Here is a 57,671-nt window from a genome sequence, read left to right on the forward strand (position 1 = left end):
TTTAACTTCAGACCCGGGTTTAACCCCAGCCCGATGTTTTGCCGCACCGTGAGATGAGTAAAGAGGTTATTTTCCTGAAACAGCATCGATACCGGGCGCTGCGAGGGCGTCGTGTGCGTGTGATCCTCGCCCGCGATGGTTATCGTGCCGCTGGCGGGAGTGAGAAAGCCGGCTACCAGGTTCAGCAGCGTGCTTTTCCCAGCGCCGCTTGGGCCGAGAACGGCAATCTGCTCGCCCTGGGTAACAGAGAGGGAAAAGCGCATTGGCAGATGGTGATAAAGCCAGGTGACATCAGTCAGTCTTAGCATGGCGTCCCGGAAGTTTTTCAATCATGGTGAATAAGAAAAAGCACAGCAGCAGCAAGATGAGCGCGGTCACCGCGCCGTCCTGGCTGCGGTACGACCCAATCTGCTGATAGAGATAAAACGGCAACGTGCGAAAGTCGTCATTACCAAATAACGCGACCACGCCGAAATCGCCAATCGACAGCACACAGGCAAACGCCAGCGCCTGGGCCAGCGGGCGTTTCAGCGCGCGTAGTTCAACCACGCGCTGGCGCTGAAAACCCTGCATTCCCAGTGACTGGCACAGCATGCTGTAGCGGGAAGTCAGGTCGCGCATCGGGTTTTCCAGCACTTTCAGTGCATAAGGAATGGCCATCAGCGCATTGGTAAAAATGACGATGCCATCGGCGGAAGTGGGCAGGCCAACGCTGTTATTGAGCAGCAGAAAGAAGCCGGTCGCCAGCACGATCCCTGGCATGGCGAGGATCAACATGCCGCTGATTTCCAGCGCTTGCCCGGCCATGTTTTGCTGGCGCGCGCGTAACTCCCGGCTGCTCCACAACAGCATCATGGTCAGCACAACGCACAATAGCCCTGCGCCTAGTGCGATGCGCAGTGACGTCCACACCGCTTGCCACAAGACTGGCTCCGCCAGCACTTTCACCAGGCTCAGATTGAGGCCATCAATAATCACTGCCAGCAGCGGCGGCAGCAGTAATAACAAAGCCAGCACAATCAATATGATATCCGCGACCTTGCTGAACAGCCGATCTTCCGGGTTGCGCCAGCCAGTAATCTGATGGCTGCCCACGGCGATCGCTTTACTCATGCGCTGGCTGAGCAGCACCAGACCGAGGCAGCAGATCATCTGGATCAGCGCCAGCATTGCCGCGCGGGCAGGATCAAAATCGAAGCTGAGCGCCTGGTAGATTGCCAGTTCAATGGTGGTGGCCTGCGGCCCGCCGCCCAGCGACAGCACGGTGGCGAAACTGGCGAAACAGAGCATAAAAATCAGCGCGGCGACTGGCGGGATCTGGCGGCGTAACCACGGCCATTCGACAAAACGGAAGAATGCCCAGCCGCGCATACCCAGTTGTGCTGCAAGCTGGCGCTGCTCGCCGGGGATCTGATCCAGCGTTTGTAGCAGCAGGCGCGAGGCCATCGGCAAATTAAAAAAGACGTGCGCCAGCAAAATGCCCTGCAAGCCATACGGCGAGAATGTCCACTCCACGCCAAGCGCGTGCCAGAGCGTTGCCAACCAGCCCTGGCGGCCATACACACTGAGAATGCCGAACACGGCGACCAGCACCGGCAGGATCAGCGTCATGGCGCACAGTCGCAGCAAGGCGAGACGGCCAGGGAAACGCCGCCGGTAGAGCGCGCGGGCAAGGAAAATCGCCGGTACGACAGAGAGCAGCGCGGAGAGAAATGCCTGCCAGAAGGAGAAACGCACCACATGCCACAGGTAACTGTCTTGTAAAAAATCAGCCAGCCCGCTGAACGGGGCGTTTTGCCAGAGCGCAAGAAACGCTGCCAGCGCCACCACCACCATCAACGTGGCGGCGGTGAGGCCGGGCAGCAGCCAGCCAGCAATTAGCGGCTGACGGCGCGTTGCCATGCATTAATCCATGTTGCGCGCTGGGTCGCGACCTCCTGCGAAGAGTATTCCAGCGAGGTTTGCGGTTTCACCAGTTGGTCGAAGCCTGCCGGTAAAGCGACATTGGTGACCGGGTACATCCAGTTACCGCTCGGGATAGTGTTCTGGAACGCGGGCGAAACCATAAACTTGAGGAATTTTTCCGCCAGTTCCGGCTGTTTACTGGCTGCGGTACGGGCGGCAACTTCAACCTGCAAATAGTGACCTTCGCTGAAATTCGCCGCCGCGTAGTTATCTTTCTTCTCTTCAATAATGTGGTAAGCCGGAGAGGTGGTGTAGCTCAGTACCAGGTCGCTTTCCCCTTTCAGGAACAAGCCGTAAGCTTCGCTCCAGCCTTTGGTGACGGTGACCGTTTTGGCCGCCAGTTTCTGCCACGCTTGCGGCGCGTTGTCGCCATAGACTTTCTGCATCCACAGCAACAGGCCGAGGCCTGGCGTGCTGGTGCGCGGATCTTCGTAAATAACGCGCCATTTCTGATCGCTTTCGACCAGCTCTTTCAGGCTTTTTGGCGGGTTTTTCAGTTTGTTTTTATCGTAGACAAACGCGAACCAGCCGTAGTCGAACGGTACAAAAGTATCGTTCTTCCAGCCGCCTGGCACGTTAACCGCATCGGTAGCGACGCCGCTTTTGGCGAACAGTTTGGTTTGTGTCGCGGCTTCAAGCAGGTTGTTATCCAGCCCCAGCACCACGTCGGCTTTGCTGTTTTTGCCTTCCATGCGCAGGCGGTTAAGCAGCGAAACGCCATCTTCCAGCGCCACGAATTTCAGCTCGCAGTTGCAGTCGCTTTCAAAGGCTTTTTTTACCGCAGGTCCTGGCCCCCAGTCGGCAGAGAAGGAGTCGTAGGTGTAAACGGTCAGAACGGGTTTTGCAAAAACAGGCGCTGCGATCAGCAGCAGGAACGGCAGTGATTTTTTTAACACTTTGCACCTCAAAATGGGTGGCAAAGGATTTTGAGAGTCAGCCTCAAATCCCTTCGCCGGCGTTATCCGGATCAGGTTCGACGGGTATTTTCTCAGCACACGCGCATGGCGCAGCACCCCGTTGAGAACGCCGCTATTGTAATGATTTGGTAAAAAATGCGAAAGCCTTATGGATCCGGTGGCGCAAACCAGGCGGATTTAAAGTCGAACCAGCCCAACGTGTTCATGCGCAGCCCGCGCATGGTGCGCTGTCCCTGAATCCTCAGCCAGTGGTGGATCAGCGGTACGATGGCTTTACTGGCGAGCAACTGCTGCGACCAGACGGCAAGATTCATCTCCCCGTTGCGCCATTTTGCGGCATCTGCCTGCCAGTCGAGCGGAATACAGTGCTGTAGCAGCGGCACTTCGTAGAGGTTAGCGAACACCGAGAAATCCAGCGGCAGCGTGAAATTGGCGCTATTGAGCCAGATATCGCTCTCGGCTTCGCCCCGGTGCCATTCGTCGTAATCCACCTCCTGTACGATGAGCTTCACGCCGTGTTCGGCCAGCAGCGTACTCATGGTGCGTGAAAGCGCCTCGTGTTCATTGTGTTCGCGATAGAAGGTAATGGTGAGCGTTTCCAGACCGGCCGGTTTCTCACCGCCGCCGGGGCGCGCATGGTGCCAGCGCGGCAGTAAACCGTAAGCCGGAAACCAGTAACGCTGATACTGCTCATTGGCGTGCCACAGCAGATTGGTGGGCGAGAGCACATGGCTGACCCACTCTCTGACCGCCGGATTCGCGCCGCGGCTGGAACGCGCATCAAACAGCAGGTAATAACAGCCCTCTTCGAGGCGGCTTTCCACCGCTTTTTCGCCATCGGTTGGCCCCTCAAGCGTCAGGCCGCTGGTCGGTTCATCGCTCAGATCCGGTAACACCCAGACGTTGACTTCATCGATCAAGGCACGGAAGCCGAAGTAGTCATCAAAGGCGTGGATTTTTAGCTGGTTAGTGGTATTGCGCGTCACGGCGTAAGGGCCGGTGCCAATCGGCTGGCTGGCGAAATTGCTCATCGTGTTCCATTCACGCGGCAAAATCATGGCGGGCACATGACCCATCAACCACGGCAGCCAGTTATCCGGCTGGCTGAGATGAATATCCAGCGTCCAGGGTGTCGGCGAGATCACTTCGCGGATATGCGAGTAGAGCGGCAGGGCAGTGGCGCGTTCCAGCGATGCAATCACATCGCTCATTTCCAGCTCGCGGCCATGATGAAAATGAATGCCGGGGCGTAAATAAAATCGCCAGTGCAAAGGGGAAATCAGCTTCCAGTGGTGAGCGATATCCGCTTCCAGTTCCCCGTTTTCCTCATTTATACGCGTCAGCGCACTGAAGATTTGCCGTGCTATATGTGTTTCGGAACGACGCAATGCGCTACCTGGCAGCAGGTTGCGCAACGGGCGGTAGTAAAGCACCCGCAGGATATGTCGCCCCTGGCGAAAACTGCGGCCGAGATGCGAAACCAGCATCTGGCGCACGGCCTTTTTATCGCCGACCAGTTGCACCAGTTGATCGATGCGATCCTGCTCCAGCAGGTCTTCGGCGCGCTGTTGCTGGAGCGCAAGGCCGGTATACAGGAAGGTGAGCCGCGAACGTTTGCCGCGGCCGGCTTCCGCATCCCATGTCAGCCAGCCGCGCGCCTGCATGGTGTTAAGCAGGGTACGCATGTGGCGGCGCGAACAGCTAAGCAGCTCCGCCAGCTCGTTGAGCGTGGTTTCTTGTGACTTCCCATCGCAGCATTGCCACAGACGGATGAACTGTTGTTGCAGGCGGCCGGACGACATAAAAGGGGAACTCCTGATGAAAACTCAGCAATTTATTTATCCCTATATTAAGCCAATACTTCTCTGCGATGAAAGCGAGGAGGTCATATGAAGAGATCATCCATACGACGGTTTTATCTGGACTATTTTCACGCCACGCAGGATGCGGGCTGGCTCGCCCGCCTGAGCGCACGGCAGCGCCTGAAAATGCTGGAAGAGCTGATGCAGTGGGAAGTGACAACGCCGGTCTCGAAGGACTGAATCGCCGACATCATGTGTGACTGAGTATTCAGTGCGAATGCACCCGCCAGCAAAACGTTTTTTGCTGGCTTTTTTCGTTTATGCTGGCAGCCGTCTTTTACGCTTTCACTTTTTCCCGTTTTAACAAGGAAATATTCATGCTCTGGTTAATGACGATGGGACGCCGCCTGAATGGCGTTTACGTCGCTTTTATGATCGTCGCCTTTATGATGGGAGTCGCCGGAGCGCTGCAGGCACCGACGCTCAGCCTGTTTCTGAGCCGGGAAGTGGGTGCTGAGCCGTTCTGGGTCGGGCTGTTTTATACCGTCAACGCCATTGCCGGGATCGCTGTCAGCCTTGGGCTGGCAAAACGATCCGACAATCAGGGCGACAGGCGCAAGTTGATCCTCTTTTGTTGTCTGATGGCGGTGGGTAATGCGCTGTTATTCGCCTTTAACCGCCACTATCTGACGCTTATCACCTGCGGTGTGCTGCTGGCGTCGCTGGCAAATACCGCCATGCCGCAGCTTTTCGCGCTGGCGCGCGAGTATGCGGACAGTTCCGCACGTGAAGTGGTGATGTTCAGTTCTGTCATGCGCGCGCAGCTCTCGCTGGCGTGGGTGATTGGCCCGCCGCTGGCGTTTATGCTGGCGCTTAATTATGGCTTTACCGCCATGTTTTCCATTGCCGCCGGGATTTTCGTTATCAGCCTGGTGCTGGTGGCGTTCTGGCTGCCTTCGGTGGCGCGCGTTGAACAGCCTGCCGACGTGGCGGTGACGCAGGTCAGCGGCTGGAGCGATAAAAATGTACGCATGCTGTTTATTGCCTCGACGTTGATGTGGACCTGCAACACCATGTACATCATTGATATGCCGCTGTGGATTAGCCTGGAATTAGGGCTGCCGGACAAACTGGCCGGGATTTTAATGGGTACGGCGGCAGGGCTGGAGATCCCGGCGATGATCCTGGCAGGATTTTTTGTTAAACGCATTGGCAAACGGCGCATGATGGTCACCGCCGTTGCTGCGGGCGTGTTGTTCTACATCGGCTTGATTTTTTTCCACAGCCAGACGGCGTTACTTTCCCTGCAACTGTTTAATGCGGTGTTTATCGGCATTATTGCCGGGATTGGCATGTTGTGGTTTCAGGATCTGATGCCAGGGCGGGCTGGTTCGGCGACAACGCTGTTTACCAACAGTATTTCGACCGGCGTGATCCTGGCCGGGGTGATCCAGGGGGCGCTGGCGCAAAGCTATGGTCACGGCGCGGTTTATATCGGCATTGCGGTGATTTCAGTGGTGACGCTGTGGCTGACCAGCCGCGTTAAAGATGTTTAAGCGAAAAAAGGCCCGGAAACCGGGCCTGTTATTGGTTAGCGCATAAAAGCGGGCTGTTTGTTTTCGTAAGCGGCTATGGCATCGTCGTGTTGTAACGTCAGACCAATGCTGTCCAGACCGTTCAGCATGCAGTGGCGGCGGAAGGCGTCAATCGAGAAGCTGTAAGACTTCCCGCCCGCTTTCACCACTTGCGCTTGCAGATCCACCTCAAAGGTAATGCCCGGATTGCTCTGCACCAGCGTAAAGAGCTCATCCACTTCTTGATCGCTCAACGTTACCGGCAGCAGTTGGTTGTTAAAGCTGTTGCCGTAGAAAATGTCGGCGAAACTCGGCGCAATCACCACCTTGAAACCGTAATCGGTTAACGCCCACGGCGCGTGTTCACGTGATGAACCGCAGCCGAAATTTTCCCGCGCCAGCAATATCGACGCGCCTTTGTATTGCGGGAAGTTCAGCACGAACTCCGGGTTCGGCTGTTGGCCTTTGTCATCCAGAAAACGCCAGTCGTTAAACAGATGGGCGCCAAAACCGGTGCGCGTAACCTTCTGCAAAAACTGCTTCGGGATAATAGCGTCGGTATCCACATTCGCGGCATCCAGCGGAACCACCAGGCCGGTATGTTGGGTAAATTTCTCTGCCATGGTTGTTCTCCTTACAAGCTGCGAATATCAGCGAAATGACCGGTCACGGCGGCAGCAGCAGCCATCGCCGGGCTGACCAGATGCGTGCGCCCGCCGCGGCCCTGGCGGCCTTCAAAGTTACGGTTACTGGTTGATGCGCAACGTTCACCCGGATTCAGGCGATCGTTATTCATGGCCAGGCACATGGAGCAGCCCGGCAAGCGCCACTCAAAACCGGCTTCAATAAAAATCTTGTCCAGACCTTCGGCTTCCGCCTGCGCTTTCACCGGACCGGAGCCGGGCACAACCAGCGCCTGTACGCCCGGCGCGACTTTGCGCCCTTTGGCGATTTCCGCCGCTGCACGCAGATCTTCAATGCGCGAGTTGGTGCAGGAGCCGATAAAGACTTTATCGATAGCCACTTCCGTTAACGGCACACCAGGTTTCAGCCCCATATAGGCCAGCGCTTTTTCTGCGGACGCGCGCTCAACCGGATCGGCAAACGAGGCCGGATCGGGAATGATATCGGTCACTGAAATAACCTGACCCGGGTTGGTGCCCCAAGTCACCTGCGGGGCGATCTCTTCTGCTTGTAAAGTGACGACGGTGTCGAAAACCGCACCTTCGTCGGTATGCAGTGTTTTCCAGTAAGCCACCGCATCATCGAAGTCTTTACCCTTCGGCGCATGCAAACGGCCCTGCACGTAATTAAAGGTGGTTTCATCCGGGGCGACCAGACCGGCTTTTGCGCCCATCTCAATGGCCATATTGCACAGCGTCATCCGGCCTTCCATGCTCAGCGCACGGATGGCGTCACCGCAGAACTCAACCACGTGCCCGGTGCCGCCGGCGCTGCCGGTTTTACCAATGATCGCCAGCACGATATCTTTCGCGGTGATCCCTGGTGCGGCCGTGCCTTTAACTTCAATTTTCATGGTTTTGGCGCGACCCTGCTTCAGGGTTTGCGTCGCCAGAACGTGTTCCACTTCCGATGTACCGATACCGAAAGCCAGCGCGCCAAATGCGCCGTGGGTGGCGGTGTGGGAATCGCCACAAACGATGGTCATGCCGGGCAAGGTGATGCCCTGTTCCGGCCCCATCACGTGAACAATGCCCTGATATGGGTGGTTCAGGTCATACAGCTCAACGCCGAATTCGTTGCAGTTTTTGATCAACTCCTGCATCTGAATGCGCGCCATCTCGCCGGATGCATTGATATCTTTAGTTTGCGTCGAGACGTTGTGATCCATCGTCGCGAAGGTTTTACCCGGCTGGCGCACCGGACGGTGGTGCGCGCGTAGCCCATCGAACGCCTGCGGTGATGTCACTTCATGCACCAGGTGGCGATCGATATACAACAGTGGGGTTTCGTTCGGCGCTTCATAGACCACGTGGGCGTCAAACAACTTTTCGTACAAACTCTTAGCCATGATTACACCCCTTCTGCGACATAACGAGCGATGATGTCGCCCATCTCATCGGTACTGACAGCTGCAGCGCCACGGGCTAAGTCGCCGGTGCGCACGCCTTCTTCTAATGCACGATTGATAGCACCTTCGATGGCGTCAGCCGCGTCGCCTGCATTCAGGCTGTAACGCAGCAGCAGCGCCAGCGACAGGATCTGCGCAATCGGGTTGGCGATATTTTTCCCGGCGATATCCGGCGCGGAGCCACCTGCTGGTTCATACAGACCAAAACCTTGTTCATTCAGGCTGGCGGAAGGCAGCATGCCCATCGAACCGGTGATCATGGCGCACTCGTCGGAAAGAATGTCGCCGAACAGGTTGGAGCACAGCAGCACGTCAAACTGGGACGGATCTTTAATCAGCTGCATGGTGGCGTTGTCGATGTACATATGCGCCAGTTCAACGTCCGGGTATTCCCCCGCGATTTCATTGACGATTTCGCGCCACAGCAGCGAGGTTTGCAGCACGTTGGCTTTATCAATCGAGTGCACTTTTTTGCGGCGTTTACGCGCTGATTCAAAGGCGATACGCGCAATGCGCTCGATTTCAAAACGGTGATAGATCTCGGTATCAAACGCTTTTTCATGCTGACCGCTGCCTTCGCGACCTTTCGGTTGACCGAAGTAGATGCCGCCGGTCAGTTCACGCACGCACAGAATGTCGAAGCCGTTGGCGGCGATGTCTTCGCGCAGCGGACAAAATGCTTCCAGCCCCTGATACAGTTTTGCCGGGCGCAAATTGCTGAATAATTTGAAGTGTTTACGCAGCGGCAGCAGCGCGCCGCGTTCCGGTTGCTGTGCCGGAGGCAGGTTTTCCCATTTTGGGCCGCCGACAGAGCCGAACAGAATCGCATCGGCTTGTTCGCAGCCTTCAACCGTGGCCTGTGGCAGCGGGTTACCATGACGATCGATGGCAATGCCGCCGACATCATAATGGCTGGTGGAAATACGCATACCAAAACGGTTACGCACGGCTTCCAGTACTTTCAGCGCTTGTGCCATCACTTCCGGACCGATACCGTCGCCCGGCAACACAGCAATATGGTAATTCTTCGACATCACACGGTTTCCTTGTTGTTTTCTTTGTTCTGAGCCTGGCGTTGCAACTCTTTTTCGACTTCAGCGGCGCGCCAGATATTGTTCAGCACATGCACCATGGCTTTGGCGGAAGACTCCACAATATCGGTCGCCAGACCGACGCCGTGGAAGCGGCGACCGTTGTAGTTGACCACGATATCAACCTGACCCAGTGCGTCTTTGCCCTGGCCTTTGGCGCTCAAATCGTATTTCACCAGTTCGATGTCATAGGCCGTCACGCGGTTAATGGCCTGGTAGACCGCATCGACCGGGCCGTTGCCGTTGGCGGCTTCGGCTTTGATCTCTTCGCCACACGCCAGCTTCACGGATGCGGTGGCAATATCGTTGGAGCCGGACTGCACACTGAAGTAATCCAGGCGGAAGTGCTCTGGCTCTTCCTGCTGTTTATTGATGAATGCCAGCGCTTCCAGATCGTAATCAAAGACCTGGCCTTTTTTATCCGCCAGCTTCAGGAAGGCGTCGTACAGGTTATCCAGGTTGTAGTCGGCTTCTTTATAGCCCATCTCTTCCATGCGGTGTTTCACTGCCGCGCGACCGGAGCGGGAGGTCAGGTTCAACTGAACCTGGTTCAGGCCGATGGATTCCGGGGTCATGATTTCGTAGTTTTCGCGGTTTTTCAGTACGCCATCCTGGTGAATACCGGAGGAGTGGGCGAATGCACCGGTGCCAACAATCGCTTTGTTCGCCGGAATCGGCATATTGCAAATCTGGCTGACGGTCTGACTGGTGCGCCAGATTTCATGGTGATTGATTTGGGTGTGCACGTTCATGATGTCTTTGCGCACTTTGATCGCCATGATCACCTCTTCCAGCGAGCAGTTACCGGCACGTTCGCCGATACCGTTCATTGCGCCTTCTACCTGGCGCGCACCGGCGTGTACTGCGGCGATGGCGTTGCCCACGGCTAAGCCTAAGTCGTCATGGGTATGAACAGAGATAATGGCTTTATCGATGTTCGGTACGCGTTCGTACAGCCCGGAGATGATATTGGCGAACTCGAACGGCATGGTGTAGCCGACGGTGTCCGGGATGTTGATGGTTTTCGCACCGGCATTGATAGCGGCTTCGACGACGCGCGCCAGATCGGCAATCGGGGTGCGGCCAGCATCTTCACAGGAAAATTCCACATCGTCGGTATAGTTGCGGGCGCGTTTAACCATGTAAATGGCGCGTTCAATCACTTCATCCAGCGTGCTGCGTAACTTGGTAGCGATATGCATCGGCGAGGTGGCGATGAAGGTGTGGATACGGAACGCTTCGGCAACTTTTAACGACTCTGCTGCAACATCAATATCTTTTTCGACGCAGCGGGCGAGGGCGCAAACGCGGCTGTTTTTTACCTGGCGCGCAATGGTTTGTACGGATTCAAAATCGCCCGGGGAAGAGACCGGAAAACCCACTTCCATCACATCGACGCCCATACGCTCCAGCGCCAGGGCGATTTGCAGCTTCTCTTTTACGCTCAGGCTCGCCTGTAACGCCTGTTCACCATCACGTAATGTGGTATCGAAAATAACGACTTGCTGGCTCATGGTTTAGGTCCTTTGTCTCTTAGGTCGCCTCGCTACGAGCATAAAAAAACCCGCGCCAAGGCGCGGGTTCTTAGTCTTAACCGGAAGGACGATTCAACTCAGAATGTCGCCCACCGGTCTACCGCGCACGAGAGATGCGTTTAGTAGTAGTAGACCAGCGAAACCGACGTTGCGAATCATGAATCATGCTCCAGGTGAATGCGATATGCTTTTAGTGGTACTGGATACGTAAGTTAATGTCAACCCCTCGCCTGAAAAGCGCGTCTGAAGAGCGCTGATTATTTTGTTGAGCTTTAGTTAATAATTCTGCCTGTGTAACGGAAATGCGTTTTTCCTGCTTACGAATGGCCGTTTGTATCAGGTGTAATGCATTATTTAACGTCTTGCGTAAAAGCGAAGTGAATCGTCGATTGAGTTGTTAAGGAAAACAGCGATAGAGATATATTTTTATTGAGATTACAGAATGTTTGCCAGCGTAAAAATATATGAAGAGTTCCATTGGTTTAAGATGAAATAGTAAATTTCATTCGCCATGAAAATAAAACAGGAGCTTTATATATTCCTAATTTGTCAAACCGTACTTCTAATAATGCTATATGCGTGATAAATCATCTTCCTGAATATTATTATTACGCAGGTCGAGGGAGCTCATGATGACGACGGATTGCAAAATACCTGGTGAAGACGTTTATAATCAGCACATTAATGAAGAGGGGAAACCGCAGTTACGTTCTGTCGATCTCAATTTACTGACTGTTTTTGATGCAGTAATGCAGGAGCAAAATATCACCCGCGCGGCACATGCTCTGGGAATGTCTCAGCCCGCAGTGAGTAATGCTGTTGCGCGTCTTAAGGTCATGTTTAATGACGAACTTTTTGTTCGCTATGGTCGTGGGATCCAGCCAACCGCACGTTCATATCAACTTTTTGGTTCTATCCGCCAGGCGCTGCAACTGGTGCAAAATGAACTGCCCGGTTCCGGATTCGATCCGCTTAGTAGTGAACGCGTATTTAATCTTTGTGTTTGTAGCCCGCTGGATAATCTTTTAACGTCAGCAATTTACAACAGCGTGGAGAAAATCGCCCCCGGTATTAATTTGGTGTTTAAATCCGATCTTAATCACAGCACCGAGCATCAGTTGCGTTATCAGGAAATTGAGTTTGTGATTGGCTATGAAGAGTTTCGCCGACCAGAATTTACATGTATCCCGCTATTTAATGATGAAATGGTGCTGGTCGTCAGCCATCAGCATCCCCGCCTTAATACGTTCACTACAGAAAACGCCGTCTTTAGAGAACAGCATGCGGTGGTTTCGCTGGACCGGTACGCGTCATTTAGCCAGCCATGGTATGACAGCGTAGATAAACGCAGTTGTATCGCTTACCAGGGAATGGCGCTAACCAGCGTATTAAGCGTGGTCTCGCAAACACATCTGGTGGCGATTGCACCGCGCTGGTTAGTGAAGACGTTTGCAGAAGGGCTGGATTTAGAGATGCTGCCGCTACCGTTAGATCTCAAAAGTCGTACATGTTATCTCTCCTGGCACGAAGCCGCGGGCAGAGATAAGGGCCATCAATGGATGGAAGAGCTTCTGGTGTCGGTATGTAGCCATTAACCATAGGGCAGAATCATCCAGCGGTGAAAATGCCTGGTTATTCTGCTCTCTTTTTTTCTGGCAGTATTTTGTCCTGATTTACGTCTGTCGCAATGACAGACGATGTTGCAAAAATGGATCAATTACTGGACAACTTCGTATTCGGATGATGAATGGTCATCGTCTTTGCTTATCACAGATGTTTCCACCAATTCTCAGTTTTTGACGTCGTTTTTTCACTTTTGCACAGGGTTCGCCGCCAGGGCTTGCTAATTGCCTGCCAGATTTTGAGCGGTTATGGTAACTGCCATTCATAATCAGAGTGCAGGGATTTCCTGTTCTGAACAGAGCGACAGCGCGGAAATGATTTTCGCCGTCAGTCGACAAACGTAAGCCTGGAGGCAAAGCATGGAGATGTTGTCTGGAGCCGAGATGGTCGTCCGATCGCTTATCGATCAAGGCGTAAAGAAAGTATTCGGCTATCCCGGAGGCGCGGTTCTTGATATCTACGATGCCCTGCATACCGTCGGCGGTATTGAACACGTGCTGGTTCGCCACGAACAGGCGGCAGTACATATGGCCGATGGTCTGGCACGCGCGACGGGTGAAGTGGGCGTGGTGCTGGTAACTTCGGGCCCCGGCGCGACCAACGCCATCACCGGCATCGCCACGGCATATATGGATTCTATTCCGCTGGTGGTGCTCTCCGGTCAGGTTGCAACGTCGCTGATTGGCTATGATGCCTTCCAGGAGTGCGACATGGTGGGGATCTCCCGCCCGGTGGTTAAGCACAGTTTTTTAGTCAAGCAAACGGAAGATATTCCCGGTGTATTAAAGAAAGCGTTCTGGCTTGCCGCCAGCGGTCGTCCTGGACCGGTAGTGGTGGATTTGCCGAAAGATATTATGAACCCGGCCAATAAGCTGCCTTACGTCTGGCCGGAATCCGTCAGCATGCGTTCCTATAATCCGACAACTCAGGGACATAAGGGGCAGATTAAGCGCGCATTACAAACGCTGGCGGCGGCGAAAAAGCCGGTGGTCTATGTGGGCGGTGGCGCGATCAATTCTGCCTGCGAAGCACAGCTACGCCAGCTTGCTGAAAAACTGAATTTACCGGTGGTCTCTTCATTGATGGGGCTGGGCGCATTTCCTGCTTCCCACCGTCAGGCGCTCGGCATGCTGGGTATGCACGGGACTTACGAAGCCAATATGACGATGCACCATTCAGACGTCATCTTTGCCGTTGGCGTGCGTTTTGACGATCGCACCACCAACAATCTTGCAAAATATTGCCCGGATGCGACAGTGCTGCATATCGATATTGATCCCACGTCCATTTCCAAAACCGTGCAGGCAGATATTCCAATTGTGGGCGATGCGCGGCTGGTGCTGGAACAGATGCTGGAATTGCTGGAGCAGGAAGCGTATCCGCAGCCGTTAGATGAGATTCGCGACTGGTGGCTGCGTATCGATCAATGGCGCGCGCGGCAGTGCCTGAAATACGATACCCAAAGTGAGAGCATTAAACCGCAGGCGGTGATTGAAGCGGCCTGGCGCCTGACGAAAGGCGAGGCTTATGTGACATCAGATGTTGGCCAGCACCAGATGTTCGCTGCGCTCTACTACCGTTTTGATAAGCCGCGCCGCTGGATCAACTCCGGAGGGCTCGGCACGATGGGATTCGGTTTGCCTGCTGCGCTCGGCGTGAAGATGGCGTTGCCGGATGAGACGGTGATTTGCGTGACCGGCGACGGCAGTATCCAGATGAACATTCAGGAGCTTTCTACCGCATTACAGTATGAATTGCCGGTGCTGGTGCTGAATCTGAACAACCGTTACCTGGGCATGGTGAAGCAGTGGCAGGACATGATTTATTCTGGTCGCCATTCGCAATCGTATATGGAATCGCTGCCTGATTTCGCCCGTCTGGCAGAAGCTTATGGGCATGTTGGGATCCGCATTACGCGCCCGGATGAGCTGGAAGCGAAGCTCGCTGAAGCACTGGAGCAGGTGAAGAACAATCGCTTGGTGTTTGTTGACGTTACCGTTGACGGTAGTGAACACGTTTATCCGATGCAGATCCGCGGTGGTGGTATGGATGAGATGTGGTTAAGCAAAACGGAGAGAACCTGATTATGCGCCGGATATTGTCTGTATTACTGGAAAATGAATCGGGCGCTTTATCGCGCGTGATTGGTCTGTTCTCTCAGCGTGGTTACAACATTGAAAGCCTGACGGTTGCGCCAACCGATGATCCCACGTTATCAAGAATGACGATCCAGACCGTTGGCGATCAGAAAGTGCTTGAGCAGATCGAAAAGCAACTGCACAAACTGGTCGATGTTTTGCGCGTTAATGAATTGGGACAAGGCGCGTATGTTGAGCGCGAAATTATGCTGGTGAAGATCCAGGCCAGCGGCTACGGGCGTGAAGAGGTGAAACGCAACGCGGAAATTTTCCGTGGACAAATCATTGACGTCACCCCGTCTATTTATACGGTTCAGCTTGCCGGAACCAGCGACAAACTGGATGCGTTTCTGGCGACGATCCGCGATGTCGCAAAAATCGTTGAAGTCGCGCGGTCTGGCGTGGTGGGGTTATCTCGCGGCGACAAAATCATGCGTTGATCGTGATCGTTCTCTCCATTTATCCGCCCGGCCTCTTACGCCGGGCTTTTTTTTGCGAAATCATACGGAACCCGATACGAAAGCGGTTGCCGCAGTGAGTATTCTGCGCTTAGATGTTATGGAAATTAGCCTATATCCCTAAAAAGGTTATGGAGTGCATTATTTTAAGGGGCAATTGTGAAACTGGATGAAATCGCCCGGCTAGCCGGCGTCTCACGAACCACGGCCAGCTACGTCATAAATGGTAAGGCGAAGCAGTATCGTGTCAGCGACAAAACCGTCGAGAAAGTGATGGCGGTTGTTCGTGAGCATAACTACCACCCGAACGCGGTGGCGGCTGGGCTGCGAGCAGGACGAACTCGCTCGATTGGGTTGGTTATTCCCGATCTTGAAAACACAAGCTACACGCGTATTGCCAACTATCTGGAGCGCCAGGCGCGTCAGCGCGGCTATCAGCTTCTGATTGCCTGCTCTGAAGATCAGCCTGATAACGAAATGCGTTGCATTGAACATTTGCTGCAACGGCAAGTGGACGCGATCATCGTGTCTACTTCGTTGCCGCCGGAGCATCCGTTCTACCAACGGTGGGCGAATGATTCCTTCCCGATCGTCGCACTCGACCGCGCGCTGGATCGAGAACACTTCACCAGCGTCGTCGGTGCCGATCAGGATGATTCGGAAATGTTGGCGGAAGAGCTGCGTAAATTCCCGGCGGAGCGTGTGCTTTACCTTGGCGCTTTACCGGAGCTGTCGGTGAGTTTCCTGCGTGAGCAAGGCTTTCGCACCGCGTGGAAAGACGATCCGCGTGAGGTTCAGTATCTCTACGCCAACAGTTATGAGCGGGAAGCCGCTGCGCAGCTGTTTGAAAAATGGCTGGAAACCAACCCGATGCCGCAAGCGATGTTTATCACCTCGTTTGCCTTATTACAGGGCGTGCTGGATGTGACGTTGCGTCGCGACGGCAAGCTGCCATCTGATTTGGCGATTGCCACGTTCGGCGATCATGAATTGCTGGATTTCCTGCAATGCCCGGTGCTCGCGGTGGCGCAGCGTCATCGCGATGTGGCCGAACGCGTGCTGGAGATTGTGCTGGCAAGCCTTGATGAGCCACGCAAACCGAAAGCGGGGCTTAGCCGCATTCGCCGTAATCTCTATCGTCGCGGCATACTTAGCCGGGTATAGTTTCGGGTGAAAGGCAGCGAGCGCTGCCTTTTTACTATTCACCGCTTACCTTTAATCAAATTATTGTTGAGACTCTCCTAAGATAAATCCTTAATTTCCCAATGGCTGCTGTTAATTTATTTTGCCCATTTCTTAAAAAACATTTTTAAAGAGTAATTGAGAAGTAACTTATCCCGATTTTTGTATTGAATTGTTACATCTAAAAAAGACCACATGCATTGAATTAACGTTCATTTATCGCGTTGAAATTTTATCACTGCGGAAGTGCCGCCGCGCTATGTGCGCGTTGATGTAACTGGTGCTGTTAACTCTCTTCAATATGTCTTAAAATGCCGCCCGCGTCGCAAACTGACACTTTATATTTCGCGCGCAGAAATTGAATGGTTTTAAACGCGCGTGCGCATATTCTGTTTTTTTTCTTGCAAATATTCATGACGTTAATTTGCCTCGTAAGCTGAGCACTATTTCACCGACGCAGATATTCACTGCGAATAAGGGATCTTTTGTTCTGGTTAGCCATTGCGCTGGCTTGACAAGCTTTTCCTCCGCTCCGTAAACTCCTTCAGTGGGGATTTGTGGGATAAAGTGGTGTAAAAGGGTCACCTGGGGGTGAATCGGAAATGTTCCGTGGAGCGACGTTAGTCAATCTCGACAGCAAAGGGCGGTTATCCGTTCCCACCCGATATCGGGATTTGCTGCAGGAGAATGCCTCCGGTCAAATGGTTTGCACCATTGACATCCGTCACTCATGCCTGCTGCTTTACCCTTTGCCCGAATGGGAAATTATCGAGCAAAAACTGTCGCGTCTGTCGAGCATGAATCCGCTCGAACGGCGCGTACAACGTTTGTTGCTGGGGCATGCCAGCGAGTGCCAGATGGACAGCGCCGGGCGCATTTTGATTGCACCCGTTTTACGGCAACACGCCGGATTAACGAAAGAAGTGATGCTGGTCGGGCAGTTCAATAAATTTGAGCTGTGGGACGAAACGACCTGGTATCAACAGGTCAAGGAAGATATCGACGCTGAGCAATCGGGTTCCGAAGCACTTTCGGATCGGTTGCAGGATTTGTCTCTGTAATGATGATGGAAAATTTTAAACACACGACGGTGCTGCTGGATGAGGCCGTTAACGGCCTGAATATTCGTCCGGATGGCATTTACATCGATGGCACTTTTGGTCGCGGTGGCCACTCGCGCTTGATCCTCTCCCAATTGGGAGCGGAAGGACGCTTGCTGGCGATCGATCGCGATCCGCAGGCGATTGCTGTAGCACAAACCATTGATGATCCCCGCTTCTCCATCATTCATGGTCCTTTTTCCGCGCTTGCTGATTATGTCAGCGAGCGCGACCTTATTGGCAAGATCGACGGCATTCTCCTCGATCTTGGCGTCTCTTCACCGCAGCTTGACGATCCGGAACGCGGCTTCTCCTTTATGCGTGATGGCCCGTTAGATATGCGTATGGATCCCACTCGCGGTCAGTCTGCTGCCGAATGGTTACAAACCGCTGATGAAGCCGATATCGCCTGGGTTTTAAAAACCTTCGGCGAGGAGCGCTTTGCCAAACGTATTGCCCGCGCCATTGTCGAGCGCAACCGCCTCGATCCCATGACCCGCACCAAAGAGCTGGCGGAAGTGGTGGCGGCGGCAACGCCGGTGAAAGACAAATTCAAACATCCCGCGACCCGTACCTTCCAGGCGGTGCGTATTTGGGTGAACAGTGAACTGGAAGAGATAGAGCTGGCGCTAAAAAACTCGCTCGGCGTGCTTGCCCCGGGAGGGCGGCTTTCGATTATCAGCTTCCATTCACTGGAAGACCGCATTGTGAAACGCTTTATGCGTGAGCAAAGCCGCGGCCCGCAGGTTCCTGCCGGGTTGCCGATGACCGAAGAGCAACTCAGGAAACTGGGTGGCCGTCAACTGCGAGCCTTAGGAAAGTTGATGCCGGGTGAAGAAGAAGTGGCTGAAAACCCACGTGCCCGTAGTTCAGTTCTGCGTATTGCAGAGAGGACGAACGCATGATCGGCAGAGTGACAGAGACCCTGAGCAAAGTGAAGGGATCGTTAGGAAGCAACGAGCGCCATGCTTTGCCTGGCGTGATCGGCGACGATCTTTTGCGATTTGGGAAACTGCCACTCTGCTTGTTCATTTGCATCATCATGACGGCAGTGACGGTGGTCACCACCGCACATCACACGCGTTTATTAACCGCACAGCGTGAACAACTGGTTATTGAGCGCGACGCGCTGGATATCGAATGGCGCAACCTGATCCTTGAAGAGAACGCGCTCGGCGACCATAGCCGGGTTGAACGGATCGCCACAGAAAAGCTGCAAATGCAGCATGTCGATCCCTCACAGGAAAATATTGTGGTGCAGAAATAGAGATGAATAAGGGATCACGCAACGCATGAAAGCAGCGGCGAAAACGCTTAAACCGAAACGCCAGGAAGAACAGGCCAACTTTGTCAGTTGGCGTTTTGCGTTGCTTTGCGGTTGTATTCTGCTGGCATTGATGTTCCTGCTCGGGCGCGTTGCCTATCTGCAAGTCGTCAATCCGGACATGCTGGTGCGCGAAGGGGATATGCGTTCCCTGCGCGTACAAGAAGTGGCGACGTCGCGCGGGATGATAACTGACCGTTCTGGCCGCCCTCTGGCGGTGAGTGTGCCGGTGAAAGCCATCTGGGCGGATCCGAAAGAGCTGCACGATGCGGGCGGTGTGACGCTGGATAATCGCTGGAAAGCGCTCTCTGACGCACTGAATATGCCACTCGACCAGCTTGCTTCACGCATCAATGCCAACCCGAAGATGCGTTTTATTTATCTGGCGCGTCAGGTCAATCCGGATCTCGGCGATTACATCAAGAAACTGAAATTACCCGGTATTCATCTGCGTGAAGAGTCTCGCCGTTACTATCCATCCGGGGAAGTAACCGCTCACCTCATCGGTTTTACCAACGTTGACAGCCAGGGCATTGAAGGCGTTGAAAAGAGTTTTGATAAATGGCTCACCGGGCAACCGGGCGAACGCATTGTGCGTAAAGACCGCTACGGGCGCGTGATTGAAGATATTTCATCTACCGACAGCCAGGCGGCGCACAATCTTGCATTAAGTATTGATGAGCGTTTGCAGGCGCTGGTCTATCGCGAGCTGAATAACGCTGTGGCGTTTAACAAAGCGGAGTCGGGCAGCGCCGTGCTGGTGGATGTGAACACCGGCGAAGTGCTGGCCATGGCCAACAGCCCTTCATACAATCCAAACAACTTCTCCGGCACGTCGAAAGACGCGATGCGTAACCGCGCCATTACCGACGTATTTGAACCGGGTTCCACCGTGAAACCGATGGTGGTCATGACCGCATTACAGCGCGGTGTGGTGACGCCAAATACGGTGCTGAATACAGTGCCTTATCGTATTAACGGCCATGAAATCAAAGACGTGGCGCGATACAGCGAATTAACCCTCACCGGGGTCTTACAGAAGTCGAGTAACGTCGGCGTTTCTAAGCTGGCGTTAGCGATGCCCTCCTCAGCGTTAGTAGATACTTACTCACGTTTTGGTCTGGGAAAAACGACCAATTTGGGGATGGTCGGGGAACGCAGTGGCTTATTTCCTCAAAAACAACGGTGGTCTGACATAGAGAGGGCCACCTTCTCTTTCGGCTACGGGCTAATGGTAACGCCGTTACAGTTAGCGCGAGTCTACGCAACCATTGGCAGCTACGGTATCTACCGACCGCTGTCGATCACCAAAGTTGATCCGCCAGTTCCGGGCGAGCGCATCTTCAACGAATCCATTGTCCGTACCGTGGTGCACATGATGGAGAGCGTGGCGCTGCCAGGCGGCGGCGGGGTGAAAGCCGCCATCAAAGGTTATCGCATCGCGATTAAAACCGGTACGGCGAAAAAAGTCGGCCCCGATGGCCGCTATATCAATAAATACATTGCATACACCGCTGGCGTCGCGCCTGCCAGCCGCCCGCGCTTTGCGCTGGTGGTGGTCATCAACGATCCGCAAGCGGGTAAATACTACGGTGGCGCCGTGTCCGCGCCGGTCTTTGGTGCCATCATGGGCGGCGTTCTGCGCACCATGAACATTGAGCCGGATGCGCTGACCACGGGTGAAAAAAGTGAATTTGTAATTAATCAAGGCGAGGGATCAGGTGGCAGATCGTAATTTGCGCGACCTTCTCGCTCCGTGGGTGCCAATGCTACCTGCGCGAGCGCTACGAGAGATGACACTCGACAGCCGTGTGGCTGCCTCGGGCGATCTTTTTGTGGCAGTGGTCGGTCATCAGGCGGACGGGCGTCGATATATCCCGCAGGCGATTGCGCAAGGTGTTGCTGCCATTATTGCTGAAGCGAAAGATGAAGCAAATGACGGTGAAATTCGTGAAATACACGGTGTACCGGTCATTTACCTCAGCCAGTTAAATGAGCGCCTTTCCGCGCTGGCAGGTCGTTTTTACGGCGAGCCTTCCGAGCAACTGCGCCTTATCGGCGTAACCGGTACTAACGGTAAAACCACCACTACGCAGTTACTGGCACAGTGGAGCCAACTGCTTGGCGAAACCAGCGCGGTGATGGGCACGGTGGGTAACGGTCTGCTCGGTAACGTCGTGCCGACGGAGAATACCACCGGTTCTGCTGTCGACGTTCAGCATGTCATTGCCGGGCTGGTGGCGCAAAAAGCGACCTTTGCCGCGATGGAAGTCTCTTCCCACGGCCTGGTTCAGCATCGCGTGGCTGCACTGAAATTTGCCGCCAGCGTGTTCACCAATTTAAGCCGCGATCATCTGGATTATCACGGTGATATGGCGAACTACGAAGCGGCGAAGTGGCTACTGTTCTCTTCTCACCATTATGGTCAGGCGATCATAAATGCCGACGACGAAGTTGGCCGTCGCTGGCTGGCCAAATTACCGGACGCCGTTGCGGTATCGATGGAAGAAAATATCAATCCGGACTGTCATGGACGCTGGTTAAAAGCGGTAAACGTTGATTATCACGACAGCGGGGCGACGATCCATTTCGACTCCTCATGGGGCGAAGGTGAAATTGAAAGCCGCCTGATGGGCGCGTTTAACGTCAGTAACTTGCTGCTGGCGCTGGCTACGCTGCTGGCGCTGGGTTACCCGCTGAGTGAACTGCTGAAAACCGCATCCCGTCTGCAACCGGTTTGCGGTCGTATGGAAGTGTTCAGCGCGCCGGGTAAACCGACTGTGGTTGTCGATTATGCCCACACGCCGGATGCGCTGGAAAAAGCGTTGCAGGCGGCGCGTCTGCACTGTACGGGCAAACTGTGGTGCGTGTTTGGCTGCGGCGGCGATCGCGATAAAGGCAAACGACCATTAATGGGCGCGATTGCTGAGCAGTATTCTGACGTGCCGGTGGTGACGGATGACAATCCGCGCACCGAAGAGCCGCGCGCCATTATTAACGACATCCTTGCGGGCATGCTGGATGCGGGCCAGGCGCGCGTGGTGGAAGGCCGCGCAGAAGCGGTGACCAATGCCATCATGCAAGCCAAAGAGAATGATGTCGTGCTGCTGGCCGGTAAAGGCCATGAAGATTATCAGATTGTGGGTACGCGCCGTCTGGATTACTCCGATCGCGTCACCGCGGCGCGTTTGCTGGGGGTAGTGGCATGATTAGCGTAACGCTGAGTCAACTTACCCGCACGCTGCACGCGGAACTGCACGGCCAGGATGTGCTGATTGAGGCGGTAACCAGCGACACACGTAAACTGACGCCGGGCTGCCTGTTTGTCGCTCTGAAAGGCGAGCGTTTTGATGCTCACGACTTCGCAGATAAAGCGAAAGAGGGTGGCGCGGGCGCGCTGCTGGTGAGCCGCAAACTGGATATCGACCTGCCGCAGTTAGTGGTGCAGGACACCCGCCAGGCCTTTGGTGAGCTGGCGGCCTGGGTTCGCCAGCAAGTGCCAACGCGCGTGGTGGCGCTGACCGGTTCTTCCGGCAAGACGTCAGTGAAAGAGATGACCGCCGCCATTCTCAGCGAATGCGGCAATACGCTCTACACCGCAGGCAACCTCAACAATGATATCGGCGTGCCAATGACCTTGTTGCGCCTGACTAAAGAGCACCAGTTTGCGGTGATTGAACTGGGGGCGAACCACCAGGGTGAAATCGCATGGACTGTTGGGCTGACTTGCCCGGAAGCCGCGCTGGTTAATAACCTGGCGGCAGCGCATCTGGAAGGCTTTGGCTCGCTTGCCGGTGTGGCGAAAGCGAAAGGTGAAATTTACACCGGTCTGCCCGCTAACGGTATCGCCATTATGAATGCCGACAATAATGACTGGCTGAACTGGCAGAGCATTATTGGCGATCGCAAAGTCTGGCGCTTCTCTCCCAATGCAGCAAACAGCGATTTTACCGCGACGAACGTGCATGTGACTTCACATGGCACCGAGTTCACCCTGCAAACCCCAACCGGCAATGTGGATGTCACGCTGCCTCTGCCGGGTCGCCACAATATCGCCAATTCGCTGGCAGCAACGGCGCTGGCGATGGCGGTTGGCGCAAGCCTGGACGCGGTAAAACGTGGGCTGGCAAACCTGAAAGCCGTGCCGGGGCGCTTATTCCCGGTGCAGTTGGGTGAAAACCAACTGCTGCTGGATGACACCTATAACGCCAACGTCGGTTCCATGACCGCAGCCGCCAACGTGTTGTCCGAGATGCCGGGTTACAGGGTGATGGTGGTTGGCGATATGGCTGAGCTGGGTGATGAGAGCGAAGCGTGTCATATCCAGGTCGGTGAAGCGGCGAAAGCCGTTGGCATCGATAAAGTTCTGAGCGTCGGCACGTTGAGCAAAGCGTTGAGCAAAGCCAGCGGCGTAGGCGAGCATTTTAACGATAAAGCGGCAGTGACAGCGCGCTTAAAAGCGCTTATCGCTGAGCAGAAAATTATTACTATTTTGGTGAAAGGTTCACGTAGCTCCGCCATGGAAGAGGTGGTACGCGAATTACAGGAGAACGGGACATGTTAGTGTGGCTGGCCGAACATTTGGTCAAATATTATTCCGGCTTTAACGTCTTTTCCTATTTGACGTTTCGCGCCATTGTCAGCCTGCTGACCGCGCTCTTCATCTCTTTGTGGATGGGACCGCGCATGATAGCCCGCTTGCAAAAACTCTCTTTTGGCCAGGTGGTGCGTACCGATGGTCCGGAATCGCACTTCAGTAAACGCGGCACGCCGACGATGGGCGGGATCATGATCCTGACCGCGATTGTGGTTTCTGTTGTGCTGTGGGCGTATCCCTCCAACCCCTACGTCTGGTGTGTCCTGGTAGTGCTGGTGGGTTACGGCGCAATTGGCTTTGTCGATGACTACCGCAAAGTGGTGCGCAAAGATACCAAAGGCCTGATTGCACGCTGGAAGTATTTCTGGATGTCAGTCATCGCGCTGGGTGTAGCGTTTGCGCTCTATCTGGCGGGCAAAGATACACCCGCGACCGAGCTGGTGGTGCCGTTCTTTAAAGATGTCATGCCGCAACTGGGCATGTTTTACATTCTGCTGGCTTATTTCGTGATTGTTGGCACCGGTAACGCGGTCAACCTGACGGATGGCCTGGATGGCCTGGCGATTATGCCGACGGTCTTCGTTGCCGGTGGTTTTGCGCTGGTGGCGTGGGCGACCGGCAACATGAATTTTGCTAACTACTTACACATTCCCTATCTGCGTCACGCAGGGGAACTGGTGATTGTCTGTACGGCGATTGTCGGCGCAGGGTTGGGCTTCTTGTGGTTTAACACCTATCCGGCGCAGGTCTTTATGGGCGATGTCGGTTCACTGGCGCTGGGCGGCGCGCTGGGCATTATCGCCGTGCTGCTGCGCCAGGAGTTCCTGCTGGTGATCATGGGCGGGGTGTTTGTGGTGGAAACACTGTCGGTCATTTTGCAGGTCGGTTCATTCAAACTGCGTGGCCAACGTATTTTCCGTATGGCGCCGATTCATCACCACTATGAATTGAAAGGCTGGCCGGAACCGCGCGTAATCGTGCGCTTCTGGATTATTTCGCTGATGCTGGTGCTGATTGGCCTGGCAACGCTGAAGGTACGTTAATCATGGCTGATTACCAGGGTAAAAAAGTCGTCATCATCGGTTTGGGTCTCACAGGCCTTTCCTGCGTGGACTTTTTCCTCGCACGCGGTGTCACGCCGCGAGTGATGGATACGCGCGTTTCTCCGCCGGGGCTGGACAAGCTGCCGGAGGCAGTGGAGCGCCATCTTGGTAGTCTTAACGATGACTGGTTGCTGGCCGCCGATCTGGTTGTTGCAAGCCCGGGCATCGCGTTGGCGCATCCTTCCCTGAGCGCGGCGGCAGATGCGGGTGTCGAGATTGTTGGTGATATCGAGTTGTTCTGCCGTGAAGCGCAGGCACCCGTTATCGCGATTACCGGTTCCAACGGTAAAAGTACCGTGACAAAGCTGGTCGGAGAGATGGCTGAAGCTGCCGGGGTGAACGTCGGGGTTGGTGGCAATATCGGTCTGCCGGCGCTGATGCTCCTCGACGATGAGCGCGAACTCTATGTGCTTGAGCTTTCCAGCTTCCAGTTGGAAACGACGTCAAGCCTGCACGCGGCGGCGGCCACCATCCTGAACGTCACGGAAGATCATATGGATCGCTATCCGTTTGGGTTGCAGCAATATCGTGCCGCCAAGCTGCGCGTCTATGAAAACGCGAAGGTGTGCGTGGTGAATGCTGATGACGCGTTGACGATGCCGGTACGCGGCGCTGATGAACGTTGTGTCAGTTTTGGCGTTGATGTCGGCGATTACCACTTAAATCGCCAACAGGGTGAAACCTGGCTGCGCGTGAAAGGTGAGAAAGTGCTGAATGTGGCTGAGATGAAGCTGAGCGGCCAGCACAACTACACCAACGCGCTGGCAGCGCTGGCATTGGCTGATGCAGTCGGTTTACCGCGCGCCAGCAGTCTGAAAGCGCTGACGACATTTACCGGGCTGGCGCACCGCTTCCAGCTGGCGCTGGTGCATAACGGCGTGCGCTGGATCAACGACTCGAAAGCAACGAACGTCGGTAGCACCGAAGCGGCGCTGAATGGCCTGCATGTCGACGGTACGCTGCATTTGCTGCTCGGCGGTGACGGGAAATCGGCAGATTTCTCTCCGTTGAAGCGTTATCTGAGCGGCGATCGTATTCGTCTTTACTGCTTCGGCCGTGACGGCGCGGAGCTGGCGGCGCTGCGCCCGGAAATCGCGGAACAAACCGAGACAATGGATCAGGCCATGCGGCTAATCGCAACTCGCGTACAGCCGGGCGATATGGTGCTGCTGTCACCCGCTTGTGCCAGCCTCGATCAGTTTAAGAATTTCGAACAACGGGGTGATGTCTTTACCCGTCTGGCGCAGGAGTTAGGCTGATGCGTTTAACGCTCCCCCGCCCAAGAATGCCGCGCCTGCCTGGATTTAGCATCCTGGCCTGGCTGTTCGCGGCGTTAAAAGGCTGGGTCATGGGCTCGCGACAGAAGGACACCGACAGCCTAGTCATGTATGACCGTACGCTGCTGTGGCTGACGCTGGGCCTTGCGGCAATCGGCTTCATCATGGTGACGTCGGCGTCGATGCCTGTTGGGCAGCGCCTGACGGACGATCCGTTCTTCTTCGCCAAGCGTCACGCGCTGTACCTGTTCCTGGCGTTTTGCATGTCGATGGTGACATTGCGGCTGCCAATGGATTTCTGGCAAAAATACAGCTCAGCAATGTTGATCGCCGCGATCATCATGCTGCTGGTGGTGCTGGTTGTGGGGAGTTCGATCAACGGGGCATCGCGCTGGATTGATCTCGGGCTGATGCGTTTCCAGCCAGCGGAGTTCACCAAGCTGTCACTGTTCTGCTATCTGGCGAACTACCTGGTGCGCAAAGTCGACGAAGTGCGAAACAACCTGCGCGGCTTCTTAAAACCGATGGGCGTGATCCTGGTGCTGGCGGTGTTGCTGCTGGCGCAGCCGGACCTGGGGACGGTGGTTGTACTGTTTATTACCACGCTGGCGATGCTGTTCCTGGCGGGGGCGAAACTGTGGCAGTTCATCGCCATTATCGGAATGGGGATTTCAGCGGTAGTACTGCTGATCCTCGCCGAACCTTATCGTATTCGCCGCGTAACGTCCTTCTGGAACCCGTGGGAAGATCCTTTTGGTAGCGGTTATCAGCTTACCCAGTCGTTAATGGCGTTTGGCCGCGGTGAATTGGGGGGCCAGGGCTTAGGTAATTCGGTTCAGAAACTGGAATATCTGCCGGAAGCACACACCGACTTTATCTTCTCCATAATCGGGGAAGAACTCGGTTATATCGGTGTGGTAGTGGCACTTTTAATGGTATTCTTCGTCGCTTTCCGCGCCATGTCTATCGGGCGTAAAGCGCTGGAAATCGATCATCGCTTTTCTGGTTTTCTGGCCTGCTCAATAGGTATCTGGTTTAGCTTCCAGGCGCTGGTTAACGTTGGTGCAGCAGCAGGTATGCTGCCGACCAAAGGGTTGACGCTGCCGCTTATCAGTTACGGTGGTTCCAGTTTATTAATTATGTCAGTGGCGATTACGCTGCTGCTACGCATAGATTATGAAACGCGTCTGGAGAAAGCCCAGGCGTTTACACGAGGTGTGTGATGAGTGGTCAACCAAAGCGGTTAATGGTGATGGCGGGCGGTACCGGCGGGCATGTATTCCCCGGTCTTGCGGTCGCGCACCATTTGATGGATCAGGGCTGGCAAGTACGCTGGCTCGGAACCGCCGATCGCATGGAGGCTGATCTGGTGCCGAAACACGGCATTGAGATCGATTTCATCCGCATCTCTGGTCTGCGCGGCAAAGGTATTAAGGCGCAGTTGCTGGCACCGGTGCGTATCTTCAATGCCTGGCGTCAGGCGCGCGCCATTATGCAGCGCTTTAAGCCTGATGTGGTGCTTGGAATGGGCGGCTATGTTTCCGGTCCCGGCGGGCTCGCGGCCTGGTCGCTCGGCATTCCGGTGGTATTGCATGAGCAAAACGGCATTGCCGGTTTGACCAACAAATGGCTGGCGAAAATCGCCACCAAAGTGATGCAGGCGTTTCCGGGCGCGTTCCCGACTGCGGAAGTCGTTGGAAACCCGGTGCGTGTCGATGTGCTGGCATTGCCATTGCCGCAGCAGCGCTTGCCCGGCCGTGAAGGCCCGGTGCGGGTGCTGGTTGTTGGTGGTTCGCAAGGCGCACGCGTGCTTAACCAGACGATGCCGCAGGTCGCGGCAAAGTTAGGGGCGGCGGTCACTATCTGGCATCAGAGCGGGAAGGGTGCGCAGCAGGAGGTTGAGCGAGCCTATGCAAGCGCTGGCGAACCTCAGCATAAAGTTACTGAGTTTATTGACGATATGGCACAAGCCTATGCGTGGGCGGATGTGGTGGTTTGCCGCTCTGGTGCATTAACGGTCAGCGAGATCGCTGCCGCAGGTTTACCGGCGCTGTTTGTACCGTTCCAGCACAAAGACCGGCAGCAGTACTGGAATGCCTTGCCGCTGGAAAAAGCGGGCGCGGCAAAGATTCTGGAGCAGCCGCAATTTACCGTTGATGCGGTGGCTGCAACGCTCGCGGGCTGGAACCGCGAAGCATTACTGGAGATGGCCGAACGCGCGCGCGCGGCAGCCATCCCCGATGCTACCGAACGGGTGGCAAACGAAGTGAGCCTGGCAGCTCAGGCATAAATACTGGCGACGCCTTTTGCGTCGCGCAAATTTAAGTAGTCGATGGCGTTTAGAGAATGAATACACAAGAACTGGCGAAACTGCGTTCAATCGTGCCCGAGATGCGTCGCGTCCGGCACATTCACTTTGTCGGCATTGGCGGTGCTGGCATGGGCGGTATTGCCGAAGTGCTGGCCAACGAAGGCTACCAGATTAGCGGCTCCGATTTGGCGCCTAATCCGGTTACGCAGCAATTGACGTCGCTTGGCGCCACGATTTATTTCAACCACCGCCCGGAAAACGTGAGCGATGCGAGCGTTGTGGTGGTTTCCAGTGCGATCTCTGCCGATAACCCGGAAATCGTAGCGGCGCATGAAGCGCGCATTCCGGTGATCCGCCGCGCAGAGATGCTGGCGGAATTAATGCGTTTTCGCCACGGCATTGCCATTGCCGGTACGCACGGCAAAACGACCACCACCGCGATGGTGGCAAGTATTTATGCAGAAGCCGGGCTGGACCCGACTTTTGTTAATGGTGGCCTGGTTAAAGCCGCTGGCGTGCATGCGCGCCTGGGGCACAGCCGTTACCTGATTGCGGAAGCGGATGAGAGCGATGCCTCGTTCCTGCATCTGCAGCCGATGGTGGCGATTGTCACCAATATCGAAGCTGACCATATGGATACTTACCAGGGTGACTTCGAAAATTTAAAAACGACTTTTATCAACTTTCTGCACAACCTGCCGTTCTATGGCCGTGCAGTGATGTGCGTCGACGATCCGGTTATTCGGGAGTTGTTGCCGCGCGTAGGTCGCCAGATCACGACCTACGGTTTCAGTGATGATGCAGATGTTCGCGTGGAAAACTACCGTCAGGTTGGGCCGCAGGGGCACTTTACACTGGTGCGCCAGGATAAACCGGAACTGCGCGTGACGCTGAATGCGCCAGGTCGCCATAACGCGTTAAACGCGGCGGCGGCTGTTGCGGTAGCGACGGAAGAAGGGATCGAAGATGACGCGATCCTGCGCGCGCTGGAAAGCTTCCAGGGCACAGGCCGCCGTTTTGATTTCCTTGGTGAATACCCGCTGCAAGAGGTAAACGGTAAAACCGGTACCGCGATGCTGGTTGACGATTATGGTCACCATCCGACAGAAGTGGATGCCACTATCAAAGCGGCGCGTGCGGGCTGGCCGGATAAAAACCTGGTGATGTTGTTTCAGCCGCACCGTTACACGCGTACTCGTGATCTGTATGACGATTTCGCCAATGTGCTGACCCAGGTGGATTCACTGCTGATGCTGGAGGTTTATCCGGCGGGCGAAGCAGCGATCCCTGGCGCAGATAGCCGTTCTCTGTGCCGCACTATTCGCGGGCGCGGCAAGATCGATCCGATTCTGGTGTCCGATCCGGCGCAGGTCGCCGCGATGCTGGCACCGGTGCTGACCGGCAACGATCTGATCCTGATCCAGGGGGCCGGTAACGTCGGTAAGATTGCGCGCAGCCTGGCCGAGAGCAAACTGAAACCGCAGACCGTGGAGGAGGAGCGCCGTGGCTGAGAAAGTAGCGGTTCTGCTGGGCGGCACTTCCGCCGAGCGTGACGTTTCGCTTAATTCCGGTGCAGCGGTGCTGGCAGGTTTGCGTGAAGGCGGCGTTGATGCGCATGGTGTGGATCCGCGCGATGTGGATGTCACCCGCCTGAAAGAGATGGGTTTCAGTAAAGCGTTTATCGCCTTGCATGGCCGCGGTGGTGAAGATGGCACCCTGCAGGGTCTGCTGGAATTAACCGATATTCCTTATACCGGAAGCGGTGTGATGGCCTCGGCGATTTCGATGGATAAAGGGCGCAGCAAGCTGCTGTGGCAGGGGGCGGGGTTGCCCGTTGCGCCGTGGGTAGCACTGACGCGCAGCGAATTTGAATCAGGCCTGAAAACTATTGATATTCAACGCATTGAGGTGCTGGGGTTACCTGTTATTGTCAAGCCCAGCCGCGAAGGCTCAAGCGTCGGGATGTCAAAGGTCGATAAAAGTGAAGGACTGCATGCTGCATTAGCGCTTGCATTTCAACATGATGATGAAGTTCTGATTGAAAAATGGCTCAGTGGACCTGAATTTACCGTCGCCCTGCTTGGAAATGAAATTTTACCGTCGATTCGTATTCAACCGGCGGGAATCTTCTATGATTATGAGGCGAAATATCTCTCTGATGAGACGAAGTATTTTTGCCCATCAGGTCTGGAAGCGGACGATGAAGCCGCATTACATGTCCTGGTGCGTGAAGCGTGGCAAGTTTTAGGCTGCCGTGGTTGGGGTCGTATTGATGTCATGCTGGACAGCGATGGACAATTTTATTTGCTGGAAGCGAATACCTCGCCAGGAATGACCAGCCACAGCCTGGTGCCGATGGCGGCACGTCAGGCAGGGTTGGGCTTTTCCCAGTTAGTTGTTCGTATTCTGGAATTGGCGGAGTGATATGTCACAGGCTGCGCTGAACACGCGAAACCGCGAAGCGGAGGCTGTCAAAATCTCCCGCCGCAACAATGGAACGCGTCTTGCAGGTATCGTATTCCTGCTGACGGTGCTGTGCACTGTGTTGGTGAGTGGCTGGGTGGTACTGGGCTGGATGGACGACGCGCAGCGTTTGCCGTTATCAAAGCTGGTGTTGACAGGCGATCGTCATTACACCCGCAATGATGATATTCGCCAGTCTATTTTGGCGTTGGGCGCGCCCGGCACGTTTATGACGCAGGACGTTAACATCATTCAAAGCCAGATAGAACGTCTGCCCTGGATCAAGCAGGCGAGCGTCAGAAAACAGTGGCCAGACGAATTGAAGATTCATCTGGTTGAATATGTGCCCATTGCGCGGTGGAATGATCAACATATGGTCGATGTGGACGGCAACGCATTTAGCGTGCCGGCCGAACGAACCAGTAAACAGATTTTGCCGATGTTGTACGGCCCTGAAGGGAGCGAAAGCGAGGTGTTACAGGGCTACCGCGACATGGGGCAAGTGCTGGCAAAGGATAAGTTCACGTTAAAAGAGGCGGCGATGACCGCGCGGCGTTCGTGGCAAGTAACGCTCAGCAATGACATCAAGCTTAATCTGGGCCGTGGCGATACGATGAAACGTCTGGCGCGCTTTGTGGAACTCTACCCGGTTCTCCAGCAGCAGGCGCAAACGGATGGCAAAGAGATTAGCTACGTGGATTTACGCTATGACTCAGGTGCGGCCGTAGGCTGGAAAGCGGCCCCTGTTCAGGAACCGAATCAGCAGCAAAATCAGGCACAACAGAATCAGGCACAGGCAGAGCAACAATGATCAAGGCGACGGACAGAAAACTGGTAGTAGGACTGGAGATTGGCACCGCGAAGGTCGCCGCTTTAGTAGGGGAAGTTCTGCCCGACGGTATTGTGAATATCATTGGCGTAGGCAGTTGTCCGTCTCGTGGGATGGATAAAGGCGGAGTGAACGATCTGGAATCGGTGGTGAAATGCGTTCAGCGCGCCATCGATCAGGCTGAATTGATGGCCGATTGCCAGATTTCATCGGTCTACCTTGCGCTCTCGGGGAAACATATTAGCTGTCAGAACGAGATTGGTATGGTGCCGATTTCGGAAGAAGAAGTTACGCAGGAAGATGTGGAAAACGTGGTGCATACGGCTAAATCGGTACGTGTGCGTGACGAACACCGTGTTTTACATGTGATTCCGCAGGAGTACGCTATCGACTACCAGGAAGGGATCAAAAATCCGGTAGGTCTGTCTGGCGTACGCATGCAGGCGAAAGTGCATTTGATTACTTGCCATAACGATATGGCGAAAAACATCGTTAAAGCCGTTGAACGATGTGGTTTGAAAGTTGACCAACTTATTTTTGCCGGACTGGCTTCCAGCTACTCCGTGCTGACTGAAGATGAACGTGAGCTGGGTGTCTGCGTTGTCGATATCGGCGGTGGTACAATGGATATGGCGGTTTATACCGGCGGCGCGCTGCGTCATACCAAAGTTATCCCTTATGCCGGGAACGTGGTAACCAGCGACATTGCGTATGCCTTTGGTACACCGCCGAGCGATGCTGAGGCGATTAAAGTTCGCCACGGTTGTGCGCTGGGTTCGCTGGTTGGCAAAGACGAGAGCGTTGAGGTGCCGAGTGTCGGCGGCCGTCCGCCACGTAGCCTGCAGCGTCAGACGCTGGCAGACGTAATAGAGCCGCGCTACACCGAGCTGCTCAACCTGGTGAACGACGAAATTTTGCAGTTACAGGAACAGCTTCGCCAACAAGGTGTGAAACATCATCTGGCGGCGGGGATTGTGTTGACCGGCGGCGCGGCGCAAATGGAAGGTCTGGCGGCCTGCGCGCAGCGCGTGTTCCATACGCAGGTGCGTATTGGTGCGCCGCTCAATATTACTGGTTTAACGGATTACGCCCAGGAGCCGTACTATTCAACGGCGGTGGGGCTGCTGCACTACGGGAAAGAGACCCATTTAAGTGGTGAAGCAGAAGTTGAAAAACGCGTGTCAGTCGGTTCGTGGTTCAAACGAATCAACAGCTGGCTGCGAAAAGAGTTTTAATTTTTTTCAGAGACCGTAGAGAATTAACGGTTTCAGGCGACAGGCACAACGGAGAGAGATTATGTTTGAACCGATGGAATTAACCAACGACGCGGTGATTAAAGTCATCGGCGTCGGTGGCGGCGGCGGTAACGCCGTAGAGCATATGGTGCGCGAGCGCATTGAAGGGGTTGAGTTCTTCGCGGTGAATACCGACGCTCAGGCGTTGCGTAAAACAGCGGTGGGGCAAACCATTCAGATCGGTGGTGGCATCACCAAAGGTCTGGGCGCTGGAGCAAACCCTGAAGTTGGCCGTAACGCGGCGGAAGAGGATCGTGAAGCGCTGCGCGCTGCGCTGGAAGGCGCTGACATGGTCTTTATCGCAGCGGGTATGGGCGGCGGTACCGGTACCGGTGCGGCACCTGTAGTGGCTGAAGTTGCAAAAGATCTGGGTATCCTGACCGTTGCTGTCGTGACTAAGCCTTTCAATTTTGAAGGCAAGAAGCGTATGGCATTTGCGGAGCAGGGGATCACTGAGCTGTCCAAGCATGTGGACTCGCTGATCACCATCCCTAATGACAAGCTGCTGAAAGTGCTGGGTCGTGGTATTTCGCTGCTGGATGCATTTGGCGCGGCGAATGATGTGCTGAAAGGCGCAGTGCAGGGTATTGCCGAACTGATTACCCGTCCGGGTCTGATGAACGTCGACTTTGCTGACGTGCGCACCGTGATGTCCGAAATGGGCTACGCGATGATGGGCTCTGGCGTTGCCAGCGGCGAAGATCGCGCGGAAGAAGCGGCCGAAATGGCTATTTCTAGCCCGTTGCTGGAAGATATCGATCTGTCTGGTGCGCGTGGTGTGCTGGTTAACATCACGGCGGGCTTCGACCTGCGTCTGGATGAGTTCGAGACCGTTGGTAACACTATCCGTGCGTTTGCATCGGATAACGCAACCGTGGTTATCGGTACTTCCCTTGATCCGGATATGAACGACGAACTGCGTGTTACTGTTGTAGCGACTGGTATCGGTATGGACAAGCGTCCGGAAATTACCCTGGTCACCAATAAACAAGCGCAGCAGCCAGTAATGGATCGCTATCAGCAGCACGGCATGCAGCCGATGCAGCAGGAGCAGAAACCAGCGAAAGTGGTTAACGACAATACGCCGCAGACCACTAAAGAGCCTGATTATCTGGATATTCCAGCGTTTTTGCGTAAGCAAGCAGATTAAGAATTTGCTGGAAGTTGGGCTTCGTCGCTCTTTGTGCTAAACTGGCCGTCCGATTGTGTTATACAATTTGGATGGATTGGTAATTAGGCGAGATTATACGATGATCAAACAAAGGACACTTAAACGTATCGTTCAGGCGACTGGTGTCGGTTTACATACCGGCAAGAAAGTCACACTGACGTTGCGCCCTGCGCCGGCAAATACCGGGGTCATCTATCGTCGCACTGACTTAAATCCACCGGTAGACTTCCCGGCTGATGCTAAATCTGTGCGTGATACAATGCTCTGTACTTGTCTGGTCAACGAGCATGACGTGCGGATTTCAACCGTTGAGCACTTAAATGCTGCTCTGGCTGGCTTAGGCATCGACAACATCATTGTCGAAGTTGACGCACCGGAAATTCCGATTATGGATGGCAGTGCTGCACCATTCGTTTACCTGCTGCTGGATGCAGGGCTCGAAGAGCTGAACAGCGCCAAAAAATTTGTTCGCATCAAAGAAACGGTGCGTGTTGAGGACGGTGACAAGTGGGCTGAGTTCAAACCGCATAACGGTTTTACACTCGACTTCACCATCGACTTTAACCACCCGGCAATTGATGCCAGTACGCAACGTTACGCGATGAACTTCTCTGCTGACGCGTTTATGCGCCAGATTAGTCGTGCGCGTACCTTCGGTTTCATGCGTGATATCGAATACCTCCAGTCTCGCGGACTGTGCCTGGGCGGTAGCTTCGATTGTGCCATCGTTGTTGATGATTATCGCGTACTGAACGAAGACGGCCTGCGTTTCGAAGATGAATTTGTTCGTCACAAAATGCTGGATGCAATTGGCGATCTGTTCATGTGTGGTCACAACATTATTGGTGCATTTACCGCTTATAAATCCGGTCATGCATTGAATAATAAACTGTTGCAGGCTGTTCTGGCGAAACAGGAAGCCTGGGAATATGTGACGTTCGAAGACGAAGCAGAACTGCCACTGGCATTCAAAGCCCCGTCAATAGTTCTGGCGTAACGCCATAACTTCAAAATCGACTGGTTAACCTGGCACTCTCTCCGGTCAGGGAAACCAGTCGTTTTTATTTGTGCATTTCATTAAAAACGCCGGTGCGCGGATCCAATTCAAATCCTATCTTCCCGCTTTTTCTAGTGCGACTGCTGCTTTCCTGTCCAGTTTTCTACCTTGCAACGCCCGAATACTGCTGTGGCGTGGTGGCTTTAGTGGTAAGATTTGGGGCGCAAAACGACATATACTGACGCATTTTGAGACAGGCGTTATTTTAGGGTGGAGCAAGTGAGCGGAATACTGACGCGCTGGCGACAATTTGGCAGACGCTATTTCTGGCCGCATCTCTTATTAGGGATGGTCGCGGCGAGTTTTGGTTTACCTGCGCTTGCCAGTAACACAGAAACAGCTCAGCCTGCACGCGAAACGACCCGCAATCACGATAACGCCAGTGCGGTCAATTTCAGCAGTTTTGCCTTGCTGGAAGCGAAACGCCGCCCGAACTTCACTGTCGACTATTGGCACCAGCATGCCATTCGCACCGTTATTCGCCACCTTTCGTTCGCTATGGCACCGCAAGCGCTGCCGGTGGCAACGGAAGAGCCGTTGCCGATTCAGGCACATCATCTTGCTTTGCTGGACACGCTCAGCGCGCTGCTGACGCTGGAAAGCAAGCCGCCAGCAATTGTTCGTCTTGCTGTCCCAACCTCCTTTGCTCAGCCTACCGCGTTTCGCGTTTCCACCTGGATAAGCCAGGTACAAGGTATCCGCGCCGGGCCTCAGCGTCTCAGCTAAAAAAAAGAGTCTTTTTATCCATTTTTTTAGCTCCGTAAAACGGGGCGCTTGAGATTTTTATTATGCTTACCAATTTGTTAACTAAAGTATTCGGTAGTCGTAACGATCGTACGCTGCGTCGCATGCGTAAAACTGTTGCCCAGATTAACGCCATGGAACCGGCTATGGAGCAGCTCAGCGATGACGAGCTGAAAGGTAAAACTGCTGAGTTTCGCGCGCGTCTGGAAAAAGGCGAAAGCGTAGATAGCCTGCTGCCAGAAGCATTCGCCGTCGTGCGAGAAGCGAGTAAACGCGTGTTCGGTATGCGCCATTTCGACGTGCAACTGCTGGGCGGTATGGTTCTTAACGATCGCTGTATCGCAGAGATGCGTACCGGTGAAGGTAAAACGTTAACCGCAACATTACCGGCCTACCTGAACGCCCTGAGCGGTAAAGGCGTGCACGTCGTAACGGTGAACGACTATCTGGCGCAACGTGACGCCGAAAACAACCGTCCGCTATTTGAATTCCTCGGCCTGAGCGTTGGCATCAACCTACCGGGCATGCCGTCTGTCGCTAAGCGCGAAGCCTATGCCGCTGACATTACTTACGGTACAAACAACGAATACGGTTTCGATTACCTGCGCGATAACATGGCGTTCAGCCCTGAAGAACGCGTGCAACGTAAACTGCACTACGCGCTGGTGGATGAGGTCGACTCCATCTTGATCGATGAAGCGCGTACTCCGCTGATCATCTCTGGTCCGGCGGAAGACAGCTCCGATCTGTATAAAAAAGTGAACAAAATCATTCCGCACCTGATTCGTCAGGAGAAAGAAGATTCTGACACTTTCCAGGGCGAAGGCCACTTCTCGGTAGACGAGAAAGCGCGTCAGGTTACCCTAACCGAACGTGGTCTGGTGCTGATTGAAGAGCTGCTGGTGAAAGAAGGCATCATGGAAGAGGGTGAGTCGCTCTACTCTCCAGCGAATATCATGCTGATGCACCACGTCACTGCCGCTCTGCGTGCCCACGTGCTGTTTACCCGCGATGTGGACTACATCGTGAAAGATGGCGAAGTCATCATCGTTGACGAACATACCGGGCGTACCATGCAGGGACGTCGCTGGTCCGATGGTCTGCACCAGGCCGTTGAAGCCAAGGAAGGCGTGGAAATCCAGAATGAAAACCAGACTCTGGCCTCCATCACCTTCCAGAACTATTTCCGTCTGTATGAAAAACTCGCCGGGATGACCGGTACTGCGGATACTGAAGCGTTTGAATTCAGTTCAATTTATAAACTGGATACCGTTGTCGTTCCGACTAACCGCCCGATGATCCGTAAGGATATGGCGGATCTGGTCTATATGACCGAAGCGGAGAAAATTCAGGCGATTATCGAAGACATCAAAGAGCGTACGGCTAAAGGTCAGCCAGTTCTGGTGGGGACTATCTCCATCGAAAAATCAGAAGTTGTGTCCAATGAGCTGACAAAAGCGGGCATTAAGCACAACGTTCTGAACGCCAAATTCCACGCCAAAGAAGCAGATATCGTGGCGCAAGCGGGATACACCGGTGCGGTGACCATTGCGACCAACATGGCGGGTCGTGGTACGGATATCGTGCTGGGCGGTAGCTGGCAGGCTGAACTGGCTGAGATCGAAGATCCAACGCCTGAGCAAATCGCCAAAGTGAAAGCCGACTGGCAGGTGCGTCACGACGCAGTACTGGCGGCAGGCGGCCTGCATATTATCGGTACTGAGCGTCATGAATCACGCCGTATCGATAACCAGTTGCGTGGTCGTTCTGGTCGTCAGGGCGATGCGGGTTCCTCCCGTTTCTACCTCTCTATGGAAGATGCGCTGATGCGTATTTTCGCCTCCGACCGCGTTTCCGGCATGATGCGTAAGCTGGGGATGAAGCCGGGCGAAGCGATTGAACACCCATGGGTCACCAAAGCCATTGCCAACGCCCAGCGCAAAGTGGAAAGCCGCAACTTTGATATTCGTAAGCAACTGCTGGAATACGACGATGTGGCCAACGATCAGCGTCGCGCGATTTACACCCAGCGTAACGAATTGCTGGATGTGTCTGATGTCAGCGAAACGATTACCAGCATCCGTGAAGATGTCTTTAAAGCGACTATTGACGGCCATATTCCGCCGCAGTCGCTGGAAGAGATGTGGGATATTCCGGGCCTGCAGGAACGCCTGAAAAACGACTTCGACCTCGACCTGCCGATCGCAGAATGGCTGGATAAAGAGCCGGATCTGCATGAAGAAACTCTGCGTGAACGTATTCTGCAAAGCGCGGTAGAAACCTATCAGCGCAAAGAGGAAGTTGTTGGCGCAGAGATGATGCGTCACTTCGAAAAAGGCGTAATGTTGCAAACGCTTGATTCCCTGTGGAAAGAGCACCTGGCAGCGATGGATTATCTGCGTCAGGGTATCCACCTGCGAGGTTATGCGCAAAAAGATCCGAAGCAGGAATATAAGCGTGAATCTTTCGCCATGTTTGCTGCAATGCTGGAGTCGCTGAAATACGAAGTCATCAGCACGCTGAGTAAGGTTCAGGTGCGTATGCCGGAAGAAGTGGAAGAGATGGAGCAGCAGCGCCGTCAGGAAGCTGAACGCCTGGCGCAGATGCAGCAACTTAGCCACCAGGATGACGAATCCGCCGCTGCGGCAGAACTTGCCGCGCAAACTGGCGAACGCAAAGTTGGGCGCAACGATCCATGCCCATGTGGTTCTGGTAAAAAATACAAACAGTGCCACGGGCGTCTGGCATAACCCGTCGATAATAATTACTAAGGCGCAGATATCTGCGCCTTTTTTATGGGATCTGCAGAATGAAAATACTCAACATCGCCGTAGGGATCATCCGTAATCCACAAGGAGAAATTTTTATTACCCGCCGAGCCGCCGATGCGCATATGGCAAATAAACTGGAATTCCCGGGCGGCAAGATTGAAGCCGGTGAAACACCGGAGCAAGCCATGATCCGCGAATTACAGGAAGAAGTGGGTATAACGCCTGTTGAAACGGTACTGTTTGATAAACTGGAATATCAGTTCCCGGATCGCCATATCACGTTGTGGTTCTGGCTGGTCGAGCGCTGGGAAGGGCAGCCCTGGGGGAAAGAGGGGCAGCCAGGCGAATGGATAGCGCAGGATAAGCTGAATGCGGAAGATTTCCCGCCGGCGAATGAACCCGTTATAACCAGGCTGGCGCAGCGCTAAGCAACGCGCCAGCAAGTTCGTTGGCGATTACGGCTGCTCTTCACTCCAGTCATCGCTGTCGGAGAGATCGCCTGAACTTGGAATACGCTTCTCTTCTGCTGCCCATTCGCCTAAGTCAATAAGCTGGCAGCGTTTGGAGCAGAAGGGGCGAAACGGGCTTTCTTCACCCCAGACCACAGATTTGCCGCAGGTTGGGCAGTTAACCATCGTAGCTTCAGTCATTACGGAACTCCTTAACAGCAGGCCAGTTCAAAATCCAGCCGCTCCGGTACCAGGCTGTTTTCGCTGTCGAGGGGCATAAAACGAATAGCAAAGCGGCTCTTATGGCCGGAAATTTGTGGATATAAACGTTCTTTCAAAGGCAATTGCAGGCGCAACAGATCGGCATCTTCGCCATTATCCTGGTAAAAACCATTCAGGCTGGTCTGGCGACGAAATGGTGCAGCATTGCGAATAAGGTCGAGGATCAGAGTCAACGTTGCGCGCAGTGGCTCAAGACTCGCAAGCCATATTTCGATTTGCGCATCTCGCTGTTCTTGCGGTAAATGCAGCCACATATGCAAGGTGGGTAAATCGAAACTACAACATCCGCCGGGGATGCTCAGGCGCTGGCGCACCAGCCCAATCAGACGATCTTCACGTAATAACTGACCGATGCGCGGCGCGGTCATCAGCACAGCGCCGCTCTCTTTCAACTGCTGGCGGATAGCCTCAATACGATTAAGATCAACACCGGGCACTTCGCTCCAGGCGCGCAGTTTACGCTGCTGGCGCTCCAGTTCTTTCAGTAATTCTGTGCGGGTATCGCCCCGCTCAAACACATCCAGCAATTCACCTACGTTGCGGAAAAAATGCAATGCGCCAGCGTGATCGCTCACCGGTAAATGAACCGAAAGTTGTTGCAGTAAAAACTCAACGCGCAGCCAGGTACGCATCTTTTCGTTAAGCGGATGTTCAAAAAGGATGTGGGTGTGCATTACGGTTTTTCCTGTGATACGGCCTGCGAAGCATAGTGTAGATAGGCTGCATGCAGGCGGGCAACATCCGATGCTATCGCATCTGGTGCGCCATTATTGTCAATAACATCATCCGCGATGGCAAGTCGCGCTTCACGCGAGGCCTGGGCCGCAAGAATTTTTTCTGCATGTTCGCGGCTGACGCCATCACGCTGCATGGTGCGTGAAATCTGTGTCTCAACCGGGACGTCGATGACTAAAACGCGATCGGCTTTATCATAAAGCTGGTTTTCCACCAGCAACGGAACAACCCACAGTACATAAGGTGACGTCGCTTGCGCAATCTGGCGTTGGGTCAGTTTTTGAATAAGCGGGTGGAGCAAATCATTTAACCAGGCTTTATCGGCTGGAGAAGCAAAAATATGTTCGCGCAACAAACGACGATTCAGTGAGCCGTCCTTGTGAAGCATTTCAGCGCCGAAATGCCCGACAATGGCGCGTAATGCTTCGGTTCCGGGCTCCACAACCTGTCGTGCAATAATATCCGCGTCGATAACATTAACACCCAATGCAGCAAAGGCATTTGCCACGGTGCTTTTACCGCTGCCGATGCCGCCAGTTAACGCGACCGTATACCCCATAACGCTGAGTCCTAAAATAGCCTGCCATTGATCACTATGCGCTTTTTTCCCTGCTTTCGTAACGGTATTTTGCCGTCACTGGTAAGGGAAAAACGCAAAAGTGCTAATATAATTATTAAATTATTCAGTTAGTTGTGATTAAAGCAAGCGACAATGAAATCAATTAACCCAAATTTGCCTGTTCACCAGGTAAATTTATAGGATTGTAGCGTAAAAAAAGAGAATTTCGCAGTCTTGCGCGGCCCTTATTAGCGCGTATGATAGCGTCACTGGAGTTGTGAGTTTGTCATGTCGCCATTAACCCCAGGAATCTGCACACATGCGTATTGAAGAAGATCTGAAGTTAGGTTTTAAAGACGTTCTTATCCGCCCTAAACGTTCTACCCTTAAAAGCCGTTCCGATGTCGAACTGGAGCGCAAATTCACATTTAAACATTCCGGGATGAACTGGTCCGGCGTACCCGTTATCGCTGCCAATATGGATACCGTTGGCACGTTCGCGATGGCGAAAGCGTTGGCGACCTTCGATATTCTTACCGCTGTACACAAACACTACTCTGTTGAAGACTGGAAAGCCTTTGTTCAACGTGAGTCTGCAGATGTGCTGCGTCATGTGATGGTTTCTACTGGTACATCCGATGCTGATTTTGAAAAAACCAAACAGATCCTCGCGTTACATGCAGATCTGAATTTTGTATGCATCGATGTGGCGAACGGTTACTCAGAACATTTTGTGCAATTCGTTGCGAAAGCGCGTGAAGCCTGGCCGAATAAAACCATCTGTGCAGGTAATGTCGTAACGGGTGAAATGTGTGAGGAACTCATTCTTTCCGGCGCCGACATCGTGAAAGTGGGTATCGGCCCGGGTTCCGTATGTACCACACGTGTGAAAACTGGCGTTGGTTACCCTCAGTTGTCTGCAGTGATCGAGTGTGCCGACGCGGCTCACGGCCTCGGCGGCCAGATTGTCAGTGATGGCGGCTGTACCGTGCCTGGCGATGTGGCGAAAGCTTTCGGCGGCGGCGCGGATTTCGTCATGCTCGGCGGTATGCTGGCGGGCCATGAAGAGAGCGGTGGCACTGTCGTTGAAGAAAACGGTGAGAAATTCATGCTTTTCTATGGCATGAGCTCCGAATCCGCCATGAATCGCCACGTTGGTGGTGTTGCCGGTTACCGTGCGGCGGAAGGCAAAACCGTGAAGCTGACGCTGCGTGGCCCGGTGGAAAATACCGCTCGCGATATCCTCGGCGGTTTGCGTTCTGCCTGTACTTACGTTGGAGCTTCCCGCCTGAAAGAGCTGACCAAACGCACCACCTTTATCCGCGTTCAGGAGCAGGAAAACCGGGTTTTCAATAGCCTCTGATAGTTTTGCAGGCGCACAACGTTGCGCCTGCATTATCCGCCACCACTCATCGCATCTCCCAGATGAAAGATGGGCAAATACATTGCCACAACTAATACCCCGATAATCAGCCCCGTAACCACCAGTAATAGTGGTTCCAGCACTGCGGCCAGACCATCAGCCTGACGCTGGGTTTGCTCGCTATGATGTTGCGCCAGATTCTCCAGCATACTATCCAGCGCACCAGAAACTTCGCCTGTGCGAACGAGTTGAATACACAACGGCGGGAATTCACCGCTCTCTTGTAACGCCGCCGAAATCGCCGCCCCTTGAGTAATTTCCTGATGCGCGCGTTGCAGCACCGCCTGCCAGTAAGGGCAGGAGACGGTTTCCCGTACGCTCTCCAGTCCTTGTAAAAATGCGATCCCCGCACGCTGCGTTAGCGCCAGGACGGTAAATATCTGGCTCAGGCGCTGACCACGAATCAGCGGGCCAATGATTGGGCATGCCAGAAGTAACCGCTGTCGATGGCGTTGCCAGCCTGTATGGTTGCGCAGCATCCGTAAAACTCCGCTTGTTAATAACGCGCAAATCATCAAGGGCAGGGCCGCTTGCTGCATGATCGCAGCACCTGCAATGACGCCTCGCGTCAGCATCGGCAGCGGAGTATTGAATGTCCGGTAAATGGCCGTAAATTCCGGCAGTACCAGATAGATCATTGCCAGTACCACGGCGGCAGTCAGCGAAAGGATGATTAACGGATAGCGCAGCGCTTTTTTCACCTTAAGCGTTAGCTCTCGCTGCGCTTTTTGCTGGCTGGCGAGTTTAAAGCAGCACTCATCCAGTTTGCCGGTTAATTCCCCGGTGCGAATCATCGCCAGCCAGAGCGGTGGAAATACCTCCGGCCATTGGCGCAGCGCAGCGGAGAAGGTTTCACCTTGTTCAAGCGCTTGTGCCAGGTGGTGTAACAATGCGCGCCATTGCTTTGCAGGGTGCTGTTCTGCCAGAAGTTGTAACCCTTCCGGCAACGTTAGTCCTGCCCGCAGTAAGGTTGCCAGTTGATGAAGTAACTGGCTGCTATGTTCCGGCTTCCAGAATGCACGCCGTATAACGCAGCGTTTTATAGTAAGCGGATGAATTTGCTGTTGGTACAACAGCAACAGTGTGCTGGTACGGTTTTCGCTCCAGAACAGGCCGCTTTGCAGTTCACCGCTTTTCTCAAGCCCGGACCATTGCCAGAGTTGTTTACTTGCCATCCGGGAAACCCAATATACGCACCAGTTCCTCGAACGTGGTCAGCCCTTGTTCAACGGCGAGGCAGCCATGCTGAAAAAGCGTAGTCATCCCACCTGCGCGTGCTCGCTGTTCAATCTCATCTGCGCTGAGATCGCTGGCGATGGCCTGGCGAACGTCCGGTGTAATGGCGAGCACTTCGAATAACGCGACGCGTCCATAGAAACCGTGGTAGCACCGTTCACAACCTTCGGCGCGCCAGCGAGGCAGCGGACGCGGCCACAGATTGCCGGGCAAATGGTTGTTTTCCACTCCCAGTTTTCGGCAATGCGGGCACAGCTTTCTCACCAGCCGCTGCGCGACAACCAACGAGAGCGCGGAGGAGATCATCCAGCGTGCAACTCCCATTTGCTGGATGCGCACCAGCGTTTCGCTGGTGGAGTTGGTATGCAATGTCGACAGCACCAGGTGGCCGGTTTGTGCGGCTTTAATGGCAATTTCCGCCGTTTCGCCATCGCGGATTTCGCCGACCATGATGATATCGGGATCCTGGCGCAGTAAGGCGCGCAGCACGCTTTGAAAGGTCAACCCGGCACGCGGGTTTATTTGCGTCTGATTCAAACCATTCAGTGGGATCTCGACCGGATCTTCAACGCTACAAATGTTAACTTCCTGCTTGTTACGCGTCTGAAGTGCGCTGTATAGCGTCACTGTTTTGCCACTTCCGGTAGGTCCGGTGACCAGCAACAGCCCCTGTGGTTGCGCCAGCGCGTTATTAAAGAGTGCCATTTGTGCTTCCGTCATACCGAGGGCGGCGATTTCCAGAGCCTGGTTGACCTGGTGCAAAAGCCGTAAGACGACTTTTTCGCCGTGGCGACAGGGCAGGGTTGCGATACGAAACGAAACGGACTGCCCCGACAACTCGACATTGAACTGTCCATCCTGCGGAAGGCGTCGTTCGGCGATATCAAGATTACCGAGTACTTTTAGCCTTGCCGTCAGGGTGCTGGCAAGTGCGCCGGGGAGCGGCGACAAAGCATGCAGTACCCCGTCGACACGCAGGCGAATAACATACTGGGTTTCGCCGGGTTCGAAATGAATGTCGGAGGCGCGCAACATCAGTGCCTGTTGCAGCGTGTGGTTTAAAATTTCTACCGCAGAGCCGCTCTCTTCTTTTGATTCTTGTATTACCGGTACTGGTGGCTGCGCGGTTACCTGCTGGTGTTTATCCATCTGTTCTGGTGTCCAGCAGCGGATATCGATGCGTTTTTGCACCGCGAATTGCAGGGATTCCATCAACTCTGTGCTGGGGCTATCCACGACGGCAATAGTGAGCACATCGATTTCGTTATTGAGCACAACCGCATTGTGGCGCTGGCAGAGCGCGATAAGTTTGTCCTCTTTCATTGCTGCTCCTTAGCGTCCGGTACGGAAAACATCTTCGCAAGCCTGCTGCAGTGCGCTATCCGCTTGCGTATTACAAGTGCGCGTCCAACCCTGCATGCCTTCTGCACTGTTCCACTGCGGTGTCATGACCACGCTAAGCCCATTAAGACTTTCTTGTCCGGTCAGCGTGACGATACCTTTTGCAACGCTCATGGCAGAAACATATCGCGTGGTTGTCGGGGCAGGAATGCCATTACTACTGGCGTCGCAGGTTTCTAAGCCACCGCGCTCAAGCGCACATAACTCGATTGCGGTGCGATAGGGAACATAGGCTTGCAGCATGTCGGTTAGTGCGGCTTTACGCAGGTAGTTTTGGTAGGCGGGAATACCGATAGCGCTCAAAATCGCAATGATGCCGATAACCACCATCAGTTCAATTAAGGTGAATCCTTGTTGTCTGTTCATCAACGGCTCCTTGTTTTGAGCCGCTACTCTGTCAGCCCCTGGACTGTCTGGCGAGGCGTAAAAATAAGAGTGGGAAAAAGGCTTCCAGCGTTGTTGATGAAATTGCAGTCCACAACAAAAAAGTGCGAGATAACACGCAAAAAAAACGGGCCAGCGGCCCGTTCAAGAGCGAGGACTAGCGAAAGCGCATTGACAGGTCGAGCGCACGAACATGTTTGGTGAGCGCACCGACCGAGATGTAATCAACCCCGGTTTCGGCGTATTCGCGCAGGGTTTCCTGCGTCACGTTGCCGGAAACTTCCAGCCGCGCCTGACCGTGGGTACGCTTCACGGCTTCGCGCATTTGTTCGGTGGCGAAGTTATCCAGCATGATGATATCCGCTCCGGCTTTCAGGGCGTCATCCAGCTCTTCCAGCGATTCCACCTCGACTTCAACCGGCACATCCGGATGCATCCAGAAGGCTTGTTCAACGGCCTTACGTACAGAACCCGCGGCGATAATATGGTTCTCTTTAATCAGAAATGCATCGGAAAGGCCAAGCCGGTGGTTCGCGCCGCCGCCGCACAGCACCGCGTATTTCAGCGCGGTACGCAGCCCTGGCAGCGTTTTGCGGGTATCCAGCAGTTGTGTTTTGGTACCGCTGAGCAGATCCACATAGCGGCGCACTTCGCTGGCGACACCGGAAAGTGTCTGGACAAAATTGAGCGCGGTACGTTCGCCGGTCAGCAACACGCGCGAGGGGCCTTCAAGCTCGAATAGCGGTTGGTCGGCGCGAATTGCGTCACCATCCGCGACATGCCAGGTGATAGCAACGTCATCGCCCGCCAGTTGAATAAAAACCTCTTCAACCCAGCGCTTGCCGCAGAATACGCCGTCTTCACGGGTGATGATCACCGCATGAGAGCGGTTCTCTGGCGGTAACAATTGCGCGGTAATGTCGTTATTTGCATCGATTTCTCCACCCAGGTCTTCACGTAGCGCCTGAGCCACTGCGGCGGGGATATCCAGCTCGATGCGTTCGAGCAGCGCGTCACGTCGGTGATCGGGGTTATAGCGGCGAGGCGGCATGATAAACTCCAAAAAGGGTAACGAATCACAAAGTTAGGTGATGTCCTGCTGGCAACGCCATTACGGGACACAGTGCAAACATGCTACTCTGAAGCGTGTTTCAGCACCATCCTCTATAAGGAGTTCCTTATGCAGTTACGCAAGGGCTGGCTGGTCGAGGCGCGGCATGTGCCGTCTCCCCATTTTGATTGCCGCCCGGACGATGAACAGCCTTCATTGCTGGTGGTACATAATATTAGCTTGCCACCCGGCAAATTTGGCGGCCCCTGGATAGACGCGCTGTTCACCGGCACGCTGGATGCCAGCGCCGATCCCTTCTTCGAAGAGATTGTTCATCTGCGTGTTTCCGCGCACTGCCTGATTCGCCGCGACGGCGAAATTGTGCAGTATGTGCCTTTCGATAAACGCGCCTGGCATGCGGGTGTCTCTTCGTATCATGGGCGGGAACGCTGTAACGATTTTTCCATTGGTATCGAGCTTGAAGGCACCGATCATCTGCCTTATACCGATGCGCAATACCGCCAACTGGCGGCAGTGACACGAACGGTGATTGAGCTTTACCCGTCGATTGCCGACAATATGACCGGGCATAGCGATATCGCCCCCGAACGCAAGACCGATCCCGGGCCGGCTTTTGATTGGGCAAGATTCCGTGCGTTGGTTGCCGGTATGTCAGAAAAGGAGATGCCATGACGTTATTCACTCTGTTGCTGGTATTAGCAGCAGAACGGCTGTTTAAACTGGGCGAGCACTGGCAACTGGATCATCGGATGGAAGTGCTGTTCCGGCGGGTAAAACACTACTCCATGTTCAGAACGTTGCTGATGACCGCGCTGGCGATGCTGGTTACCTTCCTGATTTTGCGTGCATTGTATGGGCTATTTTTCAATGTGCCGCTGCTGGTGGTGTGGATTTTGCTCGGCGTGTTGTGTATCGGTGCGGGTAAAGTGCGGCTGCATTATCACGCCTATCTGAAAGCGGCGGCGCGCAATGACGCGCATGCCCACACGGCAATGGCCAATGAGCTGACGCTGATCCACGGTGTGCCGCCTGGCTGCGATGAGCGCGAGTTTCTGCGTGAGCTGCAAAACGCGCTGGTATGGATCAACTTCCGTTTTTATCTCGCGCCAATGTTCTGGTTTATCGTCGGTGCGTCGTGGGGGCCCGTGTTGCTGGTCGGTTACGCGTCATTGCGTGCGTGGCAATACTGGCTGGCGCGATACAAAACGCCAAACGAGCGTCAACAGTCGGGCATTGACGCGATTTTGCATCTGCTGGATTGGGTACCGGTGCGCCTGGCGGGTGTGGTCTATGCGCTGGTCGGGCACGGTGAAAAAGCGCTGCCGGCCTGGTTTGCATCGTTGGGCGATCGCCATACTTCGCAATACCAGGTGCTGACGCGTCTTGCGCAGTTTTCGCTGGCGCGCGAGCCGCATACCGATAAAGTCGAAACGCCGAAAGCCGCTGTCTCAATGGCGAAGAAAACGTCGCTGGTGCTGGTGGTCGTGGTGGCGCTGTTAACGATTTACGGCACGCTGATTTAACCGCGTGCCGCAGTATCACTGATTATCTGCCGCCGGGATGCCGAAATCGGGCATCCCGTTTTCTTGCCAGCGGATTGTTTTCAGGCGGGTATGGCGATTGGGATCGTAAAGCGGATCGCCTTCAATTTCGGTGTAGTTCCGTGCGTGGTAGACCAGCACATCTTCCCCTTCCGGCGTTTGCGTAAAGCTGTTATGCCCCGGGCCGTACTGGCAGTTTTCATAACTGGTTTTAAACACCGGTTGCGGCGATTTATGCCAGTTCGCCGCATCCTGCGGGTTGGCGTTGATATCAATCCACAACAAGCCCATACAGTAGTTTTCGTCGGTGGCGCTGGCGGAATAACTCACAAAGAGTTTATCGCCGTGGAACAATACCGCCGGGCCTTCATTGACCAGAAAACCACGACACTCCCAGTCAAACTCCGGTTTGCTTAACATTACCGGTTCGCCTTTCAGCGTCCACGGATTCTCCATTTCCGCCAGGTAGAGATTGGAGTTACCGGCAATATCCGGCGCTTTTTGTGCCCACAGATACCAGCGTTTTCCCTGGTGTTCGAACGTGGTGGCATCGAGTGCAAACGTATCGAAAGGGGTTGTTACCTGGCCTTTTTCGACCCAGCGACCGCTGAGCGGATCGGCATCGGCACACTCCAGCACAAACATGCGGTGCTGGAACATATTCAGCGCATCCAGCGCCTTGGTCCAGGTCGCGGCAAAGTAGAGATACCATTTGCCATCAATGTGGTGCAGTTCCGGTGCCCAGATGAGTTCGCTCATCGGCCCGCTTTGCGGTTTGCGCCAGACTACCACGCCCTCGGCTCCCCGCAGGCCTTCCAGCGTACTGGCGCGGCGAATCTCCAGCCGGTCATATTCCGGCACCGAGGCAACGAAGTAGTACTCGCCCTGATGGTGCAGGATAAACGGGTCGGCGCGCTGTTCAATAAACGGGTTCGGCCAGTTGTTCATTATGCATTCCTTACGTTATCGCCCGCCGGTAGGTGCTGATTTTCGGTCAGTTCATGGTAGTTGATGCGGCGTTTTTCCAGATCCGCCTGGATCTGTTTCATCAGTTCACGGTCAACTTTCAGCAAGCGCACCACGCCTGCGGTGATCAGATATCCTACGCCTGGAATAATGGTAAACAGCAGCATGATGCCGTTAATGGCGCTGGCGCTTTGCTGTTTGGCTCCCGCGTCATAGCCATACCAGGAGAGCAGGAAACCGACCATCGCCCCGGCAACTGCCAGCCCCACTTTCAGGAAGAACAGGTTGCCAGAGAAACTAATACCGGTAATGCGTTTGCCGGTTTTCCACTCGCCATAATCATCGACATCTGCCATCAGCGACCAGTGCAGCGGGGAAGGGATCTGATGCAGAATGTTCAGCAGGAAGTAGAGCACCACAATCAGCACCGTGGCGTGCGGGTCAAAGAAGTAAAAGGCGCAGGAGAAGAACGCCAGCACGATATTGGTCCAGAAGAACACTTTCAGCTTACACCAGCGGTCGGTCAGCACTTTTGCCAGCATACTGCCGAGCATCATGCCGACAACGCCAAGGCTGATAAACATCGTCGCGAAATGGGTGCTTTCCCCCATCACCCAGGTGACGTAATACATGGTGGCAGCCATGCGGATAAAACCCGGGCAAACGTTGCAGAGCGTCAGCAGCAGAATGCGTACCCACTGATCGTTTTTCCACACATCTTTGAAGTCTTTCTTCAGATCATCATTGGTTGGCACCGCCGGGCGGATACGTTCGCGCACGGTGGCAAAACAGAACAGGAACATACACATGCCGATAAATGCCAGCACCGTCATCGCCATCTGATAGCCTTTGGCTTTATCCGCACCGCCGAACCACTCGGCCATCGGCAGCAATGTGAGCGACAGCAGCAGGGTTGCAATACCGACCATCACAAAGCGATACGACTGGCAGGCGACACGCTCTTTCGGGTCGTTGGTGATCACACCGCCCAATGAGCAGTAAGGGATATTGATCGCGGTATAGGTCAGCGACAACAGGAAATAGGTGATAAAGGCATAGATAACTTTGCTGCTATACGTCCATTCCGGCGTGGTAAACATCAGCACGCTGAAGACGGCGTAAGGTACGGCTATCCACAACAGCCATGGGCGAAAACGACCATATTTGCTTTGTGTCCTGTCAGCGAGCGCTCCCATCAGCGGGTCGGTCACCGCATCAATCACGCGAATCGACAGCAGTAATACCCCGACCAGCGCAGGTGCGAGGCCGAAGATATCAGTATAGAAATAGTTAACAAACAGCATGATAGCGCCAAAGATGATATTGCATCCCGCGTCGCCCATGCCATAGCCAATCTTTTCTTTAACAGACAGTTTGTTGTTATCCATTGCCGGTTCTCCCTTTGAGATATGGCATGAAGTATTCGCCTGTAAATTTTTGTTTGCGTAGCAGGATCAGGCCGCAGAGATGGACAAAATGGCTATGTAAAGGAAAGTGTGAGGAAGATAACACAGTGATAACAACCCTCTCCCGGGCGGGAGAGGGCAGAACGGGTAAGGATTAATTCGCTTTCACGGCATTGGCGTTTTTTTGCTTCAGCAGGTAGCCGACGCCAAGGATGGCGATCCACACCGGGATCAGGTAAACCGAGATCGCCATGCCATCTGTCATCAGCATGATCACCAGTACCGCAGCCATAAAGATCAGGCAGATCCAGTTACCCAGCGGGTAGAACAGCGCCGGGAAGCGCGGCGTAACCCCTTGCTGCTGCCTGGCGCGGCGAAAACGCATGTGCGCCAGGCTAATCATCGCCCAGTTGATCACCAGCGCGGAAACCACCAGTGCCATCAGCAGACCAAACGCGGATTCCGGTGCGAAGTAGTTAATTAGCACGCACAGCGCGGTAAACAGCGCAGAGGTGATAATGGTGTTCACCGGCACGCCGCGTTTATCCACTTGTTGCAGCATTTTCGGCGCGTTGCCCTGTTTCGCCAGACCGAACAGCATACGGCTGTTGCAGTACACGCAGCTGTTATAAACCGACAGCGCGGCAGTCAGCACCACAATGTTCAACGCATTGGCCACAAACGAGTCGCCCAGTTCATGGAAGATCAGCACAAACGGGCTGGTGTCAGCCGTAACACGCGTCCACGGCAGCAGGGAGAGCAGCACGGCCAGCGAACCCACATAGAAAATCAGAATGCGGTAGATAACCTGGTTGGTGGCTTTCGGAATGCTTTGTTCCGGGTTATCGGCTTCTGCGGCGGTGATCCCCACCAGCTCCAGACCACCGAAGGAGAACATGATGATCGCCATCATCATCACCAGCCCACCAATGCCGTGCGGCAGGAAGCCGCCCTGATCCCACAGGTTACGCACGGTGGCCTGCGGACCCGCGCTACCGCTAAACAGCAGCCAGCCGCCAAAGACGATCATCGCGACAACCGCGAAAACCTTAATAATGGCGAACCAGAACTCCATCTCACCAAACACTTTCACGTTGGTCAGGTTGATGGCGTTGATAATGACAAAGAACACGGCGGCGGAGACCCAGGTTGGAATTTCTGGCCACCAGAACTGAACATATTTTCCGACGGCGGTGAGCTCCGCCATCGCCACCAGCACGTACAGCACCCAGTAGTTCCAGCCGGAAGCAAAGCCTGCAAAGTTGCCCCAATATTTGTAAGCGAAGTGGCTGAATGAACCTGCTACCGGCTCTTCAACCACCATTTCGCCAAGCTGGCGCATGATGAGAAACGCGATAAAACCGGCAATGGCATAACCCAGGATTATCCCCGGACCGGCAGATTGAATGACGGATGCGCTGCCCAGAAACAGGCCAGTCCCAATAGCGCCACCCAGCGCGATAAGCTGAATGTGGCGGTTCTTAAGGCCGCGCTTTAGCTGATCGCCGTGCTGTTGACCTTCCATTATGAAACCTCGTGTGTGGTTGTTATTTGTACGCTGCGGTTTGCGTGTAATAAATAAATTCCGTTTTTTGTATTTTTTAGTTTACGAAATGTCGACGTGTTTTTTCGTCAATCCCTTTCATAGGGCTCAGAATAGTGATAAGTGCGCGGGAATGCATCTGCTTTATGAAACTCTGATGACGAGCGGATAAAAAAGAAACCGTTTCTGCGTACCCCATCTACCTCCTCAATGAGCTTATTTCTTTGTTTTATGCATATTAAAAGAATAACCATTCATATATTCATCAACTGAATCGGTTCATATGCCTTAATTGGCGTTTCAGGAAAGTTAAAACTGCCTCTTTCGTGGTAAACGAGGCATTTGTGCAAGGTTACATCTTTGAAACGCTATTTCTGTAACATTGTTAAAATGTGCGTGGTTTCCTGATTTCAATCAAAACCTGTATGGACAGAAGGTGAATACTTTGTTACTTTAGCGTCAAGAACATGAAATTGGTAAGACCAATTTACTCCGGGCGAGTGGTAGAGACAGGGAACAATGGCCTACAGCAAAATCCGCCAACCAAAACTTTCCGATGTGATTGAGCAGCAACTGGAGTTTTTGATTCTCGAAGGTACGTTGCGTCCCGGCGAGAAACTGCCTCCAGAACGCGAGCTGGCCAAACAGTTCGATGTTTCTCGTCCTTCACTGCGCGAGGCCATTCAGCGCCTCGAAGCGAAAGGTCTGCTCCTTCGTCGCCAGGGTGGCGGTACTTTTGTCCAAAGCAGCCTGTGGCAAAGCTTCAGCGATCCGCTGGTTGAGCTTCTGGCCGATCATCCCGAATCCCAGTTTGACCTGCTTGAAACCCGCCACGCGCTGGAAGGTATCGCTGCATATTACGCAGCGCTGCGCAGCACCGATGAAGACAAAGTGCGGATCAGCGAGCTGCACCAGGCCATTGAGCGGGCGCAGCAGTCCGGGGATTTGGACGCGGAATCCAGTGCCGTCGTGCAGTATCAAATAGCCGTAACCGAGGCGGCACATAATGTGGTGCTGCTTCATCTGCTACGCTGCATGGAGCCCATGTTGGCGCAAAACGTCCGTCAGAACTTTGAATTGCTGTACGCGCGCCGCGAAATGCTGCCACTTGTCAGCAATCATCGCTCAAGTATTTTCGCAGCGATCATGGCCGGGAAGCCGGAAGAGGCGCGTGAAGCGTCACACCGCCACCTGGCGTTTATTGAAGAGATTTTGCTGGACCGTAGCCGTGAGCAGAGCCGTCGTGAACGCTCGCTTCGCCGGTTAGAGCAGAGAAAGAATTAAGATTTTCTGGTGCAGGTTGTACCGGAAGAGTTGTAACACCAGCGCCAAACTTTAGAGCGCGGCAACTAAACGCAGAACCTGTCTTATTGCACTTTTGTGGTTTGAACGAAAAGGCATGAGAATGCAATGGGACAGGTTCCAGACAAATCAACGTATTAGATAGATAAGGAATACCCCCCATGTCAGAACGTTTCCAAAATGACGTGGATCCGATCGAAACTCGCGACTGGCAACAGGCGATCGAATCGGTCATCCGTGAAGAAGGTGTTGAGCGTGCTCAGTATCTGATTGACCAGCTCCTTTCTGAAGCCCGCAAAGGCGGTGTGAAAGTGGCAGCTGGCACAGGGGCGAGCAACTATGTAAACACTATTGCCGTTGAAGATGAACCGGAATACCCGGGCAATCTGGAACTGGAACGCCGCATTCGTTCAGCTATCCGCTGGAACGCCATCATGACGGTTCTGCGCGCGTCCAAAAAAGACCTTGAGCTGGGCGGCCACATGGCGTCCTTCCAGTCTTCCGCGACCGTTTATGAAGTTTGCTTCAACCACTTCTTCCGCGCGCGTAACGAGAAAGACGGCGGCGATCTGGTGTACTTCCAGGGCCACATCTCTCCGGGCATCTACGCACGTGCATTCCTGGAAGGTCGTCTGACTGAAGAGCAGATGAACAACTTCCGTCAGGAAGTTCACGGTAAAGGCCTCTCCTCTTATCCGCACCCGAAACTGATGCCGGAATTCTGGCAGTTCCCGACCGTATCCATGGGCCTGGGCCCGATTGGTGCGATCTATCAGGCGAAATTCCTGAAATATCTGGAACACCGTGGTCTGAAAGATACCTCTGAACAAACCGTTTACGCATTCCTGGGCGACGGTGAGATGGATGAGCCGGAATCCAAAGGCGCTATCACCATCGCCACCCGTGAGAAACTGGATAACCTGTGCTTCATCATCAACTGTAACCTGCAGCGTCTGGATGGCCCGGTAACCGGTAACGGCAAAATCATCAACGAACTGGAAGGCATCTTCGCAGGTGCTGGCTGGAACGTTATTAAGGTGATGTGGGGCGGTCGTTGGGATGAACTGCTGCGTAAAGATACCAGCGGTAAACTGATCCAGCTGATGAACGAAACCGTTGACGGCGACTACCAGACCTTCAAATCCAAAGATGGCGCGTACGTTCGTGAGCACTTCTTCGGTAAGTACCCGGAAACCGCAGCGCTGGTTGCAGACTGGACTGATGAGCAGATCTGGGCACTGAACCGTGGCGGCCACGATCCGAAGAAAGTTTACGCGGCATTGAAAAAAGCGCGTGAAACCAAAGGTAAAGCGACTGTTATCCTGGCCCACACCATCAAAGGTTACGGCATGGGCGATACCGCAGAAGGTAAAAACATCGCTCACCAGGTTAAGAAAATGAACATGGACGGCGTGCGTTATATCCGCGATCGTTTCAATGTTCCGGTTACCGATGAGCAGGTTGAAAACCTCTCTTACATCACCTTCCCGGAAGGTTCTGAAGAGCACAAATACCTGCACGAACGTCGCCAGGCGCTGAAAGGCTACCTGCCGTCTCGTCAGCCGAACTTCACCGAAAAACTGGATCTGCCTGCGCTGGAAGACTTCTCTCAGCTGCTGGAAGAGCAGAACAAAGAGATCTCCACCACTATCGCTTTCGTTCGTGCCCTGAACGTGATGCTGAAGAACAAGTCGATCAAAGATCGCCTGGTTCCGATTATCGCCGACGAAGCGCGTACTTTCGGTATGGAAGGTCTGTTCCGTCAGATTGGTATTTACAGCCCGAACGGCCAGCAGTACACCCCGCAGGACCGTGAGCAGGTTGCTTACTACAAAGAAGACGAGAAAGGTCAGATCCTGCAGGAAGGTATCAACGAACTGGGTGCTGGCGCATCCTGGCTGGCGGCTGCGACCTCTTACAGCACCAACAACCTGCCGATGATCCCGTTCTACATCTACTACTCCATGTTCGGGTTCCAGCGTATCGGCGACCTGTGCTGGCAGGCTGGCGACCAGCAGGCTCGCGGCTTCCTGGTAGGTGGTACTTCCGGTCGTACTACGCTGAACGGCGAAGGTCTGCAGCACGAAGATGGTCACAGCCACATTCAGTCGCTGACTATCCCGAACTGTATCTCTTACGACCCGTCTTATGCGTACGAAGTGGCAGTCATCATGCATGACGGTCTGACCCGTATGTACGGCGAGAAACAAGAGAACGTTTACTACTACATCACCACGCTGAACGAAAACTACCACATGCCGGCGATGCCGGAAGGCGCCGAGGAAGGTATCCGTAAAGGTATCTACAAACTCGAAACCGTTGCCGGTAGCAAAGGTAAAGTTCAGCTGCTGGGCTCTGGTTCTATCCTGCGTCACGTGCGTGAAGCAGCGCAGATCCTGGCGAACGACTACGGCGTGGGCTCTGACGTGTACAGCGTCACCTCCTTCACTGAACTGGCGCGTGATGGCCAGGATTGTGAGCGCTGGAACATGCTGCACCCGCTGGAAACGCCGCGCGTTCCGTACATCGCTCAGGTGATGAACGACGCACCGGCTGTGGCATCAACTGACTATATGAAACTGTTCGCCGAGCAGGTTCGTACTTACGTACCGGCTGATGATTACCGCGTACTGGGTACCGATGGCTTCGGTCGCTCCGACAGCCGTGAAAACCTGCGTCACCACTTCGAAGTTGATGCTTCTTACGTGGTGGTAGCAGCACTGGGCGAACTGGCTAAACGTGGCGAAATCGACAAGAAAGTGGTGGCAGAAGCAATCACCAAGTTCAACATCGATGCAGAAAAAGTTAACCCGCGTCTGGCGTAAGAGGTAAAGAGATAATGGCTATCGAAATCAAAGTACCGGACATCGGGTCTGATGAAGTTGAAATCACCGAGATTCTGGTCAAAGTAGGCGACACCGTTTCCGCTGAACAGTCGCTGATCACCGTAGAAGGCGACAAAGCCTCTATGGAAGTTCCGTCTCCGCAGGCTGGCGTTGTTAAAGAGATCAAAGTCTCTGTTGGCGACAAAACCGAGACGGGCAAACTGATCATGATTTTCGATTCCGCCGATGGTGCAGCAGCCGCTGCACCTGCTCCGGCAGAAGAGAAGAAAGAGGCCGCTCCGGCAGCTGCTGCACCAGCAGCTGCGGCAGCAAAAGAAGTGAACGTGCCTGACATCGGCGGTGACGAAGTTGAAGTCACCGAAATCCTGGTGAAAGTGGGCGACACCGTTGCGGCAGAACAATCTCTGATCACTGTAGAGGGCGATAAAGCCTCTATGGAAGTTCCGGCGCCGTTCGCAGGCACCGTGAAAGAGATCAAAATCAACACTGGCGACAAAGTCTCTACCGGCTCGCTGATCATGGTCTTTGAAGTGGCGGGTGCTGCACCTGCTGCGGCTCCGGCTCAGGCAGCCGCTCCGGCTGCGGCGAGCGCACCGGCAGCTGCGGCTGGCCCGAAAGAGGTCAACGTACCGGATATCGGCGGCGACGAAGTTGAAGTCACCGAAGTGCTGGTGAAAGTGGGCGACAAAGTCTCCGCTGAACAGTCTCTGATCACCGTAGAAGGCGACAAAGCTTCTATGGAAGTCCCGGCACCGTTCGCCGGTGTTGTTAAAGAGCTGAAAGTGAATGTGGGCGACAAAGTCTCCACTGGCTCGCTGATCATGGTATTCGAAGTGGAAGGCGCTGCGCCTGCCGCCGCTCCGGCTGCCGCTGCTGCTCCGTCATCTGCTGCTGCCCCGGCTCAGGCTGCTAAACCTGCTGCGGCCCCTGCTGCGAAAACAGAAGGTAAGTCTGACTTCGCGGAAAACGATGCTTACGTCCACGCTACCCCACTGATCCGCCGCCTGGCGCGCGAATTCGGCGTTAACCTGGCGAAAGTGAAAGGCACCGGTCGTAAAGGCCGTATCCTGCGCGAAGATGTTCAGGCTTACGTGAAAGACGCGGTGAAACGTGCGGAATCCGCACCTGCTGCTGGCGCAACTGGCGGTTCTCTGCCGGGTCTGCTGCCGTGGCCGAAAGTGGACTTCAGCAAGTTCGGCGAAATCGAAGAAGTGGAACTGGGCCGTATCCAGAAAATCTCTGGTGCTAACCTGAGCCGTAACTGGGTGATGATCCCGCACGTTACGCACTTCGACAAAACCGATATCACCGATCTGGAAGCGTTCCGTAAACAGCAGAACGCCGAAGCTGAGAAGCGTAAACTGGATGTGAAATTCACCCCGGTTGTCTTCATCATGAAAGCCGTCGCTGCCGCGCTTGAGCAAATGCCACGCTTCAACAGCTCGCTGTCTGAAGATGCGCAGCGTCTGACGCTGAAGAAATACATCAACATCGGTGTCGCGGTAGATACTCCGAACGGCCTGGTTGTTCCGGTCTTTAAAGACGTGAACAAGAAGAGCATTACCGAGCTGTCTCGCGAACTGACCGTGATTTCCAAGAAAGCGCGTGACGGTAAGCTGACCGCTGGCGAAATGCAGGGCGGTTGCTTCACCATCTCCAGCATCGGCGGCCTGGGGACTACCCACTTCGCACCGATTGTTAACGCGCCGGAAGTGGCTATCCTGGGCGTCTCCAAATCTGCAATGGAGCCGGTCTGGAACGGTAAAGAGTTCGTACCGCGTCTGATGATGCCGATTTCGCTCTCCTTCGACCACCGTGTGATTGACGGTGCTGATGGTGCGCGCTTTATCACCATCATCAACAACATGCTGTCTGACATTCGCCGTCTGGTGATGTAATCGAAGAAGCCGGCCTGACGGCCGGCTTTTTTCTGGTAATCTCATAAGGCTGTTGGGGTTATCAGGGGCAAAAGGACAAATCGTTTGCCGTTTGTTGTTTCAAAATTGTTAACAATTTTGTAAACTGCGGGCGGATAGAACGTCCCGGTGGATGAAGGGCGACATGAAGTACCCCTGACCGCCGGAAATCAATAAGAGGTCATGATGAG

The 57,671-nt window shown here is 54.3% G+C and carries 51 protein-coding genes and 1 riboswitch (2 of these 52 cut by a window edge); of the genes, 32 read left to right on the forward strand and 19 right to left on the reverse strand.

Annotation, left to right across the window (positions count from 1 at the left end):
* The 4 genes from thiQ to sgrR form a co-directional block, all read right to left on the reverse strand.
* Window positions 1–308: the start of a thiamine ABC transporter ATP-binding protein ThiQ gene (thiQ, locus tag ACFX4U_RS15020; protein WP_313509767.1), read on the reverse strand. 394 nt of this gene lie to the left of the window's left edge; 308 of the gene's 702 nt are visible here — the first part of the coding sequence; its start codon is at window positions 306–308; its stop codon lies off the left edge, out of view.
* Window positions 292–1,902, reverse strand: coding sequence for a thiamine/thiamine pyrophosphate ABC transporter permease ThiP (gene thiP / locus ACFX4U_RS15025; protein ID WP_313509769.1), 1,611 nt, complete (start codon window positions 1,900–1,902; stop codon window positions 292–294). Before thiP ends, thiQ begins: the two co-directional genes overlap by 17 nt.
* A complete protein-coding gene (thiB, locus tag ACFX4U_RS15030; protein WP_313509772.1) occupies window positions 1,878–2,861 on the reverse strand; it encodes a thiamine ABC transporter substrate binding subunit in 984 nt (327 codons plus the stop codon). Before thiB ends, thiP begins: the two co-directional genes overlap by 25 nt.
* 30 nt (window positions 2,862–2,891) lie before the next feature.
* A riboswitch (TPP riboswitch) is annotated at window positions 2,892–2,992 on the reverse strand.
* 36 nt (window positions 2,993–3,028) lie between these two features.
* Window positions 3,029–4,684, reverse strand: a complete 1,656-nt coding sequence (sgrR, locus tag ACFX4U_RS15035; RefSeq protein ID WP_313509774.1) for an HTH-type transcriptional regulator SgrR — start codon at window positions 4,682–4,684, stop codon at window positions 3,029–3,031.
* Window positions 4,685–4,771: 87 nt separating this feature from the next.
* Here sgrR and sgrT point away from each other — a divergent pair, with 87 nt between their 5' ends.
* Both sgrT and ACFX4U_RS15045 read left to right on the forward strand, forming a co-directional pair.
* Window positions 4,772–4,924 (forward strand): glucose uptake inhibitor SgrT, encoded by a 153-nt coding sequence (gene sgrT / locus ACFX4U_RS15040; protein ID WP_313509776.1) that lies wholly within the window; start codon window positions 4,772–4,774, stop codon window positions 4,922–4,924.
* Between the two features lie 137 nt (window positions 4,925–5,061).
* Window positions 5,062–6,240, forward strand: a complete 1,179-nt coding sequence (locus ACFX4U_RS15045) for a sugar efflux transporter (protein WP_313509778.1) — start codon at window positions 5,062–5,064, stop codon at window positions 6,238–6,240.
* A gap of 35 nt (window positions 6,241–6,275) precedes the next feature.
* Here the strand turns inward: ACFX4U_RS15045 and leuD are convergent, their stop codons facing one another.
* The 5 genes from leuD to leuL form a co-directional block, all read right to left on the reverse strand.
* Entirely contained in the window at window positions 6,276–6,881 is a 606-nt protein-coding gene (gene leuD / locus ACFX4U_RS15050) for a 3-isopropylmalate dehydratase small subunit (RefSeq protein ID WP_200552668.1), read from the reverse strand.
* A gap of 11 nt (window positions 6,882–6,892) precedes the next feature.
* Window positions 6,893–8,290: a 3-isopropylmalate dehydratase large subunit gene (gene leuC / locus ACFX4U_RS15055; RefSeq protein ID WP_175273465.1), complete on the reverse strand. Its 1,398-nt coding sequence runs from the start codon at window positions 8,288–8,290 to the stop codon at window positions 6,893–6,895.
* Between the two features lie 2 nt (window positions 8,291–8,292).
* Window positions 8,293–9,384 (reverse strand): 3-isopropylmalate dehydrogenase, encoded by a 1,092-nt coding sequence (gene leuB / locus ACFX4U_RS15060; protein ID WP_020456534.1) that lies wholly within the window; start codon window positions 9,382–9,384, stop codon window positions 8,293–8,295.
* Window positions 9,384–10,955, reverse strand: coding sequence for a 2-isopropylmalate synthase (leuA, locus tag ACFX4U_RS15065; protein ID WP_017457915.1), 1,572 nt, complete (start codon window positions 10,953–10,955; stop codon window positions 9,384–9,386). The genes leuB and leuA overlap by 1 nt, the downstream gene beginning before the upstream one ends.
* Before the next feature lie 93 nt (window positions 10,956–11,048).
* The gene (gene leuL / locus ACFX4U_RS15070) at window positions 11,049–11,135 is read right to left on the reverse strand and encodes a leu operon leader peptide (RefSeq protein ID WP_110093646.1); all 87 of its coding nucleotides are present in this window, start codon (window positions 11,133–11,135) and stop codon (window positions 11,049–11,051) included.
* Between the two features lie 473 nt (window positions 11,136–11,608).
* Between leuL and leuO the strand changes: the two genes are divergently transcribed.
* From leuO to mutT, 23 genes are all read left to right on the forward strand, one after another.
* Window positions 11,609–12,571, forward strand: coding sequence for a transcriptional regulator LeuO (gene leuO / locus ACFX4U_RS15075; protein WP_305737650.1), 963 nt, complete (start codon window positions 11,609–11,611; stop codon window positions 12,569–12,571).
* Window positions 12,572–12,958: 387 nt separating this feature from the next.
* Window positions 12,959–14,683, forward strand: a complete 1,725-nt coding sequence (ilvI, locus tag ACFX4U_RS15080) for an acetolactate synthase 3 large subunit (protein WP_065369306.1) — start codon at window positions 12,959–12,961, stop codon at window positions 14,681–14,683.
* A 2-nt stretch (window positions 14,684–14,685) separates the two neighbouring features.
* Complete coding sequence (ilvN, locus tag ACFX4U_RS15085; RefSeq protein ID WP_007373137.1) at window positions 14,686–15,177, forward strand: acetolactate synthase small subunit; 492 nt, start codon at window positions 14,686–14,688, stop codon at window positions 15,175–15,177.
* 177 nt (window positions 15,178–15,354) lie between these two features.
* Window positions 15,355–16,359, forward strand: coding sequence for a catabolite repressor/activator (cra, locus tag ACFX4U_RS15090; RefSeq protein WP_017457918.1), 1,005 nt, complete (start codon window positions 15,355–15,357; stop codon window positions 16,357–16,359).
* A gap of 620 nt (window positions 16,360–16,979) precedes the next feature.
* Window positions 16,980–17,438, forward strand: a complete 459-nt coding sequence (gene mraZ / locus ACFX4U_RS15095) for a division/cell wall cluster transcriptional repressor MraZ (RefSeq protein WP_017457919.1) — start codon at window positions 16,980–16,982, stop codon at window positions 17,436–17,438.
* A 2-nt stretch (window positions 17,439–17,440) separates the two neighbouring features.
* Window positions 17,441–18,382, forward strand: coding sequence for a 16S rRNA (cytosine(1402)-N(4))-methyltransferase RsmH (gene rsmH, locus ACFX4U_RS15100; RefSeq protein WP_044489787.1), 942 nt, complete (start codon window positions 17,441–17,443; stop codon window positions 18,380–18,382).
* Entirely contained in the window at window positions 18,379–18,744 is a 366-nt protein-coding gene (gene ftsL, locus ACFX4U_RS15105; protein WP_017457921.1) for a cell division protein FtsL, read from the forward strand. The genes rsmH and ftsL overlap by 4 nt, the downstream gene beginning before the upstream one ends.
* 25 nt (window positions 18,745–18,769) lie before the next feature.
* Window positions 18,770–20,536, forward strand: coding sequence for a peptidoglycan glycosyltransferase FtsI (locus ACFX4U_RS15110; RefSeq protein WP_200552665.1), 1,767 nt, complete (start codon window positions 18,770–18,772; stop codon window positions 20,534–20,536).
* Window positions 20,523–22,010, forward strand: a complete 1,488-nt coding sequence (gene murE / locus ACFX4U_RS15115; RefSeq protein WP_313509788.1) for a UDP-N-acetylmuramoyl-L-alanyl-D-glutamate--2,6-diaminopimelate ligase — start codon at window positions 20,523–20,525, stop codon at window positions 22,008–22,010. Before ACFX4U_RS15110 ends, murE begins: the two co-directional genes overlap by 14 nt.
* The gene (murF, locus tag ACFX4U_RS15120) at window positions 22,007–23,365 is read left to right on the forward strand and encodes a UDP-N-acetylmuramoyl-tripeptide--D-alanyl-D-alanine ligase (protein WP_313509791.1); all 1,359 of its coding nucleotides are present in this window, start codon (window positions 22,007–22,009) and stop codon (window positions 23,363–23,365) included. Before murE ends, murF begins: the two co-directional genes overlap by 4 nt.
* Window positions 23,359–24,441 (forward strand): phospho-N-acetylmuramoyl-pentapeptide-transferase, encoded by a 1,083-nt coding sequence (gene mraY / locus ACFX4U_RS15125; protein ID WP_017457925.1) that lies wholly within the window; start codon window positions 23,359–23,361, stop codon window positions 24,439–24,441. The genes murF and mraY overlap by 7 nt, the downstream gene beginning before the upstream one ends.
* Window positions 24,442–24,443: 2 nt before the next feature.
* Complete coding sequence (murD, locus tag ACFX4U_RS15130) at window positions 24,444–25,760, forward strand: UDP-N-acetylmuramoyl-L-alanine--D-glutamate ligase (protein ID WP_313510088.1); 1,317 nt, start codon at window positions 24,444–24,446, stop codon at window positions 25,758–25,760.
* A complete protein-coding gene (ftsW, locus tag ACFX4U_RS15135) occupies window positions 25,760–27,001 on the forward strand; it encodes a cell division protein FtsW (RefSeq protein ID WP_313510045.1) in 1,242 nt (413 codons plus the stop codon). Before murD ends, ftsW begins: the two co-directional genes overlap by 1 nt.
* Complete coding sequence (murG, locus tag ACFX4U_RS15140) at window positions 27,001–28,068, forward strand: undecaprenyldiphospho-muramoylpentapeptide beta-N-acetylglucosaminyltransferase (protein ID WP_017457928.1); 1,068 nt, start codon at window positions 27,001–27,003, stop codon at window positions 28,066–28,068. The genes ftsW and murG overlap by 1 nt, the downstream gene beginning before the upstream one ends.
* Window positions 28,069–28,124: 56 nt before the next feature.
* Entirely contained in the window at window positions 28,125–29,600 is a 1,476-nt protein-coding gene (murC, locus tag ACFX4U_RS15145) for a UDP-N-acetylmuramate--L-alanine ligase (RefSeq protein WP_249880751.1), read from the forward strand.
* Window positions 29,593–30,513, forward strand: a complete 921-nt coding sequence (locus tag ACFX4U_RS15150) for a D-alanine--D-alanine ligase (protein WP_305737108.1) — start codon at window positions 29,593–29,595, stop codon at window positions 30,511–30,513. Before murC ends, ACFX4U_RS15150 begins: the two co-directional genes overlap by 8 nt.
* Window position 30,514: 1 nt before the next feature.
* Complete coding sequence (gene ftsQ, locus ACFX4U_RS15155; protein ID WP_065369301.1) at window positions 30,515–31,363, forward strand: cell division protein FtsQ; 849 nt, start codon at window positions 30,515–30,517, stop codon at window positions 31,361–31,363.
* Entirely contained in the window at window positions 31,360–32,616 is a 1,257-nt protein-coding gene (ftsA, locus tag ACFX4U_RS15160; protein WP_017457932.1) for a cell division protein FtsA, read from the forward strand. Before ftsQ ends, ftsA begins: the two co-directional genes overlap by 4 nt.
* 61 nt (window positions 32,617–32,677) lie before the next feature.
* Window positions 32,678–33,826 (forward strand): cell division protein FtsZ, encoded by a 1,149-nt coding sequence (gene ftsZ / locus ACFX4U_RS15165; protein WP_007373153.1) that lies wholly within the window; start codon window positions 32,678–32,680, stop codon window positions 33,824–33,826.
* 100 nt (window positions 33,827–33,926) lie between these two features.
* Window positions 33,927–34,844 (forward strand): UDP-3-O-acyl-N-acetylglucosamine deacetylase, encoded by a 918-nt coding sequence (lpxC, locus tag ACFX4U_RS15170; RefSeq protein ID WP_313510053.1) that lies wholly within the window; start codon window positions 33,927–33,929, stop codon window positions 34,842–34,844.
* A 279-nt stretch (window positions 34,845–35,123) separates the two neighbouring features.
* Complete coding sequence (secM, locus tag ACFX4U_RS15175) at window positions 35,124–35,630, forward strand: secA translation cis-regulator SecM (RefSeq protein ID WP_305737106.1); 507 nt, start codon at window positions 35,124–35,126, stop codon at window positions 35,628–35,630.
* A 62-nt stretch (window positions 35,631–35,692) separates the two neighbouring features.
* Entirely contained in the window at window positions 35,693–38,398 is a 2,706-nt protein-coding gene (secA, locus tag ACFX4U_RS15180; RefSeq protein ID WP_313510057.1) for a preprotein translocase subunit SecA, read from the forward strand.
* 59 nt (window positions 38,399–38,457) lie between these two features.
* Window positions 38,458–38,847: an 8-oxo-dGTP diphosphatase MutT gene (gene mutT, locus ACFX4U_RS15185; protein ID WP_313510060.1), complete on the forward strand. Its 390-nt coding sequence runs from the start codon at window positions 38,458–38,460 to the stop codon at window positions 38,845–38,847.
* A gap of 27 nt (window positions 38,848–38,874) precedes the next feature.
* Here the strand turns inward: mutT and yacG are convergent, their stop codons facing one another.
* Genes yacG through coaE form a run of 3 tightly spaced genes read right to left on the reverse strand, consistent with a single transcriptional unit; the run spans window position 38,875 to window position 40,444 of the window.
* Complete coding sequence (gene yacG / locus ACFX4U_RS15190; RefSeq protein ID WP_017457937.1) at window positions 38,875–39,069, reverse strand: DNA gyrase inhibitor YacG; 195 nt, start codon at window positions 39,067–39,069, stop codon at window positions 38,875–38,877.
* 11 nt (window positions 39,070–39,080) lie between these two features.
* Window positions 39,081–39,824, reverse strand: coding sequence for a cell division protein ZapD (gene zapD, locus ACFX4U_RS15195; RefSeq protein WP_380218373.1), 744 nt, complete (start codon window positions 39,822–39,824; stop codon window positions 39,081–39,083).
* Window positions 39,824–40,444: a dephospho-CoA kinase gene (coaE, locus tag ACFX4U_RS15200; RefSeq protein ID WP_313510062.1), complete on the reverse strand. Its 621-nt coding sequence runs from the start codon at window positions 40,442–40,444 to the stop codon at window positions 39,824–39,826. Before coaE ends, zapD begins: the two co-directional genes overlap by 1 nt.
* A 319-nt stretch (window positions 40,445–40,763) precedes the next feature.
* Here coaE and ACFX4U_RS15205 point away from each other — a divergent pair, with 319 nt between their 5' ends.
* Window positions 40,764–41,807, forward strand: a complete 1,044-nt coding sequence (locus ACFX4U_RS15205) for a GMP reductase (RefSeq protein WP_313510065.1) — start codon at window positions 40,764–40,766, stop codon at window positions 41,805–41,807.
* Between the two features lie 32 nt (window positions 41,808–41,839).
* On the opposite strand, the gene hofC is transcribed toward ACFX4U_RS15205, so the two are convergent.
* From hofC to nadC, 4 genes are all read right to left on the reverse strand, one after another.
* Window positions 41,840–43,042 (reverse strand): protein transport protein HofC, encoded by a 1,203-nt coding sequence (gene hofC, locus ACFX4U_RS15210; protein ID WP_313510067.1) that lies wholly within the window; start codon window positions 43,040–43,042, stop codon window positions 41,840–41,842.
* Window positions 43,032–44,426, reverse strand: coding sequence for a type II secretion system protein GspE (gene gspE / locus ACFX4U_RS15215; protein ID WP_313510070.1), 1,395 nt, complete (start codon window positions 44,424–44,426; stop codon window positions 43,032–43,034). Before gspE ends, hofC begins: the two co-directional genes overlap by 11 nt.
* Window positions 44,427–44,435: 9 nt before the next feature.
* Window positions 44,436–44,870, reverse strand: a complete 435-nt coding sequence (gene ppdD / locus ACFX4U_RS15220; protein ID WP_017457943.1) for a prepilin peptidase-dependent pilin — start codon at window positions 44,868–44,870, stop codon at window positions 44,436–44,438.
* A 175-nt stretch (window positions 44,871–45,045) separates the two neighbouring features.
* The gene (nadC, locus tag ACFX4U_RS15225) at window positions 45,046–45,939 is read right to left on the reverse strand and encodes a carboxylating nicotinate-nucleotide diphosphorylase (protein WP_313510074.1); all 894 of its coding nucleotides are present in this window, start codon (window positions 45,937–45,939) and stop codon (window positions 45,046–45,048) included.
* Window positions 45,940–46,068: 129 nt separating this feature from the next.
* On the opposite strand from nadC, the gene ampD reads away from it, so the two are divergent.
* Window positions 46,069–46,632 carry a 1,6-anhydro-N-acetylmuramyl-L-alanine amidase AmpD gene (gene ampD / locus ACFX4U_RS15230; protein ID WP_020456562.1) on the forward strand — a complete coding sequence of 188 codons (564 nt, stop codon included), beginning with the start codon at window positions 46,069–46,071 and terminating at the stop codon, window positions 46,630–46,632.
* A complete protein-coding gene (gene ampE, locus ACFX4U_RS15235; protein ID WP_193821797.1) occupies window positions 46,629–47,483 on the forward strand; it encodes a beta-lactamase regulator AmpE in 855 nt (284 codons plus the stop codon). The genes ampD and ampE overlap by 4 nt, the downstream gene beginning before the upstream one ends.
* A 15-nt stretch (window positions 47,484–47,498) precedes the next feature.
* On the opposite strand, the gene ACFX4U_RS15240 is transcribed toward ampE, so the two are convergent.
* The 3 genes from ACFX4U_RS15240 to aroP all read right to left on the reverse strand — a co-directional run bounded on the left by ACFX4U_RS15240 (window position 47,499) and on the right by aroP (window position 51,401).
* Window positions 47,499–48,449, reverse strand: coding sequence for a family 43 glycosylhydrolase (locus tag ACFX4U_RS15240; RefSeq protein ID WP_313510078.1), 951 nt, complete (start codon window positions 48,447–48,449; stop codon window positions 47,499–47,501).
* The gene (locus ACFX4U_RS15245; protein WP_313510081.1) at window positions 48,449–49,855 is read right to left on the reverse strand and encodes an MFS transporter; all 1,407 of its coding nucleotides are present in this window, start codon (window positions 49,853–49,855) and stop codon (window positions 48,449–48,451) included. The genes ACFX4U_RS15240 and ACFX4U_RS15245 overlap by 1 nt, the downstream gene beginning before the upstream one ends.
* A gap of 172 nt (window positions 49,856–50,027) precedes the next feature.
* Entirely contained in the window at window positions 50,028–51,401 is a 1,374-nt protein-coding gene (aroP, locus tag ACFX4U_RS15250) for an aromatic amino acid transporter AroP (RefSeq protein WP_313510090.1), read from the reverse strand.
* A gap of 534 nt (window positions 51,402–51,935) precedes the next feature.
* Between aroP and pdhR the strand changes: the two genes are divergently transcribed.
* From pdhR to lpdA, 4 genes are all read left to right on the forward strand, one after another.
* Window positions 51,936–52,700, forward strand: coding sequence for a pyruvate dehydrogenase complex transcriptional repressor PdhR (gene pdhR / locus ACFX4U_RS15255; RefSeq protein WP_313510084.1), 765 nt, complete (start codon window positions 51,936–51,938; stop codon window positions 52,698–52,700).
* 179 nt (window positions 52,701–52,879) lie between these two features.
* Window positions 52,880–55,543 (forward strand): pyruvate dehydrogenase (acetyl-transferring), homodimeric type, encoded by a 2,664-nt coding sequence (aceE, locus tag ACFX4U_RS15260; RefSeq protein ID WP_200552642.1) that lies wholly within the window; start codon window positions 52,880–52,882, stop codon window positions 55,541–55,543.
* A 14-nt stretch (window positions 55,544–55,557) separates the two neighbouring features.
* Window positions 55,558–57,462 (forward strand): pyruvate dehydrogenase complex dihydrolipoyllysine-residue acetyltransferase, encoded by a 1,905-nt coding sequence (gene aceF, locus ACFX4U_RS15265; protein ID WP_313511216.1) that lies wholly within the window; start codon window positions 55,558–55,560, stop codon window positions 57,460–57,462.
* 204 nt (window positions 57,463–57,666) lie between these two features.
* A protein-coding gene (gene lpdA / locus ACFX4U_RS15270) for a dihydrolipoyl dehydrogenase (protein ID WP_025263731.1) crosses the window boundary here: on the forward strand, window positions 57,667–57,671 show its beginning. Its footprint extends 1,420 nt past the window's final position; only the first 5 of its 1,425 coding nucleotides appear in the window; it begins with the start codon at window positions 57,667–57,669; its stop codon lies off the right edge, out of view.

This window comes from Kosakonia sp. YIM B13588 (assembly GCF_042788165.1).
In the GTDB taxonomy this organism is placed as follows: Bacteria; Pseudomonadota; Gammaproteobacteria; order Enterobacterales; family Enterobacteriaceae; genus Kosakonia; species Kosakonia sacchari.

What these genes read in the sequence shown, in the direction of transcription:
- thiP (WP_313509769.1), bottom strand. Translation starts at nt 1,902, where the DNA reads ATGGCAACGCGCCGTCAGCCGCTAATTGCTGGCTGGCTGCTGCCCGGC.
- sgrR (WP_313509774.1), bottom strand. Translation starts at nt 4,684, where the DNA reads ATGTCGTCCGGCCGCCTGCAACAACAGTTCATCCGTCTGTGGCAATGC.
- sgrT (WP_313509776.1), top strand. Translation starts at nt 4,772, where the DNA reads ATGAAGAGATCATCCATACGACGGTTTTATCTGGACTATTTTCACGCC.
- ACFX4U_RS15045 (WP_313509778.1), top strand. Translation starts at nt 5,062, where the DNA reads ATGCTCTGGTTAATGACGATGGGACGCCGCCTGAATGGCGTTTACGTC.
- leuD (WP_200552668.1), bottom strand. Translation starts at nt 6,881, where the DNA reads ATGGCAGAGAAATTTACCCAACATACCGGCCTGGTGGTTCCGCTGGAT.
- leuC (WP_175273465.1), bottom strand. Translation starts at nt 8,290, where the DNA reads ATGGCTAAGAGTTTGTACGAAAAGTTGTTTGACGCCCACGTGGTCTAT.
- leuB (WP_020456534.1), bottom strand. Translation starts at nt 9,384, where the DNA reads ATGTCGAAGAATTACCATATTGCTGTGTTGCCGGGCGACGGTATCGGT.
- leuA (WP_017457915.1), bottom strand. Translation starts at nt 10,955, where the DNA reads ATGAGCCAGCAAGTCGTTATTTTCGATACCACATTACGTGATGGTGAA.
- leuL (WP_110093646.1), bottom strand. Translation starts at nt 11,135, where the DNA reads ATGATTCGCAACGTCGGTTTCGCTGGTCTACTACTACTAAACGCATCT.
- leuO (WP_305737650.1), top strand. Translation starts at nt 11,609, where the DNA reads ATGACGACGGATTGCAAAATACCTGGTGAAGACGTTTATAATCAGCAC.
- ilvI (WP_065369306.1), top strand. Translation starts at nt 12,959, where the DNA reads ATGGAGATGTTGTCTGGAGCCGAGATGGTCGTCCGATCGCTTATCGAT.
- ilvN (WP_007373137.1), top strand. Translation starts at nt 14,686, where the DNA reads ATGCGCCGGATATTGTCTGTATTACTGGAAAATGAATCGGGCGCTTTA.
- mraZ (WP_017457919.1), top strand. Translation starts at nt 16,980, where the DNA reads ATGTTCCGTGGAGCGACGTTAGTCAATCTCGACAGCAAAGGGCGGTTA.
- rsmH (WP_044489787.1), top strand. Translation starts at nt 17,441, where the DNA reads ATGATGGAAAATTTTAAACACACGACGGTGCTGCTGGATGAGGCCGTT.
- ftsL (WP_017457921.1), top strand. Translation starts at nt 18,379, where the DNA reads ATGATCGGCAGAGTGACAGAGACCCTGAGCAAAGTGAAGGGATCGTTA.
- ACFX4U_RS15110 (WP_200552665.1), top strand. Translation starts at nt 18,770, where the DNA reads ATGAAAGCAGCGGCGAAAACGCTTAAACCGAAACGCCAGGAAGAACAG.
- murF (WP_313509791.1), top strand. Translation starts at nt 22,007, where the DNA reads ATGATTAGCGTAACGCTGAGTCAACTTACCCGCACGCTGCACGCGGAA.
- mraY (WP_017457925.1), top strand. Translation starts at nt 23,359, where the DNA reads ATGTTAGTGTGGCTGGCCGAACATTTGGTCAAATATTATTCCGGCTTT.
- murD (WP_313510088.1), top strand. Translation starts at nt 24,444, where the DNA reads ATGGCTGATTACCAGGGTAAAAAAGTCGTCATCATCGGTTTGGGTCTC.
- ftsW (WP_313510045.1), top strand. Translation starts at nt 25,760, where the DNA reads ATGCGTTTAACGCTCCCCCGCCCAAGAATGCCGCGCCTGCCTGGATTT.
- murG (WP_017457928.1), top strand. Translation starts at nt 27,001, where the DNA reads ATGAGTGGTCAACCAAAGCGGTTAATGGTGATGGCGGGCGGTACCGGC.
- murC (WP_249880751.1), top strand. Translation starts at nt 28,125, where the DNA reads ATGAATACACAAGAACTGGCGAAACTGCGTTCAATCGTGCCCGAGATG.
- ftsQ (WP_065369301.1), top strand. Translation starts at nt 30,515, where the DNA reads ATGTCACAGGCTGCGCTGAACACGCGAAACCGCGAAGCGGAGGCTGTC.
- ftsA (WP_017457932.1), top strand. Translation starts at nt 31,360, where the DNA reads ATGATCAAGGCGACGGACAGAAAACTGGTAGTAGGACTGGAGATTGGC.
- ftsZ (WP_007373153.1), top strand. Translation starts at nt 32,678, where the DNA reads ATGTTTGAACCGATGGAATTAACCAACGACGCGGTGATTAAAGTCATC.
- lpxC (WP_313510053.1), top strand. Translation starts at nt 33,927, where the DNA reads ATGATCAAACAAAGGACACTTAAACGTATCGTTCAGGCGACTGGTGTC.
- secA (WP_313510057.1), top strand. Translation starts at nt 35,693, where the DNA reads ATGCTTACCAATTTGTTAACTAAAGTATTCGGTAGTCGTAACGATCGT.
- mutT (WP_313510060.1), top strand. Translation starts at nt 38,458, where the DNA reads ATGAAAATACTCAACATCGCCGTAGGGATCATCCGTAATCCACAAGGA.
- yacG (WP_017457937.1), bottom strand. Translation starts at nt 39,069, where the DNA reads ATGACTGAAGCTACGATGGTTAACTGCCCAACCTGCGGCAAATCTGTG.
- zapD (WP_380218373.1), bottom strand. Translation starts at nt 39,824, where the DNA reads ATGCACACCCACATCCTTTTTGAACATCCGCTTAACGAAAAGATGCGT.
- coaE (WP_313510062.1), bottom strand. Translation starts at nt 40,444, where the DNA reads ATGGGGTATACGGTCGCGTTAACTGGCGGCATCGGCAGCGGTAAAAGC.
- ACFX4U_RS15205 (WP_313510065.1), top strand. Translation starts at nt 40,764, where the DNA reads ATGCGTATTGAAGAAGATCTGAAGTTAGGTTTTAAAGACGTTCTTATC.
- hofC (WP_313510067.1), bottom strand. Translation starts at nt 43,042, where the DNA reads ATGGCAAGTAAACAACTCTGGCAATGGTCCGGGCTTGAGAAAAGCGGT.
- gspE (WP_313510070.1), bottom strand. Translation starts at nt 44,426, where the DNA reads ATGAAAGAGGACAAACTTATCGCGCTCTGCCAGCGCCACAATGCGGTT.
- ppdD (WP_017457943.1), bottom strand. Translation starts at nt 44,870, where the DNA reads ATGAACAGACAACAAGGATTCACCTTAATTGAACTGATGGTGGTTATC.
- nadC (WP_313510074.1), bottom strand. Translation starts at nt 45,939, where the DNA reads ATGCCGCCTCGCCGCTATAACCCCGATCACCGACGTGACGCGCTGCTC.
- ampD (WP_020456562.1), top strand. Translation starts at nt 46,069, where the DNA reads ATGCAGTTACGCAAGGGCTGGCTGGTCGAGGCGCGGCATGTGCCGTCT.
- ampE (WP_193821797.1), top strand. Translation starts at nt 46,629, where the DNA reads ATGACGTTATTCACTCTGTTGCTGGTATTAGCAGCAGAACGGCTGTTT.
- ACFX4U_RS15240 (WP_313510078.1), bottom strand. Translation starts at nt 48,449, where the DNA reads ATGAACAACTGGCCGAACCCGTTTATTGAACAGCGCGCCGACCCGTTT.
- ACFX4U_RS15245 (WP_313510081.1), bottom strand. Translation starts at nt 49,855, where the DNA reads ATGGATAACAACAAACTGTCTGTTAAAGAAAAGATTGGCTATGGCATG.
- pdhR (WP_313510084.1), top strand. Translation starts at nt 51,936, where the DNA reads ATGGCCTACAGCAAAATCCGCCAACCAAAACTTTCCGATGTGATTGAG.
- aceE (WP_200552642.1), top strand. Translation starts at nt 52,880, where the DNA reads ATGTCAGAACGTTTCCAAAATGACGTGGATCCGATCGAAACTCGCGAC.
- aceF (WP_313511216.1), top strand. Translation starts at nt 55,558, where the DNA reads ATGGCTATCGAAATCAAAGTACCGGACATCGGGTCTGATGAAGTTGAA.